At 72.2% G+C, this 54,270-nt stretch carries 56 protein-coding genes and 3 pseudogenes (1 of these 59 only partly in view); 28 read left to right on the top strand and 31 right to left on the bottom strand.

The window, feature by feature from the left end; translation table 11 throughout:
* The 6 genes and pseudogenes from ACIBJF_RS33835 to ACIBJF_RS33810 form a co-directional block, all read left to right on the top strand.
* A protein-coding gene (locus ACIBJF_RS33835) for a threonine/serine dehydratase (RefSeq protein WP_399179514.1) crosses the window boundary here: on the top strand, positions 1-130 show its 3' portion. The gene continues 833 nt to the left of window position 1, outside the view; 130 of the gene's 963 nt are visible here — the last part of the coding sequence; its start codon lies off the left edge, out of view; the stop codon is at positions 128-130.
* Between the two features lie 198 nt (positions 131-328).
* The gene (locus ACIBJF_RS33830; RefSeq protein ID WP_399179512.1) at positions 329-1,894 is read left to right on the top strand and encodes a serine/threonine protein kinase; all 1,566 of its coding nucleotides are present in this window, start codon (positions 329-331) and stop codon (positions 1,892-1,894) included.
* A gap of 50 nt (positions 1,895-1,944) precedes the next feature.
* Complete coding sequence (locus ACIBJF_RS33825; protein ID WP_399179510.1) at positions 1,945-2,937, top strand: LLM class F420-dependent oxidoreductase; 993 nt, start codon at positions 1,945-1,947, stop codon at positions 2,935-2,937.
* A gap of 99 nt (positions 2,938-3,036) precedes the next feature.
* Positions 3,037-4,077 (top strand): hypothetical protein, encoded by a 1,041-nt coding sequence (locus ACIBJF_RS33820; protein ID WP_399179508.1) that lies wholly within the window; start codon positions 3,037-3,039, stop codon positions 4,075-4,077.
* Positions 4,078-4,139: 62 nt separating this feature from the next.
* On the top strand, positions 4,140-4,565 hold the full coding sequence (locus ACIBJF_RS33815) for an SsgA family sporulation/cell division regulator (protein WP_399179507.1): 426 nt from the start codon (positions 4,140-4,142) through the stop codon (positions 4,563-4,565).
* A 229-nt stretch (positions 4,566-4,794) separates the two neighbouring features.
* A pseudogene (locus ACIBJF_RS33810) lies at positions 4,795-4,896 on the top strand (hypothetical protein); the annotation flags it as partial.
* 71 nt (positions 4,897-4,967) lie between these two features.
* On the opposite strand, the gene ACIBJF_RS33805 reads toward ACIBJF_RS33810, so the two are convergent.
* The 6 genes from ACIBJF_RS33805 to ACIBJF_RS33780 form a co-directional block, all read right to left on the bottom strand.
* Positions 4,968-5,522, bottom strand: a complete 555-nt coding sequence (locus ACIBJF_RS33805; RefSeq protein WP_399179505.1) for a DUF6328 family protein — start codon at positions 5,520-5,522, stop codon at positions 4,968-4,970.
* Between the two features lie 53 nt (positions 5,523-5,575).
* Complete coding sequence (locus tag ACIBJF_RS33800; protein ID WP_399179503.1) at positions 5,576-6,559, bottom strand: aldo/keto reductase; 984 nt, start codon at positions 6,557-6,559, stop codon at positions 5,576-5,578.
* A gap of 140 nt (positions 6,560-6,699) precedes the next feature.
* Positions 6,700-7,290 (bottom strand): TetR family transcriptional regulator, encoded by a 591-nt coding sequence (locus ACIBJF_RS33795; RefSeq protein ID WP_399179532.1) that lies wholly within the window; start codon positions 7,288-7,290, stop codon positions 6,700-6,702.
* A complete protein-coding gene (locus tag ACIBJF_RS33790) occupies positions 7,287-8,777 on the bottom strand; it encodes an MFS transporter (protein ID WP_399179501.1) in 1,491 nt (496 codons plus the stop codon). The genes ACIBJF_RS33795 and ACIBJF_RS33790 overlap by 4 nt, the downstream gene beginning before the upstream one ends.
* Positions 8,778-8,889: 112 nt before the next feature.
* Positions 8,890-9,711 (bottom strand): lipase family protein, encoded by an 822-nt coding sequence (locus tag ACIBJF_RS33785; protein ID WP_399179500.1) that lies wholly within the window; start codon positions 9,709-9,711, stop codon positions 8,890-8,892.
* Between the two features lie 68 nt (positions 9,712-9,779).
* Positions 9,780-10,982, bottom strand: coding sequence for an FAD-dependent monooxygenase (locus ACIBJF_RS33780; RefSeq protein WP_399179498.1), 1,203 nt, complete (start codon positions 10,980-10,982; stop codon positions 9,780-9,782).
* A gap of 333 nt (positions 10,983-11,315) precedes the next feature.
* Between ACIBJF_RS33780 and ACIBJF_RS33775 the strand changes: the two genes are divergently transcribed.
* Complete coding sequence (locus tag ACIBJF_RS33775; protein WP_399179496.1) at positions 11,316-11,699, top strand: tyrosinase cofactor; 384 nt, start codon at positions 11,316-11,318, stop codon at positions 11,697-11,699.
* Positions 11,700-11,733: 34 nt separating this feature from the next.
* Positions 11,734-12,555, top strand: coding sequence for a tyrosinase family protein (locus ACIBJF_RS33770; protein ID WP_399179494.1), 822 nt, complete (start codon positions 11,734-11,736; stop codon positions 12,553-12,555).
* Positions 12,556-12,571: 16 nt separating this feature from the next.
* Here ACIBJF_RS33770 and ACIBJF_RS33765 read toward each other — a convergent pair whose 3' ends face one another.
* Positions 12,572-13,270 (bottom strand): ribonuclease H, encoded by a 699-nt coding sequence (locus ACIBJF_RS33765; RefSeq protein ID WP_399179492.1) that lies wholly within the window; start codon positions 13,268-13,270, stop codon positions 12,572-12,574.
* 33 nt (positions 13,271-13,303) lie between these two features.
* The gene (locus ACIBJF_RS33760; protein WP_399179490.1) at positions 13,304-14,098 is read right to left on the bottom strand and encodes a VOC family protein; all 795 of its coding nucleotides are present in this window, start codon (positions 14,096-14,098) and stop codon (positions 13,304-13,306) included.
* 164 nt (positions 14,099-14,262) lie between these two features.
* Here ACIBJF_RS33760 and ACIBJF_RS33755 point away from each other — a divergent pair, with 164 nt between their 5' ends.
* From ACIBJF_RS33755 to ACIBJF_RS33735, 5 genes are all read left to right on the top strand, one after another.
* Complete coding sequence (locus ACIBJF_RS33755) at positions 14,263-15,270, top strand: zinc-binding alcohol dehydrogenase family protein (protein WP_399179530.1); 1,008 nt, start codon at positions 14,263-14,265, stop codon at positions 15,268-15,270.
* Between the two features lie 299 nt (positions 15,271-15,569).
* Positions 15,570-17,012 carry a family 2B encapsulin nanocompartment shell protein gene (locus ACIBJF_RS33750; RefSeq protein WP_399179488.1) on the top strand — a complete coding sequence of 481 codons (1,443 nt, stop codon included), beginning with the start codon at positions 15,570-15,572 and terminating at the stop codon, positions 17,010-17,012.
* Complete coding sequence (locus ACIBJF_RS33745) at positions 17,009-18,079, top strand: family 2 encapsulin nanocompartment cargo protein terpene cyclase (RefSeq protein WP_399179486.1); 1,071 nt, start codon at positions 17,009-17,011, stop codon at positions 18,077-18,079. The genes ACIBJF_RS33750 and ACIBJF_RS33745 overlap by 4 nt, the downstream gene beginning before the upstream one ends.
* A gap of 64 nt (positions 18,080-18,143) precedes the next feature.
* On the top strand, positions 18,144-19,022 hold the full coding sequence (locus ACIBJF_RS33740) for a geranyl diphosphate 2-C-methyltransferase (protein WP_399179484.1): 879 nt from the start codon (positions 18,144-18,146) through the stop codon (positions 19,020-19,022).
* A 63-nt stretch (positions 19,023-19,085) separates the two neighbouring features.
* Positions 19,086-19,994, top strand: coding sequence for an aminoglycoside phosphotransferase family protein (locus tag ACIBJF_RS33735; protein ID WP_399179482.1), 909 nt, complete (start codon positions 19,086-19,088; stop codon positions 19,992-19,994).
* Between the two features lie 24 nt (positions 19,995-20,018).
* Here the strand turns inward: ACIBJF_RS33735 and ACIBJF_RS33730 are convergent, their stop codons facing one another.
* Entirely contained in the window at positions 20,019-20,501 is a 483-nt protein-coding gene (locus tag ACIBJF_RS33730; RefSeq protein ID WP_399179480.1) for a VOC family protein, read from the bottom strand.
* A gap of 122 nt (positions 20,502-20,623) precedes the next feature.
* Between ACIBJF_RS33730 and ACIBJF_RS33725 the strand changes: the two genes are divergently transcribed.
* Positions 20,624-21,823, top strand: a complete 1,200-nt coding sequence (locus ACIBJF_RS33725; RefSeq protein WP_399179479.1) for an epoxide hydrolase family protein — start codon at positions 20,624-20,626, stop codon at positions 21,821-21,823.
* Positions 21,824-21,839: 16 nt separating this feature from the next.
* On the opposite strand, the gene ACIBJF_RS33720 is transcribed toward ACIBJF_RS33725, so the two are convergent.
* Positions 21,840-22,235, bottom strand: coding sequence for a helix-turn-helix domain-containing protein (locus ACIBJF_RS33720; protein ID WP_399179478.1), 396 nt, complete (start codon positions 22,233-22,235; stop codon positions 21,840-21,842).
* Between the two features lie 268 nt (positions 22,236-22,503).
* Between ACIBJF_RS33720 and ACIBJF_RS33715 the strand changes: the two genes are divergently transcribed.
* Entirely contained in the window at positions 22,504-23,397 is an 894-nt protein-coding gene (locus ACIBJF_RS33715) for an RNA polymerase sigma factor SigF (protein ID WP_365330669.1), read from the top strand.
* A gap of 19 nt (positions 23,398-23,416) precedes the next feature.
* Here ACIBJF_RS33715 and ACIBJF_RS33710 read toward each other — a convergent pair whose 3' ends face one another.
* Both ACIBJF_RS33710 and ACIBJF_RS33705 read right to left on the bottom strand, forming a co-directional pair.
* The gene (locus ACIBJF_RS33710; protein WP_399179476.1) at positions 23,417-23,869 is read right to left on the bottom strand and encodes an ATP-binding protein; all 453 of its coding nucleotides are present in this window, start codon (positions 23,867-23,869) and stop codon (positions 23,417-23,419) included.
* Positions 23,870-24,192: 323 nt separating this feature from the next.
* Positions 24,193-25,401 (bottom strand): annotated as a pseudogene (locus ACIBJF_RS33705) (DUF6777 domain-containing protein); the annotation flags it as partial.
* A gap of 188 nt (positions 25,402-25,589) precedes the next feature.
* Here ACIBJF_RS33705 and ACIBJF_RS33700 point away from each other — a divergent pair.
* Positions 25,590-26,864, top strand: coding sequence for a streptophobe family protein (locus ACIBJF_RS33700; RefSeq protein WP_399179474.1), 1,275 nt, complete (start codon positions 25,590-25,592; stop codon positions 26,862-26,864).
* 73 nt (positions 26,865-26,937) lie between these two features.
* Here ACIBJF_RS33700 and ACIBJF_RS33695 read toward each other — a convergent pair whose 3' ends face one another.
* From ACIBJF_RS33695 to ACIBJF_RS33680, 4 genes are all read right to left on the bottom strand, one after another.
* Positions 26,938-27,954, bottom strand: coding sequence for a serine/threonine-protein kinase (locus tag ACIBJF_RS33695; protein ID WP_399179472.1), 1,017 nt, complete (start codon positions 27,952-27,954; stop codon positions 26,938-26,940).
* The gene (locus tag ACIBJF_RS33690; RefSeq protein ID WP_399179470.1) at positions 27,954-28,505 is read right to left on the bottom strand and encodes a hypothetical protein; all 552 of its coding nucleotides are present in this window, start codon (positions 28,503-28,505) and stop codon (positions 27,954-27,956) included. Before ACIBJF_RS33690 ends, ACIBJF_RS33695 begins: the two co-directional genes overlap by 1 nt.
* Before the next feature lie 38 nt (positions 28,506-28,543).
* Positions 28,544-30,883, bottom strand: a complete 2,340-nt coding sequence (locus ACIBJF_RS33685) for an FHA domain-containing protein (RefSeq protein WP_399179468.1) — start codon at positions 30,881-30,883, stop codon at positions 28,544-28,546.
* Between the two features lie 70 nt (positions 30,884-30,953).
* The gene (locus ACIBJF_RS33680; RefSeq protein ID WP_399179466.1) at positions 30,954-31,364 is read right to left on the bottom strand and encodes a hypothetical protein; all 411 of its coding nucleotides are present in this window, start codon (positions 31,362-31,364) and stop codon (positions 30,954-30,956) included.
* A 324-nt stretch (positions 31,365-31,688) separates the two neighbouring features.
* Here ACIBJF_RS33680 and ACIBJF_RS33675 point away from each other — a divergent pair, with 324 nt between their 5' ends.
* The 3 genes from ACIBJF_RS33675 (at position 31,689) to ACIBJF_RS33665 (ending at position 32,788) form a co-directional block, all read left to right on the top strand.
* A complete protein-coding gene (locus ACIBJF_RS33675) occupies positions 31,689-32,072 on the top strand; it encodes a nuclear transport factor 2 family protein (protein WP_399179464.1) in 384 nt (127 codons plus the stop codon).
* 100 nt (positions 32,073-32,172) lie between these two features.
* The gene (locus ACIBJF_RS33670; RefSeq protein ID WP_399179462.1) at positions 32,173-32,457 is read left to right on the top strand and encodes a DUF1905 domain-containing protein; all 285 of its coding nucleotides are present in this window, start codon (positions 32,173-32,175) and stop codon (positions 32,455-32,457) included.
* 133 nt (positions 32,458-32,590) lie between these two features.
* Complete coding sequence (locus ACIBJF_RS33665; RefSeq protein WP_399179460.1) at positions 32,591-32,788, top strand: hypothetical protein; 198 nt, start codon at positions 32,591-32,593, stop codon at positions 32,786-32,788.
* Positions 32,789-32,813: 25 nt separating this feature from the next.
* Here the strand turns inward: ACIBJF_RS33665 and mgrA are convergent, their stop codons facing one another.
* Entirely contained in the window at positions 32,814-33,806 is a 993-nt protein-coding gene (gene mgrA, locus ACIBJF_RS33660; RefSeq protein WP_399179458.1) for an L-glyceraldehyde 3-phosphate reductase, read from the bottom strand.
* Positions 33,807-33,947: 141 nt separating this feature from the next.
* Between mgrA and ACIBJF_RS33655 the strand changes: the two genes are divergently transcribed.
* The 3 genes from ACIBJF_RS33655 to ACIBJF_RS33645 all read left to right on the top strand — a co-directional run bounded on the left by ACIBJF_RS33655 (position 33,948) and on the right by ACIBJF_RS33645 (position 36,988).
* Positions 33,948-34,874, top strand: coding sequence for a LysR family transcriptional regulator (locus ACIBJF_RS33655; protein ID WP_399179456.1), 927 nt, complete (start codon positions 33,948-33,950; stop codon positions 34,872-34,874).
* 67 nt (positions 34,875-34,941) lie between these two features.
* A complete protein-coding gene (locus ACIBJF_RS33650; protein ID WP_399179454.1) occupies positions 34,942-36,444 on the top strand; it encodes a carotenoid oxygenase family protein in 1,503 nt (500 codons plus the stop codon).
* Positions 36,445-36,472: 28 nt separating this feature from the next.
* Positions 36,473-36,988 (top strand): DUF664 domain-containing protein, encoded by a 516-nt coding sequence (locus ACIBJF_RS33645; protein WP_399179452.1) that lies wholly within the window; start codon positions 36,473-36,475, stop codon positions 36,986-36,988.
* Here the strand turns inward: ACIBJF_RS33645 and ACIBJF_RS33640 are convergent.
* From ACIBJF_RS33640 to ACIBJF_RS33600, 9 genes and pseudogenes are all read right to left on the bottom strand, one after another.
* Positions 36,970-38,040, bottom strand: a complete 1,071-nt coding sequence (locus ACIBJF_RS33640) for an adenosine deaminase (protein WP_399179450.1) — start codon at positions 38,038-38,040, stop codon at positions 36,970-36,972. The genes ACIBJF_RS33645 and ACIBJF_RS33640 overlap by 19 nt on opposite strands.
* A 36-nt stretch (positions 38,041-38,076) precedes the next feature.
* Complete coding sequence (locus ACIBJF_RS33635; RefSeq protein ID WP_399179448.1) at positions 38,077-38,472, bottom strand: VOC family protein; 396 nt, start codon at positions 38,470-38,472, stop codon at positions 38,077-38,079.
* 118 nt (positions 38,473-38,590) lie between these two features.
* A complete protein-coding gene (locus ACIBJF_RS33630; RefSeq protein WP_399179446.1) occupies positions 38,591-39,526 on the bottom strand; it encodes a M48 family metalloprotease in 936 nt (311 codons plus the stop codon).
* The gene (locus ACIBJF_RS33625) at positions 39,523-39,903 is read right to left on the bottom strand and encodes a BlaI/MecI/CopY family transcriptional regulator (RefSeq protein WP_351808940.1); all 381 of its coding nucleotides are present in this window, start codon (positions 39,901-39,903) and stop codon (positions 39,523-39,525) included. Before ACIBJF_RS33625 ends, ACIBJF_RS33630 begins: the two co-directional genes overlap by 4 nt.
* A 142-nt stretch (positions 39,904-40,045) precedes the next feature.
* Positions 40,046-40,949 (bottom strand): annotated as a pseudogene (locus ACIBJF_RS33620) (aldo/keto reductase).
* 188 nt (positions 40,950-41,137) lie between these two features.
* The gene (locus ACIBJF_RS33615) at positions 41,138-42,370 is read right to left on the bottom strand and encodes an RNA polymerase sigma factor (RefSeq protein WP_399179444.1); all 1,233 of its coding nucleotides are present in this window, start codon (positions 42,368-42,370) and stop codon (positions 41,138-41,140) included.
* Positions 42,371-42,495: 125 nt separating this feature from the next.
* Positions 42,496-42,930: an ATP-binding protein gene (locus ACIBJF_RS33610; protein WP_399179442.1), complete on the bottom strand. Its 435-nt coding sequence runs from the start codon at positions 42,928-42,930 to the stop codon at positions 42,496-42,498.
* Between the two features lie 147 nt (positions 42,931-43,077).
* Positions 43,078-43,869 carry a zf-HC2 domain-containing protein gene (locus tag ACIBJF_RS33605; RefSeq protein ID WP_399179440.1) on the bottom strand — a complete coding sequence of 264 codons (792 nt, stop codon included), beginning with the start codon at positions 43,867-43,869 and terminating at the stop codon, positions 43,078-43,080.
* 25 nt (positions 43,870-43,894) lie between these two features.
* The gene (locus ACIBJF_RS33600; protein WP_399179438.1) at positions 43,895-44,497 is read right to left on the bottom strand and encodes a sigma-70 family RNA polymerase sigma factor; all 603 of its coding nucleotides are present in this window, start codon (positions 44,495-44,497) and stop codon (positions 43,895-43,897) included.
* 156 nt (positions 44,498-44,653) lie between these two features.
* Between ACIBJF_RS33600 and ACIBJF_RS33595 the strand changes: the two genes are divergently transcribed.
* A complete protein-coding gene (locus ACIBJF_RS33595) occupies positions 44,654-45,163 on the top strand; it encodes a cupredoxin family copper-binding protein (protein ID WP_399179436.1) in 510 nt (169 codons plus the stop codon).
* Entirely contained in the window at positions 45,160-46,149 is a 990-nt protein-coding gene (locus ACIBJF_RS33590) for a metallophosphoesterase family protein (protein WP_399179434.1), read from the top strand. Before ACIBJF_RS33595 ends, ACIBJF_RS33590 begins: the two co-directional genes overlap by 4 nt.
* A 35-nt stretch (positions 46,150-46,184) precedes the next feature.
* On the opposite strand, the gene ACIBJF_RS33585 is transcribed toward ACIBJF_RS33590, so the two are convergent.
* Positions 46,185-46,535, bottom strand: a complete 351-nt coding sequence (locus ACIBJF_RS33585; RefSeq protein WP_399179433.1) for a YciI family protein — start codon at positions 46,533-46,535, stop codon at positions 46,185-46,187.
* 112 nt (positions 46,536-46,647) lie between these two features.
* Here ACIBJF_RS33585 and ACIBJF_RS33580 point away from each other — a divergent pair, with 112 nt between their 5' ends.
* Complete coding sequence (locus ACIBJF_RS33580) at positions 46,648-47,685, top strand: acyl-CoA dehydrogenase family protein (RefSeq protein ID WP_399179431.1); 1,038 nt, start codon at positions 46,648-46,650, stop codon at positions 47,683-47,685.
* Positions 47,686-47,864: 179 nt separating this feature from the next.
* On the top strand, positions 47,865-48,299 hold the full coding sequence (locus tag ACIBJF_RS33575; RefSeq protein WP_351808966.1) for an SPW repeat protein: 435 nt from the start codon (positions 47,865-47,867) through the stop codon (positions 48,297-48,299).
* Between the two features lie 72 nt (positions 48,300-48,371).
* On the opposite strand, the gene ACIBJF_RS33570 is transcribed toward ACIBJF_RS33575, so the two are convergent.
* The 3 genes from ACIBJF_RS33570 to ACIBJF_RS33560 form a co-directional block, all read right to left on the bottom strand.
* Positions 48,372-49,139 (bottom strand): ArsR/SmtB family transcription factor, encoded by a 768-nt coding sequence (locus tag ACIBJF_RS33570; RefSeq protein ID WP_399179529.1) that lies wholly within the window; start codon positions 49,137-49,139, stop codon positions 48,372-48,374.
* A gap of 55 nt (positions 49,140-49,194) precedes the next feature.
* Positions 49,195-49,725 (bottom strand): GNAT family N-acetyltransferase, encoded by a 531-nt coding sequence (locus ACIBJF_RS33565; RefSeq protein ID WP_399179429.1) that lies wholly within the window; start codon positions 49,723-49,725, stop codon positions 49,195-49,197.
* Between the two features lie 110 nt (positions 49,726-49,835).
* Positions 49,836-51,287, bottom strand: a complete 1,452-nt coding sequence (locus tag ACIBJF_RS33560) for an APC family permease (RefSeq protein WP_399179427.1) — start codon at positions 51,285-51,287, stop codon at positions 49,836-49,838.
* A gap of 118 nt (positions 51,288-51,405) precedes the next feature.
* Here ACIBJF_RS33560 and ACIBJF_RS33555 point away from each other — a divergent pair, with 118 nt between their 5' ends.
* Together ACIBJF_RS33555 and ACIBJF_RS33550 are read left to right on the top strand one after the other, a co-directional pair.
* Positions 51,406-52,590 carry an ROK family protein gene (locus ACIBJF_RS33555; protein ID WP_399179425.1) on the top strand — a complete coding sequence of 395 codons (1,185 nt, stop codon included), beginning with the start codon at positions 51,406-51,408 and terminating at the stop codon, positions 52,588-52,590.
* Positions 52,591-52,695: 105 nt separating this feature from the next.
* A complete protein-coding gene (locus ACIBJF_RS33550) occupies positions 52,696-53,205 on the top strand; it encodes a glycosyl hydrolase 2 galactose-binding domain-containing protein (RefSeq protein ID WP_399179423.1) in 510 nt (169 codons plus the stop codon).
* A 15-nt stretch (positions 53,206-53,220) separates the two neighbouring features.
* On the opposite strand, the gene ACIBJF_RS33545 is transcribed toward ACIBJF_RS33550, so the two are convergent.
* Positions 53,221-54,270, bottom strand: a 1,050-nt coding sequence (locus ACIBJF_RS33545) for an RNA-guided endonuclease InsQ/TnpB family protein (protein WP_399179421.1), incomplete at its 5' end; no start/stop codon positions are given.

Genomic DNA, 54,270 nt, shown 5'->3' with positions numbered 1-54,270 from the left:
TCTGCTGCCGGCGGCCCGCCAGGTCGTGGCCCGGGTCGGCGACGGCGCCCGGATCGGACTCGTGGTGTGCGGCGGCAATACGACACCACGGGAACTGACCGGCTGGGCCGAGCGGTTCGGGCTGCTGTGACACGCGGCCGCACCCGGGAATTTACCCTCGGTTACCCGCAGGTCGAAGGCCCTCCGGGTGCGGCCATCGCAAACTCGCAAGCCCTTTCGAAGAATTGAATGAAAGGCAGGAACGGCACCGGACTCGCGGATTCTTTGAACGGACCCCCGCACGCCCCGCGTACCTCTGTGAGACACGCAACAGGGGTTCCAGCGAGGGATGACCATGACCAAGGCGCACGTCTCCGCACACGAGTTGGTCGCCGGACGGTACCGGCTCCTGGAGGTCTTCGCCCGCGAGACGAACCGCCTGTGGTGGTACGCCGAGGACGTGGCGGCGGAGCAGCCCCGACTGGTGGCCCAGACCGCCCTGCCGGAGCCCTCCGCCGACGACACCGCGCGCCGGATCACGGCCCGCGTCGTGCGGACCTCCGAGACCATGCGGCTGCTGTGCCCCGGCCAGGTCGCCACGGTCGTCGACGCCGTGCTGGAGGCCGGCACCCTGTGGACGGTCACCGAGTGGATCGAGGGCACGCCTCTCGGCGAACTCCTCGATCGCGAGGGCGCGTTCAACGTCGCGCGGACTGCCCGGATCGGCGTGGAAGTGCTCGACGTGCTGCAGGCCGCGCACGACGGGGGCATCACCCACGGCGAGCTGAGCCCCGGCCAGGTCTTCGTACGGGACAGCGGCCCGGTCGTCGTCACCGGGTTCGGGCTGGCCGGCGCGACCCTGGTGCCGCGGCTCACGGCCCCGTCGTACGCCTCGCCCGAGCAGGCCCGCGACGAGCGCATCGGACCGGCCGCCGACCTGTGGGCGCTGGGCGCGCTGCTGTACACGATGGCGGAGGGCCGGCCGCCGTTCCGCGACCGCGGCCGGCCCGACGCCACCCTGAAGGCCGTGGACCGGCTGCCGCTGCGCACCCCGCTGCGCACGGGCCCGCTCACCCAGGCCGTGCAGGGGCTGCTGCGCAAGAACTCGCGGGAGCGGCTGACCCGGTCGGTGGTCAGGGAGGCCCTGATCCGGACCCTCGACGAGGACGCCGACGCCGACCGGGAGCCGGCCCCCGTGCCCCGGCTGCGCGCCGCGTACGCAGGCGTCCGCCGCGCCGGGCGGGAGCGGGGCAGAGGGATCCTCGCGGCCGGTACCGCGCTGGCCGTGGTCACCGTGGCCGCCGCCGTCCTGGCCGCGACCCACCAACTGCCGGGCACCGGCACCGCGCAGGCACCAGTCCGCCCCACCACCTCGGCCACCCCGGCCGGCCGTCACACCGGAGACACCGCGACCTCCTCCCCGACCCCGGCACCGAGCACCTCGCCCGCCCTGCCGGCCGGCTACCACCGCTACACCGCCCCGGAGGGCTTCTCCGTCGCCCTGCCGGACGGCTGGAAGCGGCTGACCACCACCCGCGTCACCGGCGCCTACCGCGTCACCTTCGGCCGGGACGGCACCTCCCCCACCCTCGCCGTCACGCACGGCGAGCGGGTCGGCCCGGATCCCGTGGCCGTCTGGCGGGACGACGTCGAGCCCGGGCTGCGGCGGCTGGCGGGCTACCACCGCGTCGGCGACGTCCGGGCCACCACGTACCAGGGGTACCGGGCCGCCGACCTGGAGTGGCTGGCCGGCACGGGGGACGCGCGGGTGCACACCTTCGGACGCGGCTTCCTGACCGGCGGCGGCGACGCCTTCTCCCTGCGCTTCACGGCCCCGGCCGCGACCTGGGACGACGCCGCGAGCCGGCTGGCGCTGAGGACGTTCCTGCAGACGTTCCGGGTGCCGGAGCACTGACCGGCGCCGGTGGTTCGTTTTCCGGCCGCCACCCCGGGGACTCGCCACGTATGGTGCAAATCGGATACACGATGATGACCGAGCAGGCAGGGCCCCGGGACCTCGTGGACCACGTCGTCCGGGCCGAGGAGACCGGGTTCGACTTCTCGGTGATCTCCGACCACTACTTTCCGTGGCTGCGCTCGCAGGGCCACTCCCCGTACGCGTGGAGCGTGCTGGGCGCCGCCGCCCAGGCCACCTCGCGGATTCCGCTGATGACCTATGTGACCTGCCCCATCCTGCGCTACCACCCGGCGATCGTGGCGCAGCAGGCGGCCACCGTGCAGTTGCTGTCCCAGGGCAGGTTCCGGCTCGGGCTGGGCGCCGGCGAGAACCTCAACGAGCATGTGGTGGGCGGCGGCTGGCCTCCGGTGGACGTGCGCCACGAGATGCTGGAGGAGGCCGTGGGGATCATCCGCGCGCTGTTCGAGGGCGGCCATGTCACCCACCACGGACCGCACTACGACGTGGACTCGGCCCGGCTGTGGGATCTGCCGGACCAGCCCCCGCCGATCGGCATCGCCGTCTCCGGCGACCAGTCCTGCGAGCTCGCCGGGCACCTCGCCGACCTGCTGATCGCGACCGAACCGGAGCCGGGTCTGGTGGAGGCCTTCGACCGGCACGGCGGCAGCGGCAAACCCCGGGTAGGCCAGCTGCCGGTGTGCTACGACCGCGACCGGGACACGGCGGTCAAGCGCGCCCACTCCCAGTTCCGCTGGTTCGGGCTCGGCTGGAAGGTGAACGCCGAACTCCCGCACCCCGACTCCTTCGAGTCCGCGACCCGATTCGTGGACGAGGACGACGTCGCCGCCTCGATCCCGTGCGGCGACGACCCCGATGCCTTCGTCGAAGCCGTACGGCCGTACGCCGAGGCCGGGTTCGGGGAGATCGCGCTCGTGCAGATCGGCGGCGACGCGCAGGCGGAGTACCTGGGCTGGTCGGCGAAGACCCTGCTGCCCGCGCTGCGGGAGGCTTTCGGCAAAGGCGCGGAGACGGCGCCCTGACGGGTCGGCCCAAACATGGCCAATGCGTCCATATAGGCTTTCCTGCCTGCGCCCGCTCCCGGGTGCGGTTCCTTGAGCATTGTTGCAGGAGAGTCATCCGTGACCCTGGTCATCGACCCGTCCGAGACGTCCGCCCCGGCCCCGCAGCCGCTGTCCGATCTGGTGGCACGCGACGCCCGTGAGTTCGGCGGCTACGCGCGCACCGGGAGCTGGGCCTTCGCGCTGATGGTGGCCCGCAGTGTGCGGCCGGGCGGACAGCCTGCCGGTGAGACGCCGAAGGTGTCCGCGAAGGAGTTCGCTCGACTCGCCGGCTGCTCCCCGGAGCGGGTCATGCGCTACTACAAGGCCTGGGACCGGGCCGCCGACGACGGGCTCGTCCCGCACTTCGAGGCCCTGCAGCCGGGCCGGCAGGTCGAACTGCCGGACGCGGACGTGTGGCTGAGCTACTACGTCTCGCGCACCAGCGCGACCTCCGAGCGCGGCACCGCGATCGCCGAGGCCGCCGAGGCGGAGGGCATCCGCCCCACCAAGGCGCTGGAGGTCGCCGAGAACCCGACCGCCCTGCGTGCCGCGATCCTGGCCGATCCCTCCACCGCCCGCGCGGCCCGGGCCGCCCTGCTGGACCGGCTGCGGGAGGACCCCGAGCTGCAGGCGGAGCTGGCGCGTGACGTCGTACGGACCGACGACCTGAAGAAGGCCGTCGCGACCGAGAGCCGGGCCGCCGACCGGATCGGGTACGTCCGGCAGATCGCCGAGTCCGGGCAGATCAGGACCCCGGCCGGGCAGACCGTCGAGGCCCCGGCCGAGCTGCGCGAGGAGGCCGAGCGCCGTCTGTCGCTGATCGACGAGCTGGAGGACGGCGAGGACACCGGCGAGTGGGCGACCGAGGCCTACGACACGATGAAGTCGCTCGTCGCCGAGGCGGTCGAGGCCGACCCCTCCTTGCGCGTCCAGGAGCGGCGGACGAAGTTCTACAACAGCCTGCAGAAGGCGACCAGGGCGTTCGAGGAGCTGACCTTCGACGACGCCCAGGACTTCTACGAGGACGACATGGTGCGGCGGCTGGAGGAACTCCAGCAGGCCATCGGCGGCTGCCTGGCCGCGCTGCGCGGATCCGGCGGGAATCCCTCGCACGAGTGAGCATCACGGCCCTCACGGGGGTACTAGAGGGCCCTGAGCCGTTCGTCGCCGGAGGCCCTCTCGTGACCGCGTTCGTGCACAACACCCTGGTGGTACAGCTTCGTTCGGAAGGCACCGGCCGGTGTCCCGTGCTGGCCCATCTCAGTTACGACGCCGACGACCCGTTCGCCGTCACCGCCGTCTTCGGCCACGACGGCCGGGTGCTGGCCTGCTGGCGGCTGGACCGGGAGATGCTGTCCGAGGGTCTTACGCGGCCGGTCGGCGTCGGGGACGTGCGGCTGCGGCCGGCCGCGACCGGTGCGTGGCACGAGCTGCGCATGGAGTTCCTCGGGGACGTCCGCCCGGACGGCGGCCGGCAGCAGGCGGTGGTGTTCGCCTGGGCGCCCGCGGTCGCCGCGTTCCTGCGGGAGACCCACCGGATCGTGCCGCCGGGGCAGGAATGCGTCCCGGTGGACGCGCTGCTGGCCGAGATCCTCGCCGCGGGCTGAGCATCCCGTGCCGTGCCGGGTGCCGCCCGCCGTGTTCGCTTGGGCGGCGGCCGCCGGCCTCGCCCTGTCGGCGTGGGACGCGCACGACCGCACGACCTGGTGTCTGGGGACCGTGGGGCACGGGTGGGCCTGCCCCGTGGCGATGCTGCCGCGACGGCGCTCCCCGCCGACGGGCTGCTGGACGGGCTGCTGGACGGGCCGCTGACCGCGCACGCGCTGGTTCGGGCACGTGACGCAGGGCTTCGTCCCGGCGGTGCCGGTGCGCGAGCTGCTCAGCCGCGTCTCGCCGCCGCGCGGCAGCCGCCGACCCGCCGCTCACCTGCGCGCCTGCCTGGCGTTCAGCCCCTGCTTCGAACTGCTGGAGTGGCCGGCCGCGGAGACCGGCGGCCACGGTGCTGTCGCTCAGCCGTGTCCACGACCGTCGGTTCCGCGTGCTGCAGGAGCCTGCCCCGGCCCGGGGTGGTCGGCAGGCGCCGCGCTCGTGTGCCGGTGCCGGGCCCACAGCGGCAGGCCGTACCAGCAGACCAGGTACCAGACGACGACGGCCGCCACCAGATACGGCACATAGCCGCCCCGCGTGGCCACCCGCAGGATCAGCAGCAGGGCGCACGCCATCGTCGCCAGGAGCAGGATCAGGCCCACGAACGTCATCCGGGCCGCGATCCGCACCGTCTGGGGCTTGATCCGGCGGCCCGACACCAGCCGGTGCAGGGACACCGGGCCGATGAGGGCGCCGGTCGCGCAGGCGCCCAGGACGACGGTCACGATGTAGATGACCTGGTCGGCGTGGGGCAGCGTGGCGTACTTCGGCTGGAAGACGACGGTCAGCAGGAAGCCGAACAGGATCTGCACGCCCGTCTGGGCGACGCGGACCTCCTGGATGAGCTCGCCCCACATCCGGTCGGCCCGCTCCTCCTCGCTCTCGTCCCGGCCCCTGCGCGGTCCTTCCTCCTTCATGCGCTTGCGTGTAACCGCCCTGCCGTACGTTCAAACGGCGGGTGACACGGTGCTTACCAGCGGTGCTCGACCTGGTCCTTGATCCGCCGCTCGTACAGCTCGCGGATCGCGGTGAACGTCTCCCCGGGCAGCGGCGGCAGCTTGGCGGCGGCCGCGTTCGCGCGGGCCTGGTCGGGGTTGCGGGCGCCCGGGATCACCGTGGTCACGCCGTCCTGCTCGGCGATCCAGCGCAGCGCCAGCTGGGCCGGGGTGTAGCCCTCGGGGGCGAGTGCGGCGAACTCGGCGGCGGCCTCGACACCGGTCTCGTAGTCGACTCCGGAGAAGGTCTCGCCCTGGTCGAAGGCCTCACCGTGCCGGTTGTAGGTGCGGTGGTCGTTGGCCGCGAACACCGTGTCCTTGGTGTACTTGCCGGACAGCAGGCCGGAGGCGAGGGGCACGCGCGCGATGATGCCGACGCCGGCCTCGCGGGCGGCGGGGAGCACCTCGTACAGGGGCTTCATGCGGAACGGGTTGAGGATGATCTGCACGCTCGCCACGTGCGGCCGGGCGATCGCGGTCAGCGCCTCGGCGCAGGTCTCCACGCTCACCCCGTACGCCGCGACGCGCTCCTCCTCGACCAGGGTGTCCAGGGCGTCGAACACCGCGTCGGAGGAGTAGACGGGCGTCGGCGGGCAGTGCAGCTGGACCAGGTCGATGCGGTCGACGCCGAGGTTGCGGCGGGAGCGGTCGTTCCAGGCACGGAAGTTGTCCAGGACGTAGTTCTCGGGGACCTGCTCGACCCGGCGGCCCATCTTGGTCGCCACCAGGACGTGCAGGTCGGGCCGGCCGCGCAGGAATGAGGCGATGGTCTCCTCGCTGCGTCCGTCCCCGTACACGTCGGCCGTGTCGAAGAAGGTGACCCCCGCCTCGGCCGCGGCCTCGAGGACGGACAGGGCCTCCTTGTCGTCCACGTCGCCCCAGTCGGCGCCCAGCTGCCATGTGCCGAGACCGATCACCGATGCCCACTGACCCGACCTGCCGATTACGCGTTCGTCCATGGCGCCAGTGTGTCATCCGGCACCGCGGCGCGCGGAACGCGCCGCTCCAGTGGGCGTGCTGCGTGTTTCACCACGTGATCGACAGCTCGGTGGGCATGATGGGCAGCTTTCGCGCACCGGGACGGACGAGGCTCGCCGAGTCAGCTTCCCGGGGTCAACTGGGCCTGTACGAGTGGTCCGTAGCGGTCGGCGATGGAGTCGACGTCGCTCTCGCGCAGGTGCGGGCCGCGTGCGATGCCGTACATCACGCCGAGGCCCACGAGTGCGGCGACGGCGAGTTCGGCGCGCAGGCCCGGGTCGGGGCCGGTGAGCCGGGCGGCGAGGCGTTCGGTCACCTGGGCGCGGAAGTTGGCGCGCAGGATGTCGCCGTGGTCGCCGTGCAGCGGGGCGAAGGCGATGCGCAGCAGCGGGTCGGCGCCGCGCTCGCGCTGGCTGGCGAGGACGTGCCGGGCCATGTGCCGGCCGAGATCGGCGAGCGGCGCGTCCAGCAGGGCGTCCGCGTCGGTGTCGAAGGACATCACGCGGGCGAACAGGGCGTCCTTGTTGCCGAAGTACTTCACGATCAACGGCGGGCTCACACCGGCGCGTTCGGCGACCGCCCTGAGCGTGATGTCGGCGTGCGCGTGCCGGGCGAGGAGGTGGCGGGCAGCTGTGAGGATGGCCGCCTTGGTGGCCTCGGCGTCGCGGCGGGCGGACAGGCTCGGTGCGGGTGGCGTGCTCACGCGTCCTATGCTCCCTGCATGGCCTGGTCGCGGGCGCCGCGGTTGGTGTCCTCGGCACGCCGGGTGCCGTCCGGGGTGCCGTCGCCCGGGATGGTCAGGGCGGCGGCGCAGGCGGCGAGGGCGACGGCGCCCGCCATCGCGAAGGCGAGCAGATAGCCGTGCAGGGTGGGGATCGGGACCCCGCCGACCGGGCCGCTGTGGTGCACGAGGACGGCGGCGACGGCAGCGCTGGAGGTGGCCTGGCCGATGGTGCGCATGAGGACGTTGACGCCGTTGGCGGAGGCGGTCTGCCCGGCCGGGACGGCCCGCAGGATGAGCGTCGGCAGCGCCGAGTAGGCCAGCGTGGTCCCGGTCGCCACGACCGTGGCCCCGATGACGATCATCCACAGATCGCGGCTGTCGGCGATGCGGACCGCGTACCCGCAGGCGATGACGGCGGCGCCCAGGGCGAGGGTGATCCGCGGGCCGCGGGCGGCCGAGATACGGGCCGACAGCGGTGAGAACAGCAGCATGGTCACGCCGCCGGGCAGCAGGCACAGACCGGTGGCGACGATCGACAGGCCCAGGCCGTAGCCGCTGGCCTTCGGCGCCTGCACCAGCTGGGCGGTGACCAGCGAGTTGGCGTAGAAGGCGAATCCGGTCAGCAGGGCGGCCACATGCGACAGGCCGACCCGCGGCCGGCTGACCAATCGCAGGTCGACCAGCGGCCGTTCGGCGCGCAGTTGCTGCCACCACCACAGGGCGAGGACGAGGGCGGCCCCGAGGAACAGCCCGAGGACGCGGGCGCTCCCCCAGCCCCAGGAGCCGCCCTGCGAGACACCGAGCAGCAGGCACACCAGCCCGGCAGCCAGGCCCAGCGCGCCGAGCACGTCGAACCTTCCGGGCTCGCGCACCGGCGACTCCTTGACCGCCCACCAGGTCGCCGCGACACCCATCGCGCCCAGGGCGCCGGTCAGCCAGAACATGGTGTGCCAGTCGGCGTACTGGACGACCAGCGCGGCGAGCGGCAGGCCGAGCGCGGCCCCGATGCCGACGGTGGAGCTCATCAGCGCCACCGCCGAGCCCCGCCGCTCCGGCGGGAGTTCGTCGCGCAGGATGCTGATGGACAGCGGTACCACGGAGGCGGCGGCGCCCTGGAGCGCGCGGGCGGCGATGAGCACGCCGATGTCGGAGGACAGCGCGCACAGCACCGACCCGATGGTCATCAGGGCGAGCGCCCCGGTGAGCACCCGCCGCTTGCCGTACATGTCGCCGGCCCGGCCGAGCACCGGGGTGAGGACGGCGCCGGAGAGCAGGGTCGCGGTGACCGTCCAGGAGACGGTGGCGGCGGACGCGCCGGTGAGCCGGGGCAGGTCCGGCAGCAGGGGGACGACGACGGTCTGCATGACCGCCATGAGGATGCCGCCCGACGCCAGCACCGGGATGGTGAGCCGGTCCCGCAGCGGGGGCGCCGCGGCCGGGCCGGGCGGCTGGGATATCGGGGCGGGCTGGTCCATCCGGGGCTCCTGTGGACGACGCGACCGGCCGGTGAAATGGCCGGTGAATGGCCATTCACCCTATCGAGTGAATGGCCATTCACCAACACGGCCGGTGCCGCGCGCGGGGCCCTCAGCCGAGGCTCTTCTCCAGTGCCGTCAGGTAGTGGTGCATGTAGTGGTCGCGGATGCCGTCGGAGGCGGGCGCGAAGGCGTCGGCGGTCAGTCCGGCCGCCCGGTCGGTCAGCGCCGACAGCATCGGCATGCTCTCGTGCAGCCGGCCGTGGGAGTCGATGTAGCGCAGGGCGCGCACATGGGTGAAGGCGGGCTCGGGCGGCAACTGGGGGACGATGTCGTTGTTGTTGACGAAGCGGAACATGCGGCCGCCGAATCCCTTGTGGAACGCCTCGGCGAGCAGCCGGTCGCAGGTGCGCGGCTGACCGTAGGTGTACACGCCGTCCGCGGCCAGGTGCGGGCCCTCCAAATACATCCGGGCGCCGGCCAGCATCGCGAGGGCACCGCCCAGGCTGTGCCCGGTGAAGTACACGCTCTGGCCGTCGGTGCGCAGTTCGGCGACGGTCTTGTGGACGGCCGGGTAGACCGATTCCAGGGCCTCGGCGAATCCGTGGTGGACGTATCCGTTGCCGCCGGGTCCGGGCCAGGGCGGGGTGGTGGCGTCGGTGAGCCAGTCCTTGATCCGGGCGGGTTCGGTGCCGCGGAAGGCGGTGACGATCATCCGCTCGCTGGCCAGGGTGTACGCCTGGGTGTCCTGCAGCGGGAAGGGCGGGGTGAAGCGGGTCTCGTGGTGGCGCACCTGGTCGAAGCCCCACTTGGCGGCCTGGTCCTCGATGTCGGCACGGTCCTTGTAGGCCAGGTCGGCGGCGCGGGCCAGCCAGTAGGCGCGTTGCAGGCTGTAGCCGGTCGAGGTCTGGTCGAAGGAGACGGGTACGGCCATGGGCGGACTCCTCGGGTGTGGGGGGTGGGAAACCGGGGTGGACCGGCCGCGGCGGGAACGGGCGGGGGCTAGCCGCGGTGGGCCGAGGACCGGGCGTGCAGGGCGCGTGCCGCCCTGGGGCCGAGCCACCGCTTGAACCTGTGCAGCGCCTGCAGCCGGCCGGCCGCCTTGTCGAGGCCGTAGTACAGCTGCGGCGGGACGTACGGCAGCAGGGGCGAGTGGCGCTGGCCGAGCAGCGCGAACATCCGGTGCGGGGGGAGGTGGATGTACCGGGGCAGGTTCTCGTACCACCGGGCGCTGTAGCGGGCCGCGCTCTGCACGGACAGCAGCTCGGCCATGCGCCGGCGCTCGTAGGCGGCGAGGGCGTCGGACAGGCCGGTGTGCTCGTGCAGGGCGCGGGCGAGGCACATGGCGTCCTCCAGGGCGAGGGTGGTGCCGGCGCCGATGGAGTAGTGGGTGGTGTGGGCGGCGTCGCCGAGCAGCACCAGGTTGCCGTGGTGCCAGGTGCGGTTGGTGAGGGTGCGGAAGTTCAGCCAGCCGGCGCCGGGGCGGCCGATGAGCGGGTGGCCGTCGAGGACGTCCGCGAAGAGTTTCTCCAGCAGGGCGAGGCCGTCCGCCTCGGTCGCCCGGTCCAGGCCGAGCCCGGTGAAGGTCTCCGGGGAGCACTCCACGACGCAGGTGCCCGTCACCTCGCTGCAGGCGTAGCCGTAGGCCCAGATCCAGCCGTGCTCGGTCTCGGTGAAGGCGAAGGTGAAGGCGTCGAAGACCTTGGTGGTGCCGAGCCAGATGTAGTGGTTGCGGCCCGAGGTGATCCGGGTGCCGAAGGACGCCGCGTGGCGGGTGCGCAGGGCGCTGTGCACCCCGTCGGCCGCGACGACGAGGTCCGCGCCGGCCGGCGGTTCGGTGATCTCGCTCTCGAACTCCAGCCGGACGCCGAGGGCGCGGGCTCGTTCGGCGAGCAGGTCGAGCAGCCGGGGACGGCCGATGCCGAAGCCCTCGTCACCGTGGTGACGGGTCGTCAGGTCGCGTACGTGGGCGACGCCCTCGCTCCAGCGGACGGACGCCTCCTCGATCGCCCGCGCCGTGGCGGGGTCGTGCTCCTGGAGCTTGTCGAGGAGGCCGCGCCAGTACGTCACGCCCCATCCGTAGGTCGAGCCCTCGGGGTTGCGCTCGTGGACGGTGATGTCATGGGACGGGTTCTGCCGCTTGAGCAGGATGGCGAGGTACAGGCCCGCGGGCCCGCCTCCGACACAGACGACCTTCACGTGCATACCCCTGACAGTCACCCGATGTGTTCGATCGGTACCGCAGGGTAGCAGCGCACCCATCCCGCCCTATCGCGTCACTCTGGCGTGGTGAGCCGGGCCACTCGGACGGAGGGCGGACGAGAAGGATCGCCGGAAACGGGGGCCGGCCCGGCAAGGAATTCCCCGTTCCGGGGTGTGTCACCCCCGGCCGCGGCAAGATCAGCTTGGTTCAACCCTGTACGACATGTGGTCAATTGTCCGGATCGCAGCCCACCGGCTCCGGGCGATTTCCTCCCGTACCGGAGCCCCCGATAGGCATACGACGTCACCACCGGAACACCCTCCAGGAGGACCCGTATGCCCGACATCACCCGGCGCCGCGCGCTGACCGCGTCGGCGGCCCTCGCCGCGACGGCCACCGTGACTACCCTCGTGGCACCCGCCGCCTCGGCCGCCGGCGACGGCCACCCCATGCCGATGCCGGAGAGCTTCGACGAGGTCTACCAGGGCCGCCGGATAGAGGGCCGGCCCAGCACCGGCCCCGGCGGTCACCACCACGAACACGGCGGCGGCTACGAGGTGTTGATCGACGGCGTGCAGCTGCATGTGATGCGCAACGCCGACGGCAGCTGGATCAGCGTCGTCAGCCACTACGACCCGGTGTCCACCCCGCGCGCCGCCGCCCGGGCCGCGGTGGACGAGCTGCAGGGCGCCGCGCTGCTGCCCTTCCCCGCCAACTGACCGCCCCCGCAAGGACTCCGGAGCATCGCGCACCATGACCGTACGCAAGAACCAGGCCACCCTGACCGCCGACGAGAAGAAACGGTTCGTGTCCGCCGTCCTCGAACTCAAGCGCAACGGGCGCTACGACGAGTTCGTCCGCACGCACAACGCGTTCATCATGTCGGACACCGACACCGGCGAACGGACCGGCCACCGGTCACCGTCGTTCCTGCCCTGGCACCGCAGATTCCTGCTCGACTTCGAGCAGGCGCTGCAGTCGGTGGACTCCTCGGTCGCGCTGCCGTACTGGGACTGGAGCACCGACCGCACGGTGCGTGCCTCGCTGTGGGAACCGGACTTCCTCGGCGGCACCGGGCGCAGCTCGGACGGCCGGGTGATGGACGGGCCGTTCGCCGCGGCGGCCGGCAACTGGCCGATGAACATACGGGTCGACGGCCGTACCTTCCTGCGCCGCTCGCTCGGCACGGCCGTGCGCGAGCTGCCGACCCGCGCGGAGGTGGAGTCGGTGCTGTCGATCGCCACGTACGACGCGGCGCCGTACAACAGCGCCTCCGACGGCTTCCGCAACCACCTGGAGGGATGGCGCAGGGTCAATCTGCACAACCGGGTCCACGTCTGGGTCGGCGGGCAGACGGCGACCGGGGTCTCCCCCAACGACCCGGTGTTCTGGCTGCACCACGCCTATGTCGACAAGCTCTGGGCGCAGTGGCAGCGGCGGCATCCGGACGCCGGGTACGCGCCGGCCGGCGGCACGCCGGACGTCGTCGATCTGGACGAGACGATGAAACCATGGAACGACGTGCGCCCGGCGGACCTGCTGGACCACACGAGGTACTACACCTTCGACAGCTGAGCGGACCGCGCGGTGCTCAGGCCTCCGCGGTACGGCACTCCGGGTGGCCCCAGCCCTGCGCGTTCTTGGCGATGGACTCGCCGGCCGCGTAGGCGCGGCCGCACACGCAGCGGCCGGGGAACTTCGCCTTGATGGTGCGGGACGACGACGCTCCGCCGCCGGTGCGGCGGGGCGCCTTCCCGCGCGGGGCGGCCGCCTTCGGGGTGTCGGGCGAGGGCGGCGGCACCGGAGAGCCGAGCGCGCTGCCGGCCGCCTCCTGCACGGAGGCGGCCTGGCTGGCGGCGCGGTCGGCGAAGTCGTTCAGCGGGTCGCCGTCGACCTGGTGGGCCGGGACGTAGCGGAACTCGACCGTGCGGCCGTCCAGGAGCGCGTCGATGCGGACGACCAGCTCCTGGTTGGCGACGGGTTTGCCGGCGGCCGTCTTCCAGCCGTTGCGCTTCCAGCCCGGAAGCCAGGTGGTGACGGCCTTCATCGCGTACTGGGAGTCCATGCGGATCTCCAGCGGCACGTCCGGTTCGACGGCCGTGAGCAGCCGCTCCAGGGCGGTGAGTTCCGCGACGTTGTTGGTGGCCCGGCCGAGCGGGCCCGCCTCCCAGCGGGCCGGGGTCCGCTCGTCGCCGTCCGAGACCACCCACGCCCATCCGGCCGGTCCGGGGTTTCCCTTCGAAGCCCCGTCGCACGCGGCCACCACACGTTCACGCATACGCCCGATCATGCCACGGCCGCGGCGGGCGCCGTCACGTGCCGGTCAGACCTCCTTGACCTTGGGCATCTCGCCCTCCGTGGTCGTGATGTCGATCACGGAGAAGTTCGCGCCCTGCGGGTCGCTGAGCGCCGCGAACCGGCCAAAGGGGCTGCTCATCGGCCCGAAGCGGAGGATGCCGCCGAGTTTGGTGGCCCGGGAGACGGCCTCGTCGCAGTCGTCGACGGTGAAGTAGACGTTGATGTACGAGGGCACCTCGGGCGGGAAGTCGTCGGTCATCCGCATCCGGCCGAGGACGGTGTCCTCGCCGACGTCGAACATCCGGAAGTCCACCGCGTCGTCCACGATGTCCTTCATCCGGTAGGGGAAGACGGCGGAGAGGAAGGTGTCGGCCTTCTCGGGCTCACGGGTGAAGACCTCGGCCCAGCAGTAGGCGCCCGGGGTCGCGGTCGCCTCGAAGCCCTCGTGGGTGCCGGCCTGCCAGACCCCGAAGACGGCCCCGCTGGGCTCGCGGGCCAGGCACATCGTGCCGAAGTCCCCGACCTGCATCGGCTCCATCAGCACCTCGCCGCCGTTGTCCCGGATCTTCTCCGCGGTGGCGGCGGCGTCCGGTGAGGCGAAGTACAGGCACCACTGCGACTGGCCCTCCTGGCCGGGCATGGGCGGGACCACGGCCGCCACCGCCTTGTCCTCCGCGTAGGCCTGCGTGTAGTTGCCGTACTCCGACGACGACTCGCCGAAGGTCCAGCCGAGGACGTCGCCGTAGAACCGCTTGGCTCCCTCGACGTCGCCGAACATCGCATCGGCCCAACAGGGCGTTCCCTCGGGTTGCACGGCCATGCTCGCGGCCCTCCTGGTCTTCGATCCCGTACGGATGGTCCCCCGCCTTCGAGGCTTACGTCCCGAAGCTCACGCTAGCCATCCCGCCGTCGGCCCGCGCGCCGAACCGGGGTCACGCCCGGACAATGGGAAGGGGAGGCGACGGAGCGATGACGACGGGCACGATGCGGGCGTGGTCGGTGGTCCTGCCGGGGCCGGTCGAAGGGCACCCCCTGCGGCTGGTGGAGCGGCCCGTGCCGGTTCCGGGGGCGGACGAGCTGCTGGTGCGGGTGCGGGCCTGCGGGGTGTGCCGGACCGATCTGCATGTCGCCGAGGGCGATCTGCCGGTGCACCGGGCCGGGGTCACCCCCGGGCACGAGGTGGTCGGCGAGGTCGCGGGGGCCGGGGCCGCGGTGCGGGACTTCGCGGCGGGCGACCGGGTCGGCGTGGCCTGGCTGCGGCGCACCGACGGGGTGTGCGCGTACTGCGCGCGGGGCGCCGAGAACCTGTGCCCGTACTCGCAGTACACGGGCTGGGACGCCGACGGCGGATACGCCGGGTACACGACCGTGCCGGCCGCGTTCGCCTACCGGCTGCCCGGCGCCCTGGACGACGTGGCGGCGGCGCCGCTGCTGTGCGCGGGGATCATCGGGTTCCGCGCGCTGCGGCGGACCGGACTGCCCAAGGGCGGGCGGCTCGGCCTGTACGGGTTCGGGGGCAGCGCCCATCTGTGCGCGCAGGTGGCGCTCGCCGAGGGCGCCACCGTGCATGTGATCACCCGGGAGCCCGCCGCCCGCAGGCTGGCCCTGGAGCTGGGCGCGGCCTCCGCGCGGGACCTGCACGAGGCGCCGCCGGAGCCGCTGGACGCCGCGATCCTGTTCGCCCCGGCCGGCGAGCTGGTCCCGGTGGCGCTGCGCGCCCTCGACCGGGGCGGCGTGCTGGCCCTCGCCGGCATCCACCTGACCGACGTACCGCCGCTGCACTACGCGACCGAGCTGTTCTACGAGAAGGAGCTGCGCAGCGTCACCGCCAACACCCGCGCCGACGGCCGGGAGTTCCTCGCCCTGGCGGCCCGGCACGGCGTCCGCGCGACCACGCACGCCTATCCGCTGTCCCGCGCCCCGCAGGCGCTCCGCGACCTCAAGGCCGGCCGGTTCGACGGGGCGGCGGTCCTGGTCGACGACCTGTCCTGAGCCCTGGCCGACGGCCTCTCCCGAGCGCTGGTCGGCGGCCTCTCCCCCGCGCCCGGGGCGCACCACACCGGCGCGCGCGGACGCCGGCCGGGGGCGCAGTGCACCGGCGCCCGATCACACCCTTTGCCGGTCGCGCCCCGATCGGCAGGTTTACGCACCCGAGTGTCATGATCAGCCCCCTTCGCGCTGTATCGGGCACCTCACGAGGACTGTTTGGCTTGTCCCGGGTGCTGGATCACCACGCTCACCACCCGGCGATCCGGCCACCCCTGTTCGCACGCAGCTCCGCTGGAGGGAATGTGACCACACCGGACACCGCCACCGGTTCCGCCGTCGACGAACCCGCCCCCGACCCCGCGGCCGACGGGCAGCTCACCAGCCTGAGCACCCGGGCGGCACGCCAGCTCAGCACGACCACCAAGTCCGAACCGCAGATGCAGGCCATCACCTCGCGATGGCTGCTGAAGTCGCTGCCGTGGGTGGACGTCAGGGGCGGCACCTACCGGGTCAACCGCCGCCTGACGCTGCGCACGGGCCGCGGCCGCGTGCACTTCGAGCAGAACGGCGCCGACGACATCCGGGTCGTCCCGGAGACGCTGACCGAGCTGCCGATCCTGCGCGGCTACCCCGACGGGGAGGTGCTGCGGGAGATCGCCGGCCGCTTCCAGCCCCGGGAGGTGCGCGCCGGGCAGGTGCTGTTCGAGGCCGGCCAGCCCGTGACCGAGGCCTATCTGGTCGTCCACGGCCGGTTCACCCGCTACACCGCAGGCAAGTACGGCGACGAGGAGATCACCGGGGTCGTCACCGACGGCGACCAGATGGGCGACGAGGCGGTCGGGCAGTCCGACCTGCTGTGGCTGACGTCGGTGCGGGCCGAGACCGCGGGGGTGGTGCTCGCGCTGCCCTGGGCCGTCGTGCAGGAGTTCACCGAGCGTGTCCCGTCCCTCGCCGCGCACTTGCGGGCCTATGTCGAGCGGCAGCAGCGGCCGATGAACCGCAAGGGCGAGGCCGAGGTGCCGGTGCAGGCCGGCCATGTCGGCGAACCCACCCTGCCCGGCGGCTTCGTGGACTACGAACTCGCCCCCCGCGAATACGAGTTGTCCCTCACCCAGACGATGCTGCGGGTGCACACCCGGGTCGCCGACCTCTACAACCACCCGATGGACCAGACCCAGCAGCAGCTGAGGCTCACGGTCGAGGAGATCCGCGAGCGCCAGGAGTGGGAACTGGTCAACAACCGGGAGTTCGGGCTGCTGCACAACGTCGACTACCGCCAGCGGATCAGCACCTTCACCGGCCCGCCGGTGCCGGACGACATGGACGAGCTGCTGTCGATGCGCCGCAAGACCAAGGTGTTCCTCGCCCATCCCAAGGCGATCGCGGCGTTCTTCAGGCAGTGCAACCGGCGCGGTCTGGTGCCCGGCACCGCGAGCGTCGACGGCCACGAGGTGCCGGCCTGGCGCGGGGTGCCGATCTTCCCCTGCAGCAAGATCCCGATCAGCGAGGACCACACCACCAGCATCATCGCGCTGCGCACCGGCGAGGCCGACCAGGGCGTGATCGGCCTCTACCAGACCGGCATCCCGGAGGAGTACCAGCCGGGGCTGAACGTCCGGTTCATGGGCATCGACTCGGCCGCGATCATCAGCTACCTCGTGATCGCCTACTACTCGATGGCGATCCTCGTGCCCGACGCGGCCGGGATCCTGGAGAACGTCCAGATCGGCCGGTTCCCCGAATGACCTCCGAGCAGACCACGAGCTCACCCGCCCCCTCCTACACCCTGCCGGGGCCGCCGGACATCGCCGCGAGCCTGCGCAGGCCACGCCGCACCGGGGCCGTACCCGGACTGCACCACCAGCCGGCCGTGCCCGCCGACCCGGTGAAGGCGGCCGAGGTGGACCGCCGGCTGGAGACCTGGGCCCGTGGCCTGGACCTGTTCCCGGAGGCGTGGAAGGGGGACTTCTCCGGCTTCCAGTTCGGCCGGGCCGTCGTCCTGCAGCATCCGGGCGCGCTGGACCTGGACCGCCTCACGGCCGCCGGGAAACTGCTGCTCGCCGAGAACATCGTCGACTCCTGCTACTGCGAGGAGGACGAGGGCCGGGGCGCGGCGCGCCGCGGCCTCGGCGGCCGGCTGATCCTGGCCCAGTCCGCGCTCGACCTCTACCACGGCGTCCCGGAGCTGGAGGAGGAGTGGCGCCAGGGCATGCGGGCCGACGGTCCACTGCGCTCGTACCACTTCGCCCTGGAGGACTTCGCCGGTTTCGCCACGCCCAGCCAGACCGACCGGTTCGTGCACGACATCGCCCGGCTGCACCTGGGCTACCTCGCGGAGGCCGCCTGGGCGGAGACGCGGTACAAGCCGCGGATCTGGGAGTACCTGGTGATGCGGCAGTTCAACAACTTCCGGCCCTGTCTGTCGATCGTCGACGCCGTGGACGGCTACGAACTGCCGGAGCAGATCTACGCCCGCCCCGAGATCCAGCGGATCACCGCCCTCGCGTGCAACGCCACCACGATCGTCAACGACCTGTACTCCTTCACCAAGGAACTGGCCGGCGACCCCGACCATCTGAACCTGCCGCAGGTCGTCGCCGCCAACGAGCGGCGCGGGCTGAAGGCCGCCTATCTGAAGTCCGTCGAGATCCACAACCGGATCATGGCGGCCTTCGAGGAGGAGTCGGCCCTGCTGTCGGCCACCTCGCCCCTGGTGGAGCGCTACGCCCGGGGGCTCGCCGCCTGGGTGTCCGGCAACCACGAGTGGCACGCCACCAACACCCACCGCTACCACCTGCCCGACTACTGGTGACCGCCCTGACCCGAAACACCGTCACATGCACGACGAACACCGCCACATGCGCGAGGAGCCACCTTTGACCACCGCCCCCGTCGCCCGGACCACCTCCGCTGCGATCCCGGCCCAGTCCGTCTACCAGAGCCGGGTCGCAGACTACTGGAACGCCGAGGAGAACCCGGTCAACCTCGAACTCGGCAAGATCGACGACCTGTACCACCATCACTACGGCATCGGAGAGGCCGACCGGTCGGTGCTCGACGAGCCCGATCCGGACCGGCGCCGGGAACGCGTCACCGCCGAACTGCACCGCCTGGAACACGCCCAGGCCGAGCTGCTCGCCGCGCACCTCGGCCCGCTGGCCCCCGCCGACCGGGTCTTCGACGCCGGCTGCGGCCGGGGCGGCGGCAGTGTCGTGGCGCATCTGCGGTACGGCTGCCACGCCGACGGGGTCACCATCTCCGCCAAACAGGCCGAGTTCGCCAACGAGCAGGCCCGCGCCCGGGGCATCGACGACAAGGTGCGCTACCACCACCGCAACATGCTCGACACCGGCTTCGAGACCGGCGCGTACGCGGCCTCGTGGAACAACGAGTCCACCATGTACGTCGAGCTGGACCTGCTCTTCGCCGAGCACGCCCGGCTGCTGCGCCGCGGCGGACGCTATGTGGTGATCACCGGCTGCTACAACGACACCTACGGCCGGGCCTCGCGCGAGGTGTCGCTCATCAACGCCCACTACATCTGCGACATCCACCCGCGCTCGGAGTACTTCAAGGCGATGGCCCGCAACCGCCTGGTGCCGGTGCACGTCGAGGACCTGACCGAGGCCACGATCCCCTACTGGGACCTGCGCAGGGAGGCCGACCATCTGGTGACGGGCATCGAGGACACCTTCCTGGACGCCTACCGCAACGGCAGTTTCCAGTACCTGCTGATCGCGGCCGACCGGGTCTGAGCCCGGGCCCCTGGCGGAAATTCCGTCGACAGCGAGGGCGCCGAGGCGCTGGGATGGGCCGCCATGAGCGCCCACGACAGCCCGACTCCGCCGAGGATGCACGCGGACGAGATCGACCTCGACGCCCCGCTGGTCCAGCGTCTGGTCGCCCGCCGGTTCCCGCAGTGGGCCGCGCTGCCGGTACGCCGGCTGCCGTCCTCCGGGACCGAGAACGCCATGTTCCGGCTGGGCACCGAGCTGCTGGTACGGCTGCCCCGGCGGCCCGGCGCCGTACCGGACGTGAAGCTGGAGCAGCGCTGGCTGCCCCGGCTCGGGCCGCTGCTGCCGGTCGCCGTGCCCGAGCCAGTGGGCATCGGCGCGCCGGACGAGGGTTATCCGTGGCCCTGGTCCGTCTACCGCTGGCTTCGGGGGCGCAATCCGGTGGCGGGAGCCATGCGGGAGCCGGAACGGCTCACCGAGGACCTGGCGGCGTTCGTGCACGCGCTGCGCCGGATCGACCCGCAGGACGGACCGCCCGGTTACCGGGGCGGTCCGCTGCGGGACCGGGACGAGCCCACCCGGGCGGCCGTCGCCGAGCTCGGCGCACGGGTCGACGCCGGCGCGGTCACGGCCCTGTGGAAGGAGTCCCTGCGGGCCCCGGAGCACGCGGGGCCGCCGGTGTGGGCCCACGGGGACCTCTCCCCCGGGAACGTGCTGGTCGACGCGGGCCGGCTGAGCGCGGTCCTCGACTTCGGCTGTGCGGGGGTGGGTGACCCGGCCGTGGATCTGATCGTGGCCTGGAACCTGCTGCCCGCCGCCGTCCGGGACACCTTCCGCAAGGCCGTCGGCGCCGACGACGCCCAGTGGGCCCGGGGGCGGGGCTGGGCGCTGTCGATCTCCCTGATCCAGCTGCCGTACTACTGGGACACCAACCCGGCCCTGGCGGAGAACTCCCGGCACGTGATCACCGAGATCCTCGCCGAGGCCGGGTGACGGTCGCGGACCGACGGGGGTCCGCTAATCGCCCGCGTACGCCTTGTCCAGCGCGGCGACGTCCAGCTTGCCCATGCCCATCATGGCCTTCATGACGCGGTCGACCTTCTCCGGGTCGGGGTCGTGGAGGATCTCGGGCATCCGGTCGTAGACGACCTGCCAGGAGACCCCGAACCTGTCCTTGAGCCAGCCGCAGGGGCCGCCCTCGCCGCCGTTCTCGGTGAGCTTGGCCCAGTAGTGGTCGATCTCCGCCTGGTCGGCGCACAGGATCTGGAAGGAGATGGCCTCGTTGAACTTGAACTGGGGGCCGCCGTTGAGCGCGACGAACTTCTGGCCGTTGGCCGTGAACTCGACGGTCAGCACGGAGCCGGTCTCACCGGGGGCGGAGTCGGTGTAGCGGCTGACCCGGCCGAGGCTGGAGTTCTTGAAGACCGACACGTAGAACTCGGCGGCCTCCTCGGCCTGGCCGTCGAACCAGAGACAGGTGAAGAATCCGTCGGTGGTCATGAGTACCTCCTTGGCGGGGGAACGCGGTCACCAGTGTCGACCTGTCCCCGCGGCCGAACTCATCGGCGGGCCACCGAAATAATCCGGGCGGGTGAACGGCGCACCCGCCTAGCATCCCGATCATGACCTCCACACCTGCCGAACGCATCGAGCCCTTCCGGCTGTCGGTACCGCAGAGCGACCTCGACGACCTGCACGACCGGCTCGACCGCACCCGCTGGCCGGCCGAGCTGCCGGGAGCCGGCTGGGAGTACGGCGTCCCGGCCGGCTATCTGCGGGAGCTGGTCCGGTACTGGCGGCACGAGTACGACTGGCGGGCCGCCGAGGCCGAGCTGAACCGGTGGCCGCAGTTCACCACCACGATCGACGGAGCCAAGGTCCACTTCGCCCACATCCGCTCCCCGGAGCCGAATGCCACGCCGCTGGTGATCACCCATGGCTGGCCGGGCTCGATCGCGGAGTTCCTGGACGTGGTCGGCCCCCTCACCGACCCCGTGGCACACGGCGGCGACGCGGCGGACGCCTTCCATGTCGTCGTGCCGGGCATCCCCGGCTTCGGGCTGTCCGGGCCCACCACCGAGCGGGGCTGGGAGGCGCGCCGGGTGGCCGACGCCTGGGCGGAACTGATGCGTCGGCTCGGCTACGTGCGGTTCGGGCTGCAGGGCGGCGACTGGGGCGCGGGGATCTCGCGCGAGCTGGGGCGCGTGCATCCGGAGCGGGTGATCGGCGTGCACCTCAATCTGCTGCCGGGCGCGCAGGCGGCCGCCGAGCCGACCGAGGAGGAGCTGGCCGCGCTCGGCCCCAAGGAGCGGGAGCGGACCCTGCGGTCCTGGCGCCGGTGGGACGCGTGGTCGCGCGACGGCGCCGGGTACGCGAGCCTGCAGTCCACCCGTCCGCACACCCTCGGCTACGCCCTGACGGACTCGCCCGTCGGCCAACTCGCCTGGATCGTCGAGAAGTTCCGGGAGTGGACGGACTGCGAGGAGCTGCCGGAGGAGGCGGTGGACCGGGACCGGCTGCTGACCAACGTGATGCTGTACTGGCTGACCGGTACGGCCGGTTCGTCCGCCCGTATCTACTACGAGCGGGCCCACGTCACCGGCGACCGGGCGTGGCAGCCGGCCGAGCCGTCGACGGCGCCGACCGCGGTGGCCGTGTTCCCGGCCGACCCCCAGATCCCGTTGCGGCACAAGGCGGAGCGGACCGAGAACCTCGTGCGCTGGACGGAGTTCGACCGGGGCGGCCACTTCGCGGCCCTGGAGGAGCCGGACCTGCTGATCGACGACGTCCGGGCGTTCTTCCGGCAGCTCCGCGAGAAGTGACCCGGCCGCCGCCGGGTCAGGCCGCCAGGCAGAGGCCGCTGTAGGGGCGGTGCGGCGCGGCGGCCGGCCGGTGCTGCGCGCCTGTGCGCCTGGTCAGCTCGCCGTGTGCCAGGGACAGCAGGTCGCCGAGGCCCAGGCCGAGGGCGTGTGCCGCGGCCGCGAGGACCTCCGAGGAGGCTTCTTTGCGGCCGCGCTCGATCTCGGACAGGTAGGGCAGCGAGATCCTGGCCGCGTCGGCCACGTCCTTGAGGGTGCGGTCCTGTGCCCGCCGCTCACGGCGCAGCACCTCGCCGACCAGATCGCGCCACAGCGGCTCCTTGTCCACCGCGGGCTCGGCCCCGGGCTTCTCGGGGCGGGCCGGCGCCTGTCGCAGGGGGATCACTCGGACTTCGTCGCTCACCTGGTTGCTCATCCCCGTCAGCCTAGGAGCCGGAGGCCGTGGGACAAGGGCCCGGCATTGCGCCCTGAGGGAAAACGGGCGTTCCCGGCGGGCGCCGGCCGATTCCCGGATCGGCCGCCTCGTGTGCATGCGCGGCGTGACGGTGGGTACCCGCCCGGTGAGCAGCACCCGCTGGTACGCATGAAACACCGGGTTATGGGTAAAGCGGACAAACAGCAGCGAACAGCCACATAGAGACCGTCGAGGCAGACACAGCACCGTGACTTTCGTGGGAGAGGCAATGGACACCGCCGGGATCCGGTCGGACGCAGAGGTCTCCGAGAGCACCGCGCAGGGCAGGACGGGCGAGGGAGCGGTATCAGTGCCTGGCATCGCGGACCCGGCGTCCGTCGCACCACGTGACGCACGCGAGCTGTCCCGTCAGTTCTTCCGCCGGCTGACCGAGCTGGAGGAGGGCACGCACGAGTACCAGTACGCGCGCAACACCCTCATCGAGATGAACATGTCGCTGGTGCGGTTCGCGGCCGGGCGGTTCCGGGGCCGCGGCGACGACATGGAGGACATCGTCCAGACCGGCATGATCGGCCTGATCAAGGCCATCGACCGGTTCGAGCTGGCCCGCGAGGTGGAGTTCACCTCCTTCGCGCTGCCGTACATCGTCGGTGAGATCAAGCGGTTCTTCCGGGACACCACATGGGCGGTCCACGTGCCGCGCCGGCTCCAGGAGCTGCGGGTGGAGCTGGCCAAGGCGCGCGAGGAGCTGTCCAGCCGGCTGGACCGGGACCCGACGGTGGCCGAGCTGGCGACCCTGATGAACATCTCCGAGCGCGAGGTGGTCGAGGCCCAGCTCGCCTCCAACGGGTACAACTCCGCGTCCCTGGACGCCGCGCTCACCGGCGACGGGCCGGAGGACGGCGAGGCGGTGCTCGCCGACTTCATCGGCGTGGAGGAGGAGGGGCTGCGGCTCGTCGAGGACTTCCAGGCGCTCGCCCCGCTGATGGCGGAGCTGAGCGAACGGGACCGGCAGATCATCCATCTGCGGTTCGTCGAGGAGGCCACCCAGGCGCAGATCGGGGAACGGCTCGGCTGCTCCCAGATGCATGTCTCCCGGCTGATCAAGCGGATCATCACCCGCCTGCGCGAGGGGATGCTCGGCGAACTCGACCGCGTCTGAGACGGCGCCCCGGTCCGGTTCAGCGGTTCAGTTCGAAGCGGGCGCGTACCCGCTTGCCCACGGGTACGCGCTCCGCGACGACCTCCGAGGCCAGGGCGTACACGATCTCCATACCGTGCCGTCCGACGCGCTCGGGGTCCCTGGGGTATCTGCGGGGCAGGGCGGCGCTGCTGTCGTAGACGCACACCGTGACGGCGCTGTCCGTGCCTTCCAGTTCCAGGATGTAGGGGCCGTTGCTGTGCCGGTCGGCGTTGGTGACGAGTTCGGTCACGACCAGCAGCAGCTCACCGCAGGCGCGGCGGTCGGCGACTGCGCACCACTCGGTGCGCAACTGCTCCAGAAACCGGGCGGCGAAGACGCGCGCCTCGGCGATGCATCCGGGTTCGCCGGTGTAGTGGGCCGCGCGCCACAGTGGCTCCACGGGTACGTCGAAGCCAGTCGGTATCACTGCCCCGCCCAGGTGCTTGGTCATGCTGTCTCTCTCGGAAAGCCCGGCCGGGCCGGTCGCCTGCTGCACCTGTCCTCGTACCCCGTGCCGGGCGCGGCAGTCCCCCCGGGCGTTCGCCCACCGCGCACAGTGGCGATGGTCACGCCGCCGGGCGCCGCGACCGCTCACTGAGAAGGCGAGCCCTGCGGCTCCTGCTGCGTGGGCGTGATCGCCCCCGACTCACCGGGCGTCTGCGCGGTCGCCGGACCCGGAGCGGAACTCTCCGAGGACACCTGAGCGGAGCCGGTCGTCTGCTGCTCCGACGACTTCTCGCTCGTGGTCTGGGCCGACGGAGAGCCCGCGGACGGCGACGCCGGCTCGGCGGAGGACGGCTCGGTCGACGACGACTTCGACCCCGACTGCGACGACTGGGATTCGGACGACTTCGGTTCCGACGGCTTCGATTCCGAGGGTGACTTCGATTCCGAAGGCGAGGACGTGGACGACGACGGCGACGAGGAGGGCGAAGAGGACGAGGAGGACTTCGACGGGGACGGCGACGAGCTCGACGAGGACGACGCCGACGGGCTGGGCTTGCCCGGTGTGGACGGGCAGTTCTTCGAGCCGGGCGGGCACGTCGGGGACGCAGGCCGGGGCGGGTTCCAGGGGTGCGGGAGCTTCGGCGGCTCGGCGTGCTCGTCGTGCCGGCCGGACTCGTCACCGCGCTGACGCTGGATCCAGTCCTTGTGGTGGCTGTCGTAGAGCACGAAGACGTTGACGACCGTCGGCGCCGGTGTCACCACGACCACGTTCGAGGGCCGGTACGACGGCCAGCGGTGGCCCACCAGCTTCGGCGTGCTCTTCTGCGCGACCGGCGGGTTCAGCGGGTTGCCGCAGGCGCAGCGCACGCGAGGGACGCCGCGGCTGTCCACCAGCACGGCGGTGCCCGCCTGGAGGACCGACTGGTAGCTGGTGGCGGCCCCGTTGCGGTAGCCGTGGTTGGTGACCCGGGTGTCGACGCGCAGCTGAACCGGGGTCAGCGAGCGCAGATAGGCGGGTACGCCGGAGGGCTGGACGCCGGCCACGGAGGCGAAGGCCTTCTCCTTGCCCTGGTCGGCCTGGAGGTACTTGACCTGCTTCTCGACGTCGCAGGCGGGAGTGCGACGGGTGCCGCCGTACAGGCCGGGTGCTCCGCCGTCGACTCCCTGCACCGCGTTGGCCGTGCCGGTGGGAGCGGCGGAGGCGGAGGGCGGGGGCGGGGCGGAGCTCTGCTTCGCGGTGGATTCCGTGAACGGGTCCTGACCACTGCTGTTCGCGGACTGCAGGAAGACCTCGCCGCCCTTGCCGGAGCCGCCCGGCCGGGTGAAGACCACCGCGAGGACCACGGCGGCGACGACGGCGGCGCTGATGGCAGCCACCCGCGGCACGGACTTCCACCACGGCCCGTGGGGTCCCTGGGCTCCGCCGCCGCCCGGCGGTTGGGCGGGCGGGGGCCCGGACGGGGGCCGGGAGGAACCCGACAGCGGGCCGGAGGGCGGCCCGGTCGGACGGCCCGAGGACGGAGGTTCGGCGCTCACGAGCACTTCTTCCCGTCGCGATCGTCGCGATACGCGGTGCGATACGCGGCTTTTCTCGGTCAAGTCCCGTTTAGTGCATTTAGCTGCATGTTGATCCCATTGTGTGTCTCAGGACGGCGAGGCTCGCAAGCCGACGCGAACGGCCCACCCGGCGGGCGGGGTGCCCGGCCGCTGCATAGCGTGTCACCGTGAGCGTTCCGTCCGTCTCCCAGCGGCCCGCCGCCCGTCACGGCTGGGCGCGAGCCGTGGCCGCGGTGCTGACCGGGCTGGCCGTCATGGCGCTGGTGGCGGCGCTGGGACTGTGGGCGGCCGGAGCGGGTGACCTGCCGGACGACGCGTTCCCGCGGGTGGTGGCCGCGACCTTGGTCACGGCGGTCGGCGGCAGCGTGGAACTCTCCGGCAACGCGGGCGCGCTGGCGCAGACCCGGGCGGGGGTCACCGTGATCCCGCTGTCGGTGTCCCTGGTCGGCGCGCTGGTCATCGGCGGGGGCTTCCTGCGGCCGCTGCGGCACCGGGCGGTCGCCTCGGCCGGAGAACTGGCCGGCTGGGCCGCCCGGATCGGGGTGCTGTGGCTGCTCGCGCTGATCGGCCTGGCCCTCGGCGCCCGGCAGACCTTCGCCGTCGACGTGGGCAGCGGCACCCTCAGCGACCTGACCGGCCTGTTCGACGCCGCCCCCCGCGTCGGCTTCCGCACGGACGTGCCGCTGACGGTGCTGTTCGGCCTGCTGTGGCTGGCCGGGGTGCTGGTGCTGGCGCTGCTGGTCGCGCGCGGGGCGCCGCTGCCGGGGCGGCTGCTGCGGTTCCAGGAGTCGGTGCGCCCGGCCGCGCACGCGATGGTGGTGCTGCTCCTCGCGTACGTCGTCATCGGCCTGGTCGCCGCCCTGATCACGGCGGCCACCCGGGGGCACGCCCCGGCGACCTTCGCGCTGATCCTGCTCGGCCTGCCCAATCTGGCCTGGCCGGCCCTCACCATCGGTATGGGAGCGACCTGGAACGGCCGCGTGGACGGGCCGTTCGGGCTGCCGGTGCCGCACGTCCTGGACGTGATCCTGCGCACCCCGGACGTCTCCGCGCTGAACCTCGGCTCGCTCACCGACTACGACGGCCGGTGGTGGTGGCTGGTGGCCGTGGACGCGATCCTGCTGCTTGCCGTGGCCTTCCGGATGGCAGCGAGCTCACCGGCCCGGATCCGCCTGTGGCAGCACGCCGTCCACCTGGCGGTGGCGCTGGCGCTGACGGTGCTGATGATCTGCCTGACGGGCCGTATCTCGGCGCACTACGGGCTCTCCCTGCTCGGCATCGGCGACCTCGGCGGCGGGCTGTCCGGGGAACTGTTCCTCAGGCCCCAACTGTGGGGGGCGGTGGGCCTGGGCGCGCTGTGGGGACTGGCCGCCGGGTTCCTGGGCGGCCTGCTGGCCCGGCGGGTGCGGCGGCGGGGCGCGGTGGGCGGGCCGGGTGAGTGATCCGCGAGTGATCCATCTGGTCGGCGGCCGGATCACCGAGGGCTTGCGGCCGGAGGCGGCACGGTGGGCGGTCTCAGGTGGGGTTCCGCGCTGTCTCGTCCGCCCGGTACACCGGGTCCGCCCAGCGCGGGGGACTCGGAGGCTCGGCCGCCGCCGTGTGGTCCGTCTGGGTGTCGGGCTCGTGCGCCGGGCGGACGGCGGCCGGGCCCGCGCCGGCCGCCATGGTGGCGCGCAGGGCGGCGACGAAGGCGAGGCAGGTGTCGTAACGGGCGTCGGGACTCTTGGCCAGGGCCTTGGCGAAGACCGGGTCCACCGCGGGGTCGAGTCCGGGGCGGGCCTCGCTCGGCGGGGGCGGCTCGTCGTACTGGTGGGCCCAGAGCAGCGCCATGTCGTCGTCGCGCAGGAACGGGGGCCGGCCCGCGAGGCACTCGTAGACGACGCAGGCCAGTCCGTAGACATCGCAGCGGCCGTCGACCGGGCGGCCGGAGATCTGCTCCGGGGCCACGTAGTCGAGGGTGCCGACGAACTGGCCGACGCTGGTGAAGCCGGTCAGGGACAGCGACTTCTTGGTGAGCCCGAAGTCGGTGAGGTAGACGTGTTCGGGGTGGTCGGTGTCGATGCCCTCGGCGACCAGGATGTTGCCGGGTTTGACGTCCCGGTGCACCAGGCCGTGCTCGTGGGCGGCGTCGAGGGCGGACGCCACCTGAGCGGCGATCCGCACGGCATCGGGCAACGGCAGCGGTCCGTGCAGGTCGAGGACATGGCGCAGGTCGCTGCCGGAGACGTGCCGCATGGCGATGTAGAGCACCCCGTCGGTCTCGCCGGCCTCGAAGACCGGGACGATGTGCGGGTGGTCGATCGCCGCGGCCACCTGGGACTCATGGGTGAAACGCTTGCGGAAGGTGTCGTTGCGGGCGAGTTCGGGGGCCAGCAGCTTCAGGGCGACCGTGCGGTCCAGGCGCAGGTCGCGGGCGCGGTAGACGACGGCCATGCCGCCGCGCCCGATCTCGCTCTCGATGCGGTAGCTCGCGATTCTCCGCCCGATCAGCTCCGAGGGCCGGCCGGAGAACAGACTGGTCTCGCGCGCCATCAGCGCTCACCCTCGGGCGCGACGAGCCGGGTCGGGGCGTGCCCGGCGGCGTCCTCGCCGGTGACCTCGCGATCGGTGGCGTAGGTGCTCAGCCGCCGTCCGTCGCCGTACACCCAGCGGCCCTCCTCAGGGTCGTACAGCCACATGGACTCGCCGTCGACGACGATCCCGAGCCTGAGGCCCCGGGTGCGGTCCTGGAAGTCCTCGCCGTCCAGGGCGCCGGCGGCCAGCTCCTCCACCGCGGACCGGTAGTCGGCCAGGGCCTGTTCGGCACGGGTCAGCAGCGGCCGCGGATCGGCGGTGCCGGCCGGTCCGCCGGCGGCGGGCGGGTCCTCGGGTACGGCGACGAGCCGGCGGCCGTCCACCCAGGCGCCCCAGCCGTTGGCGCAGCGGATGTACCCCCAGTCGCCGCGCCGCTCCACGAGCTCGACCGGCAGCAGCGGGTCGAGGGGCACGGTGGGCCGGGCCGGGTCAGGGGACTCCCAGGCGGGCATGCCGCGCCGCGGCACGACGTGCGTGGGCTGGAATCCGGTACTGGCCGCTCTGCTCATCGGGGCGCCTGCTTCCGCGTGTGTGCCATCGCGTTCGCCTACTTCCGCATCACTGCGGGCTCGTGCCGGCGCAGCAGCCGGACGACCATGAGCCCGTAGAGGACGGAGAGCACCACCAGCATGGCCATATCGAGCAGCCAGACGCCCGTCGAGTGCCGGAAGAGGGGGTCGGCGGTCAGCTTGCCCGGGACGATCCGGGACAGCCCGACCGTGCCGGCCATGGCGCCGAGCGCCCAGCGGGAGGGCACCAGCCAGGACAGCTGCTCCAGGCCCGGCACACCGTTGAGCGGGAGCAGGGCACCGCAGAAGACGACCTGGACGATGGCGAGCAGCACCAGCAGCGGCATCGTCACCTCCTCCTTGCGCACCAGCGCGGAGACCAGCAGGCCGAGCATCATCGCGGTGAACGCGAGGAAGGCGGTGGCCAGGGCGATCTCCACGAGCGGCGGCAGCAGGACGCCCCGGCCGCCGGGGGTGTTCAGGTCGACGCCGAGCAGGGCGACCAGGGTGAGGACGACGGCCTGGACGACGCTGATCGTGCCGAGCACCACGATCTTGGACATCAGATAGGCCGAACGGGGCAGGCCGACGGCGCGTTCGCGTTGATAGACGACGCGTTCCTTGACGAGTTCGCGCACCGCGTTGGCGGCACCGGTCAGCACCGCGCCGACGCACAGGATCAGCAGCGCGTTCATCGCGGTGTCCCGGGCGAGCCGGCCGCCGGCCAGGGCGCGGGCCATGGCGCCCATGACGAACGGCAGCGCGATCATGACGAGCAGGAAGGTGCGGTCGGAGCTGAGGACGGCCGCGTAACGGCGGACCAGGGTGCCGAGTTGGGCGCCCCAGCCGCGTGGGCGGGGCGGTGGCGCCGGGGAGACGGGGGCCGGGCCCGGATGGTGGGGCTGGGTGGTGGCCTCGGCGACGTAGTGCCGGTGGAACGGCGACTCGCGGTACTCCCGGGCCCAGTCGCGTTCCGGGTCGCGGTCGAAGGCCTCGAAGGCCTCCGGCCACTGTTCGAAACCGAAGAAGGCGAGGGCGTCGTCGGGCGGCCCGTAGTAGGCCACCTTGCCGCCCGGGGCGAGCACCAGGAGGCGGTCGCAGACGCCGAGGCTCAGGACGCTGTGGGTGACCACGACGACGGTGCGGCCGTCGTCGGCGAGGCCGCGCAGCATGTTCATCACCGACCGGTCCATGCCGGGGTCGAGGCCGGAGGTCGGCTCGTCCAGGAAGAGCAGCGAGGGTTTGGTGAGCAGCTCCAGGGCCACGCTCACGCGCTTGCGCTGTCCGCCGGAGAGGCTGTGCACGGGCTGGTCGGCGCGCTGTTCGAGGCCGAGTTCCCCGATCACCTCGTCCACCCGGGCCCGCCGCTCGGACGCGGCGGTGTCCTCGGGAAAGCGCAGTTCGGCGGCGTAGGTCAGGGCGGCACGCACGGTGAGCTGGGGGTGCAGGATGTCGTCCTGCGGGACCAGTCCGATGCGCTGACGCAGTTCGGCGAAGTCGCGGTAGAGGTCGCGGCCGTCGTACAGGACGGTGCCGCGGTCGGCGGGCCGCTGCCCGGTCAGCGCGTTCAGCAGCGTGGACTTGCCGGCGCCGCTCGGTCCGACCACCGCGAGCAGGCACTTCTCGCCCACCGGGAAGGACACGCGGTCGAGGAGCACCTTGCGTCCGCCGTCCACGGCGACGGTGAGGTCCTGGGCGTCGAGGGAGATCTCGCCGGTGTCGACGTACTCCTGGAGCTCGTCGCCGACCAGGCAGAACGCGGAGTGGCCGATGCCGACGATGTCGCCGGGACCCATGGGGGCGCGGGTGACGGGCCGGCCGTTGAGGTAGGTGCGGTTGTGGCTGCCGAGGTCGACGATCTCGTACGTGCCGTCGCCGTGGGCGCGCAGTTCGGCGTGGTGGCGGGAGACGACCAGGTCGTTCACCACCAGGTCGTTGTCGGCGGCCCGGCCGATGCGGATCGAGCGCGCGGGCAGCGGGCGGACACTGCTGGGCCGGCGGAAGGTGCCGGTCAGCTGGGGAAGCGACACCGCGGAGGGACGGTCGGGGGCGGGCCGCGGGGCATCGGCGAGGACCGCGCGGGGGCCGTCGGTGGGATTGCCGAAGCGGATCACGCTGCCGGGGCGTACGCCCCACTCGCTGATCCTGCGGCCGTCGGCGTAGGTGCCGTTGGTGCTGTGCCGGTCCGTCAGGGTCCAGCGGTCCTGGTGGCAGCGCAGCACGGCGTGGTGCCACGAGACCCGGGCATCGTCGAGGACGATGTCGCTCAACGGGTCACGTCCGACGTGGTAGTCGTGGCCCGGGCTCATGACCGTGGAGCCCGTGTCGGTCTCCAGGACGAGTTCGGGCGCCGTCGGGGCGATGGGCCGCTCCGCCATGGCCAGAATTCTACCGATTCGTCCACATATGCGCCCGGAGTCGAAGTGCGGTACCGGCGGCGGACACGTGTCAGGCGACGGGCACGACGAGCGCCGGCAGGGTGCGCTGCATGCGCAGCGCGTCGACGGACTCGGCGAGCAGTTCGTACTCGGTGGTGTCGTCGGCGGCCGCGATCCGCACCAGCCGTCCGCCGGCCAGCTCGTCGGCCACCAGCCCCTGCCGGACGTCGTCGGCGCACCAGGCGCGCAGCAAGGCGGGCACGTCGGGCACCGTGTCCGCGACCGGCACCAGCGCGCCCACCGGAAAGGCGGGGTCCTGCGGGCTCGGGTCCAGCCGCTCGGCGATCCAGGACGCGCGGTCGCGCAGCCACCACAGGGCCAGGGCCAGCGTGGGCGCGCGATAGGTGCCGAGCGGTACCCCGACGCGCCGGCCGTCGCACATGCCGTACGCCGTGACATGGCACAGGAATTCGTCGTGCACGTCTCACTCCCCCGTCGCCTCGCTGGTTGCGCCCGGCCCGGCCTCGCTCTCCGTGCGGCTGCTGTGCGGTGAAGTGCCCCTGATGTCGAGTATCGCCACTCGCGAAACACAGTCACCATGACTTTCCGGCCAGTCTCTTGGCATATTCACCGCCTGTTCTGGCCGGAACGCGGCGGCGCGTTCGAACCCCGGGCATTACCAGGCAGGTAATCGACCCGCCCCTCGGTGCTCCGGCATGGTGGTCACACCGGATCGGCGAAGCCCCGGATCCGGCTCTGACCAGCACTTACCAGCAGTCACGACCTCGATGGAGGCTGATTCGCCATGTCCGTGAACACCGACCGTTACGAGAGCGCCGTCGCCCGTTACTTCGAGGCCTGGAACGCCATCGAGCCGGAGGCGCTGAAGAAGGCGGTCGCCGCCGCCTGGACCGCCGACGGCGGCTACACCGACCCGCTCGCCGATGTCCGCGATCACGAGGGCGTCGCGGCCGTGATCGCGGCGGCGCACGAGCAGTTCCCCGGGTTCGTCTTCCGCCCGCTCGGTGCGGTGGACGGACACCACGACACCGCGCGCTTCGGCTGGGAGCTGGTGAACGAGGCCGACGGCTCGGCGCCGGTGGCCGGGTTCGACGTCGTCACGCTGGACGACGAGGGCCGGATCCGGCAGGTGCTGGGCTTTCTGGACCGGGTGCCGGCCGGTGCCTGACACCGCCTGGCCGCGATGAGTTCCACCGCGCGCGGCGGTCTGCCCCGGTGAAGCGACGACCCGGCAGAGCTCCGCGCGCGGAGCAGGACGGAGGAACATCATGCGGACGAGCGGTCCGGTGGACGTGGAATTCACCGCGGTCCTGGAGAAGAGCCCGCAGACCGGCGGCTGGACCTATGTGGTCTGGCCGCGCTCGGCAGCGTTCTTCGGCACCCGCGGCCTGGTGAAGGTGCGTGGCACGGTCGACGGGCACCCGTTCCTGAGTTCGTTCATGGCCCTGGGCGACGGCCGGCACAAGCTCCCCGTGAAGGCCGAGATCCGCAAGGCGATCGGCAAGCGGGAGGGCGACACCGTGACCGTACGCCTGGCGGAACGGCTCAGCTGACCGACTCCCGGTAGCGGCGGGCGACGCCGACCGTGAGGCCCTGCGGGCGGCCGGAGCCGTCGACGAGGAGGGCCGCCCGGTACGCGCCCCCTCCCGGCAGCAGAAGACCGTCGCGCAGGGAACGGCGACCGGCGTGTGGTGCGCCACCAGCCCGCGGCTCGACGGGCTGGGCGGTGTCTACTGCGAGAACTGTGACATCAGCCCCATGGTCAGCCCGGAGGGTGAGGCCGAGTGGCGGGCGGACCCGGGGCGGCCCGGCGTGCTGCCGTACGCCGTCGACCCGGAGGCGGCGGCCCGGCTGTGGGAGGTGAGCGAGCGGCTCACCTCCTGACCGCGGCCACCGGGCCCGGGCGTGCTCAGCCCTGCACGATCGCGTCGATCCGCGCCAGCTCCTCGGCGTCGAAGTCCAGGTTGCGGATCGTGCCGACGCTGTCCTCGAGCTGCTGCGGGCTGCTCGCGCCGACCAGCGCGGAGGTGACCCGGCCGCCGCGCAGCACCCAGGCCAGGGCCAGCTGGGCCAGGGTCTGGCCGCGGGACTTGGCGATCTCGTCGAGGGAGCGCAGGCGGGCCACGAGGTCCTCGGTGACCGCGTCCGAGTTCAGGAACGGGCTGTCGCTCGCGGCCCGCGAGTCCTCGGGGATGCCGTCGAGGTAGCGGCCGGTGAGCAGGCCCTGCTCCAGCGGGGAGTAGGCGATGGAACCGGCCTGGAGTTCGTCCAGGGCGTCCAGCAGCCCCTCGTCCTCGGGCCGGCGGTCGAGCATCGAGTAGCGCGGCTGGTGGATGAGCAGCGGGGTGCCGAGGTCGGCGAGGATGCGGGCGGCCTCCCGGGTCTGCTCCGCCGAGTAGTTGGAGACGCCGACGTACAGCGCCTTGCCCTGCTGCACGGCCGAGTGCAGGGCGCCCATCGTCTCCTCCAGCGGAGTCTCCGGGTCGGGGCGGTGCGAGTAGAAGATGTCGACGTAGTCCAGGCCCATGCGCGCAAGGCTCTGGTCGAGCGAGGACAGCAGGTACTTGCGCGAGCCCCATTCGCCGTACGGGCCGGGCCACATGAGGTAGCCGGCCTTGGTGGAGATGATCAGCTCGTCGCGGTACGGCCCGAAGTCGGCCTTCAGGGCCTCGCCGAGCGCGGACTCGGCGGCGCCGGGCGGCGGGCCGTAGTTGTTGGCGAGGTCGAAGTGGGTGACGCCCAGGTCGAAGGCGCGGCGCAGGATGGCCCGCTGGGTCTCGGCGGGCCGGTCCGGGCCGAAGTTGTGCCACAGGCCGAGGGACAGCGCGGGGAGCTTCAGTCCGCTGCGTCCGGTGCGCCGGTAGGGCATGTCGGCGTAACGGTCGGGGTGTGCGGTGTACAACGCGACTCCAGAGGGGTTGGCACACGGTGTTACCGGCTCCGGGAGCCTGCGGCTCCTGGGACCGCTTCCACTCTTTCCCGACCGGCGGGCAGCGGTCCAACAGAAGAATCCGATGGAATTCAGCGGCTAGGCTTCTCAATCATGGAACTGCGCCATCTCCAGCACTTCGTCGCCGTCGCCGAGGACCAGCATTTCACCCGGGCCGCCGAACGCCTGATGGTGTCCCAGTCGGGGTTGTCGGCGTCCATCCGGGCGCTGGAGCGGGAGCTGCGGGCGCCGCTGTTCGTGCGTACCACCAGGCGGGTGACGCTCACCGAGGCGGGGCGGGCGCTGCTGGCGGAGGCCGAGCGGATCCTCGCACAGGTCCGCGCCGCGCACGAGGCGGTCGCGGCGGTGCAGGGCGTGCTGCGCGGCACGCTGGCGCTGGGCACCGAGCAGTGCATCGCCGGGGTGCATGTGGCACGGCTGCTCGCCGCCTTCCGGGGCCGGCATCCGGACGTGGAGATCCGGTTGCGGCAGGCCGGTTCGGGCGCGCTGGCCGAGGAGGTGGCGGCCGGCCGGCTCGACCTCGCCTTCGCCTACCGCACCCGGGCCGACAGCGACCAGCTGCGTTCGGTGGCGCTGACGAGCGAGCCGATGACCGTGCTGTGCCATCCCGGGCACCGGCTGGCCTCGACGGGCGCGGTGCTGGCCCCGGACGATCTGGCCGGCGAGGTCTTCGTGGACTTTCACCCGGACTGGGGGCCGCGCCGCACCACCGACGCCGCGTTCGCCGCGGCCGGTGTCCGGCGCACGGTCGCGCTGGAGGTCAACGACGTGCACAGCCTGCTGGACCTGGTGGACGAGAACCTGGGGATCGCGGTCGTACCCCGGCACTTCCGGCACAAGCGGCCCTCGCTCACGGCACTGCCGCTGAAGGGCACGGGCGAGACGGAGTACGAGACCGTGGCGCTGCTGCCGCCGGACCGTGCCACCAGTCCCGCCGCCCGGGCGCTCGTCACGCTCCTGGAGACCGGCGGTGAGGCAGGGGGTCTGGCACCACCCCAGGAGGGGTCGCAGCCCTCCTGATTCCGGCCGCCCGCCACCGCAGACTCGGGACCGTCGGCCAGGACGACGACGGTCAGGAGGACACGTCATGGCGGAACACACACGGCGGACCGTGCTGCGCGGGACGGCCGGACTCGCGGCGGCGGGCGCACTCACCGGCCTGGGCACCGGCCGGGCGGCGGCCCGCCCCGCAGGCAGGGTGAGGAGCCGCCACTATCCCTTTCTGGAAGGGGCTTTCACGCCGGTGACAGAGGAACTGACGGCCTTCGACCTGCCGGTGACGGGCCGGGTTCCGCGCGAGCTGAACGGCCGCTTCCTGCGCAACGGGCCCAACGTCCTCGGGCTGGAGGACCCCCGGGCCCATCACTGGATGCTCGGCGACGGCATGGTGCACGGCGTCCGGCTGCGCGACGGCCGGGCCGAGTGGTACCGCAACCGCTGGGTGCGCTCCGCGCAGGTCGCGCGGAAGCTGGGCGAGGCGTATCCGGGGCCGGCGCCGGAGGAGGACTTCGCGTGCAACACCCATGTGATCCCGTACCGGGGACGGATCCTCACGCTCCAGGAGGGGGGTCCGCCGCCGTACGAACTCGACGGCGAGCTGGGCACCTTGGGGACGTACGACTTCGCGGGCACGCTGGAGGGCGCGTTCGCCGCGCACACCAAGTTCGACGTGCACGCCGGTGAGCTGCACGCCGTCGCCTACCACGCGACCTGGGACCACGTCCGGCACCTGGTCGTGGACAGCGCCGGGAGGGTCTCCCGCACGACGAGGATCCCGGTGGCGGACGCCCCGATGATGCACGACTTCGCGCTCACCGAGCGGCACGTCGTCCTCTTCGACGTCCCGGTCACCTTCGACGCGGCGGCGGCCGGACGGGGCGCCCCGGTGCCGTACATCTGGAACCGGAAGCATCCGACCCGGGTCGGTGTCATGCGGCGGACCGGCGGGCCGGTGCGCTGGTTCGGGATCGACCCCGTCTTCTATTCGCACACGCTCAACGCCTACGACGAGGGCGGGTCCGTGGTGGTCGACCTGACGACCTACCCGGCGCCGTTCTACGTCGCCGGCCGCGGCTCGGACGGTCCTTACGCCACGGGCACCACGAAACTGGAGCGCTGGACGCTCGATCTGCACCACGGCCGCGTACGGCAGCGGGTGCTGGACGACCGGCCGCAGGAATTCCCGCGGGTGAACGAGTCGCTGGTGTCCCGGCGGCACCGCTACGGCTACACGGCCGCGGCGGCGGGGCTGTCGGCCGCCTATCTGACACCGGACGGCGGCACCCCGCCCGAAGACGCCTTCTCCAACGCGCTCGTCAAGCACGACCTGCTGCGCGGCGCCACCCAGGTGCACCGGCTGCCGAAGGGCGCGGCGGCGGGTGAGGCGGTGTTCGTGCCGCGGGACGCCGGCGCCCACCGCGCGGCCGAGGACGACGGATACGCGATCGCGTACGTCCACAACCCGGACCGCGGTGCCGCCGACCTGGTGATCCTGGCCGCCCAGGACTTCACCGGCGAGCCGGTGGCACGGGTGCACCTGCCCGGGCGGGTGCCGCTCGGCTTCCACGGGAGCTGGATTCCGGACGCGTGAGCGCCCGCTGTTTGGGATGGTGGACGGTATGCACGCAAAGGACATCCTCATCGACGGCTACGGCCGCATCCAGGAAGAAGTCCATGCCGCCCTCGACGGCCTCGGACCGGACGCGCTGCACCACCGCCCGGCCCCCGACGCCAACTCCGTCGCCTGGCTCGTCTGGCATCTCACCCGGGTGCAGGACGACCACGTCGCCGACGCCTTCGACCTCGACCAGGTGTGGCTGTCGCAGGGCTGGGAGAAGCGCTTCGGCCTCGACCTGCCCCGCCACGACACCGGGTACGGGCACAGCCCGGCCAAGGTCGCGAAGGTACGGGTCGAGTCCGCCGACCTGCTCACCGGGTACTACGACGCCGTGCACGAACAGACCCTCGGCGTCCTGCGCGGCCTCGCCGCCAAGGACCTCGAGCGGATCGTGGACGAGCGCTGGGATCCCCCGGTCAGCCTGGGCGTCCGCCTGGTGAGCGTCCTGTCCGACGACCTTCAGCACGTCGGACAGGCCTCCTACCTCAGGGGGCTGATTCAGAGCGCGGCCGCGTAACCCGGCAGGACCACGTCCTCGATGAGGGCCGACCGCTCGTCGAACGGGAGGAAGGCGCTCTTGAGGGCGTTCACGGTGACCGTGCGCAGGTCCTCGACCGTCCAGCCGGCCTCCTCGACCAGCAGGGACATCTCCCGGGTCATCGTCGTCCCCGACACCAGACGGTTGTCGGTGTTGAGGGTGACCCGGAAGCCGAGGTCCTTCAGGGCCGTGATCGGGTGCTCGGCGATCGAGGTGGCGCAGCCGGTCTGCAGGTTGGAGGTGGGGCACATCTCCAGGGCGATCCGGCGGTCGCGCACCCAGGAGGCGAGCCGGCCGAGCTTGCCGTCCACGATGTCCTCGGTCAGGCGCACACCGTGACCGATGCGCTGGGCGCCGCACACCTGCAGGGCCTGGTGGATGCTGGGCAGGCCGTGCGCCTCGCCGGCGTGGATGGTGAAGGGCACGCTCTCGCGGCGCAGATGCTCGAAGGCCTCCAGGTGGTCGGCGGGCGGGAAGCCGTCCTCGGCGCCGGCGATGTCGAAACCGACGACACCGGCGTCCCGGTAGGCGACGGCCAGGTCGGCGGCCTCGCGGACCCGGTCGAACATCCGCATGCCGCACAGCAGGGTGCCGACCCGCACGGGGGTGCCGGCGGCGGCCGCCTTGGCCATGCCGGCGGCCAGCCCCTCCTGCACGGTCTCCACGACCTCGCGCATCGTCAGCCCGCCCCGCGTGTTCAGCTCGGGGGCGTAACGCACCTCGGCGTAGACGACACCGTCGGCGGCGAGGTCCAGCACGTACTCCTCGGCGGTGCGCAGCAGGCCCTCACGGGTCTGCATGACGGCGAGGGTGTGCTCGAAGGTGGCTATGTAGCGGACCAGGTCGCCGGAGTTGGCGGCCTCGAAGTACCAGGCGGCCAGCTCGTCGGGATCGGTGGTGGGCAGGGTGTGACCGATCTCCGCCGCGAGTTCGACGACGCTGGCGGGGCGCAGTCCGCCGTCGAGGTGGTCGTGCAGCACGGCCTTGGGCAGCCGGCGGAGGGTCTCGGTGTCGATGCGGGGCGCGGTCATGGCGTTTCGGTTCCTCGGCAGGTGGTGCGGCGCTGATCAGTGGGCGGCGGGCTGGAGCAGGTCCCAGCGGTTGCCGTACAGGTCCTGGAAGACGGCGACGGTGCCGTACGGCTCGTGCCGCGGCTCCTCCAGGAAGGTCACGCCGACCGCGGTCATCCGGGCGTGGTCGCGGGCGAAGTCGTCGGTGTGCAGGAAGAACCCGACGCGTCCGCCGGTCTGGTCGCCGACGCGGGCCCGCTGGGCCTCGTCCTTGGCGCGGGCCAGCAGCAGTCCGGAGCCGGTATCGGGGCCGCCCGGTTCCACGACGACCCAGCGGGAGCCGTCGGGGCGCGGGGCGTCCTCGGCGAGGCGGAAGCCGAGGGCCTCGGTGTAGAAGCGGATGGCCTCGTCGTAGTCGTCGACGACGAGGGTGACCAGGGCGACGCGTCGCATCGGGACCTTCCGGTGTGGGTGGTTAGCCGGTGAGGTTATACGTAAAACCCAACCGGCGCCAGTCCCGGTCTACGCGCGTTGTCGAGCGGTTTCGTCCAGGTGTCCGGGGCGGATCCGGTCAGGGCCGCTCGTCGCCCTGGGCGACCTCCACCCGGTGGTGGACATCGGCCAGACCGGTGACCGAGGCGGCGCAGGACAGGGCCGTGCAGGCGATGAGGAGCGCGGCGATCGCACGGCCGGTCCGGGGCGCGAGCGGAGCGGCCAGCAGGGCCTGGACGCGCTGCGGGACGGGCCCGGTGGTCGCGGCGGGCGCGAAGTCGGGACGCCCGGGGTGGGCCGAGCGGGCCGACTGTCCGGCGAGGGCCGCGCGGGCGATGGCCCGGGCGGTCAGGCGCCGGTCGCCGACGCTGGCGGCGGCGGCCTCGTCGGCGGCGCGCTCGGCGGCGAGGCGGATGGTCCCGCGGACCGGCCGGAGCGCGGGGTGGCAGTGCGCGGCGAGTTCGGCGGCGGCGAGGAAGTAGTGATGGTGGCCGTCGTTGTGCGCCCGCTCGTGCGCGAACAGCGCCTCTCGCTCGGGACCGTCCAGGCTGCGCAGCATCGCGGTGGTGACGACGATGCGGTGCGGGCGTCCGGGCAGCGCGTAGGCGTCCGGGCGGGGCGAGTCCACCACGCACAGGTCGCCGGCCGAGGGGCCGCTCCCCGCCTCCGTGCGGGCCGCCCGGAAGGCACGGCTCTGGCGCAGCACCGAGCGCACGAGGGTCCAGCCGCAGACGGCGAGCGCGCCCACGGAGGTCGCGGCGGCCGGCAGCACGACGAGGTCCGAGGCGGTGCGCAGCGGGTGGATCAGCTCGCCGAGCGCGGCGAAGAGCGGCACCTTGAACAGCCCGATGAGCACGAACGAGCCGAGCGCCGCCAGGGAGCTGCCGGCGAGGACGACCGCACAGCCGGTCACGGCCCACAGCGCGGCGACCGGGGCCAGCCGGTCCAGGGCCCGGCGGGCCAGGGGCGGCAGGGCCAACGGCAGCAACAGGGGCAGCAGCAGGAGCGCGGTCATCGTTCGTCGGATTCGAGCAGGTCCCGCAGGATCCGTTCGTCGTCGGGGCTGAGCTGGGCGACGAAGCGGGCGAGGACGGTCTCACGGTCGCTGTCCCGGTCCAGTTCGCTGTGCATCCGGCGAGCGGTGAGGCCGTGCGCGTCCTGGACGTCGCGAACCGGGAGGTAGGCGTAGCCGCGGCCCTGACGGTGCCGCTCGACGACGCCCTTGTCGTAGAGCCGGGTGAGGATCGTGGTCACCGTCGTACGGGCCAGGTCGGCGCCGAGGCGCAGCTGGACCTGGCCGGGCGTCTGCGGTCCGCCCGCGGCCCAGAGGGCGGCCATGACGCTCGCCTCGAGCTCACCGGCCGGCCGGCGCTCGTCCTTCGCCTCGGTCATGGAACGTCCCTCACCCCGTGTTCGTGTGCGGCCCCGGCAACCGTCTACACGATAGTAGTCAGTCGAGCCTTGGTACGGCTGTGCCCCCGCACCCATTATGGGAGGGCCGCGGAGACGGACCCCGGGCGGCGGCCCGGGCGGGTCAGTCCGTGCGGAAGTGGAGGGCGTCCAGTCGGGTCAGTTCGTCCGCCGTGAGGCGCAGCGCGCCCGCCGCGACGTTCTGGGCGAGGTGGTCCGGGTCGCCGGTGCCGGGGATGGCGAGCACGTGCGGGCCCTGGTGCAGGGTCCAGGCGATGCGTAGCTGCGCGGGGCTCACACCGTGGGCGCGGGCGATGTCGCGCACCGTGTCGTCGTGGGTGTCGGTCGCGGCCTGCGGTCCGACCTGGCCGGCGACGGCGAAGAAGGGGACGAACGCGATGCCGTGTTCGCCGCAGAGTCGCAGCATCTCGTCGTCGAGGGGTCGGGCCGGTCCACGGCGTAACGGTTCTGCACGCACACCACCGGGGCGATCTCCAACGCCTCGGCGAGGTGGCGCGGTCCGACGCCGGAGATGCCCAGGTGGCGTATCAGGCCGGCCTCGCGCAGTTCGGCGAGCGCGCCGAAGTGCTCGGCGATCGAATCCTGCTCCTGGCGGCGGAAGTTGACGACGTCGAGGTGGTCGCGCCCGAGCTGGCGCAGGTTCTCCTCCACGTGGCCGCGCAGCTGGTCGGGGCGCGCCGCCGCGCCCCACTCGCCGTGGTAGTCCCGGAAGGGGCCGATCTTGGTGGTGATGACCAGGTCCTCGGGGTACGGGGCGAGGGCGGTGTTGATCAGCTCGTTGGCGGAGCGGTGGCGGAGAAGTAGAAGGCGGCGGTGTCGATGTGGTTCACGCCGAGCTCGACGGCCCGGCGCAGCACGGACAGGGAGCGTGCGCGGTCGCTGGGCGTACCGAGGTGGAACGCGGCGCTGCCCGTCAGCCGCATGGCTCCGAAGCCGATGCGGTGGACGGGCAGGTCGCCGAGTTCGAAGGTGCCGGAGGCGTCCGCGGTGATCGGGGCAACGGTCATTCGGCGGAGTTTCGCACATCCGGCCCGCCACGCAAGCGAATTCAGGCCTGCGGCAGGCCGTGGGCCCGCCCGCCGGAGAAGGTCTCGGCGGCGATGCGTGCCCGGGTCCGCTCCGACTCGGTGAAGACATACGGCGCGAGCGGCTTGTCGCGGTCGGTGACGAAGGCGGAGGTTCGCGATGACGTGGGTCACGTCGTCGTCGGGTCGGTCTCCCGTCGGCGCCGCTCCAGGTAGGCCCGCTCGGCCTCGCTCCCGGCCAGCTCGGCGGCCCGGCCGTACTGAGCGGCCGCCTCGGCGGTGCGGCCCAGACGGCGCAGCAGGTCGGCGCGGACGGCGTGCAGCACGTGATACCGGCCGAGGTCCAGGGAGTCGACGAGGTCGAGCGCCCTGGCCGGCCCCTGGATCTCGGCCAGGGCGACCGCACGGTTCAGGGCGACGACCGGGGACGGCGCCACGGCCATGAGCTGGTCGTACAGGCGCAGGATCTGCTCCCAGTCGGTGTCCTCGGCGCTGGGCGCGTCGCTGTGCACGGCGTTGACGGCGGCCTGGATCTGGTAGGGGCCGGGCCGGTTCCGGCGCAGACAGCGGCGGACCAGCTCCTGGCCCTCGGCGATCAGCTCGCGGTCCCACAGCGTGCGGTCCTGCTCGGGCAGCGGGACGAGGACGCCGTCCGCGCCCTGCCGGGCCGGCCGCCGCGACTCGGTCAGCAGCATCAGCGCGAGCAGGCCGGCGACCTCGGGCTCGTCCGGCATCAGCGCGGCCAGCAGCCGGCCGAGGCGGAGCGCCTGCGCACACAGGGCGGGGTCGCCGGTGTAGCCCTCGTTGAAGATCAGGTAGACGACGGCCAGGACGCCGCCGAGCCGCTCGGGCAGGTCGACGTCGCGGGGGACCCGGTACGGGATGCCCGCGTCGCGGATCTTGGCCTTGGCCCGTACCAGCCGCTGGGCGAGGGTTGGCTCCGGCACCAGGAAGGCACGGGCGATCTGGGCGGTGCTCAGGCCGCCGAGCAGGCGCAGGGTGAGGGCGACCCGGGTCTGAAGGGCGAGCGCGGGATGGCAGCAGGTGAAGATGAGGCGGAGCCGGTCGTCCTGCACGGGGCCCTCCTCGGGCGGCTCGGCGGACGCGTGCGGGTCGGGGGTGTACGGGAGGGGCGCGTACAGCCGGGCGGCCTCGGCGTGCCGGGCGTCGCGGGAGGACTCGCGGCGGAGCCGGTCGATGGCCCGGTTGCGTGCGGTGGTGATGATCCAGCCGGCCGGGCTCGGCGGCACGCCGGATTCCGGCCAGGTGCGTACGGCGGTGGTGAACGCCTCCTGCACCGCCTCCTCGGCGAGGTCGATGTCACCGAGGAAGCGGACGAGGACGGACACCGCGCGCCCGTACTCGGCGCGGAAGACGGCCTCGACATCGCCGGTGTCCGGCATGGGCGCCCCTGCCCTCCTGTGCGATCACGCCGCGACCCGGACGACGCCGGCCGTGAGGTGGGGTGCGGCCCGGTGGACGGCGACCGGTCCTGCCGTGACCGGTCGCCAGAAGCGTAGGGGCCCGATCATGCCGAGCACCGCAGACAGGCGCGGACTTCTCGGCCGCCGCGCGTCTGATGGATCTCGGTCGACTGGGCGAGGGAGTCGACGATGCCGGTGCCTCGGCCGTGCTCGTCCGGTGCGACGTCGCGGTGACCGTGCTCGACCGCGGTTCCCGAGTCGCTGACCACGATCTGCAGGGTGCCGTCGTCGAGGACGAGCAGCAGCGTCATGCATTCGCGGCCGTACTGGGCGGCGTTGGCGGCGAGTTCGTCGACGATGAGGACGGCGGAGTCCCGCTCGCTCTCCGGCACGCGCCAGCACTCCAGCAGGTCCGCCGTGAGATGACGAGCCGCGGAGACGTGCGCCTCCTGCGCGGGCAGGGTGAGCATCGCCTGGTGGCGGCAGGACCGGGCGGGAAGTGAGCCGGCACGGGCGGAATCGGTCACGTACATGGTCATCTGGCTCTTCTGCGTCGGAACCTGGGTGTGAGCACTCATTCAGTTCTACGGGCGACGAGCGCAGATGGTTCGAGCGATTCGCCCTTTTTGTTCCGCTTCTTGGGCGTGAGTCGGCTACTCGGCGGTGGCCCGTGCGGCCCACCCTTCTCACGCCCGGATCGTGACCAGCTTCTGGCCGTTGCCGGCGATGATCTCGAAGTGCTCGATGGCCGCCGGGGACAGGGGGACCGCCCCGGGCACGGTGGTCCCGGGCGGGTAGGTGCCGGCGCGCCAGGTGGCGGCGTCCGCCCTGGTGCCACCGGGCCCGACCGCCTGCAGCCGGCAGGTGATTCCCGCGGGCGCCCCATGGGCGGAGACCTCCAGCACACTGCCCCAGGCCGAGGGGGAGACCCGCACCGAAGCGGTGACGCCGGTCGCCGGATCGCTTCCGGAGAAGGTGCGCGTCGGAGCCGGCGCGGTCGGTCCGGGCGGTGTCCCCTGACCGACCACGGATCCACCGATGGCCAGCCATGTGCCGCCGGCCGCCGCCCCGGCGACCAGTGCCAGCGAGGCGGCCGCACCGGCCAGTTGCAGCCGCCAGGTCCTGCGGTGCCTGGCGGCGGCCTGCTGCAGCATCCGGTCGAGCAGTCCCGTCCCCGAATCCCGGGGCGACGCGGCCGTGCCGGGCGCCGCCTCGGGCGGGCCCCCGGCGCTCTCCGCCGCCCGCCGCACCAGCCGATCGGCCGGGTCCTCGTCGCCGAGCGGCACGGGCCGGCCCTCGGCTTCCGCCGCGGTGACCGTCGCGAGCAGCGCCGGCAGTCCGGCCAACTCGGCGTGTTCCGCCCTGCACTCGTCGCATTCCGCGAGGTGCGCACGCACCCGTTCCGTCTCCGCCGGGGACAGCGTGCCCAGGACATATCCTCCCAGCGCCAACCGGAGGGCGTCGTGGTCCGCGTTCATGGCAGGCACCTCCTCCATGCCGTGGTCATGGCTCGAAGCCTCGCTCCCGCAATGCCAGCCGGAGGGCGTGCAGGGCGTAGTACGTCCGCGACTTGACGGTGCCCGGCGGGATGCCCAGCACCTCCGCGGCCTCCGCCACGGTCCGGCCCCGGTAGTACGTCTCCAGCAGCACGGCGCGGTGGTCCGGGGACAGCGCCCGGATGGCCTCGGCCACGGCCCAGCTCTGCAGCGCCTGCTCGATCCGGTCCTCGCCCGGCGTCCGCTCCGCGACCCGCTCCAGGGCCTCGCCGCCCACCTCCGCCGGCCGCGCCTGCCGAGCCCGGTGCGTGTCGATGACCAGGCGCCGGGCGACCGTGCACAGCCAGGCGCGCGCCGGACCGCGTGCGGGTTCGAACGCGGCGGGGTGCTGCCATGCCCGCAACAACGTCTCCTGCACGACATCCTCGGCCCACTGCCGGTCTCCTGACGTCAGTCGCAGTACGTAGTGGAACAGAGGGCCTGCGTGCTCGGCGTACAGAGCCCGGAGCAGTTCCTCGTCCGTGGTCGAAAGGGTCCCGCTACCCGAGACACGGCGCCCGGAGCGTTGGGGATCGGCCGTTTCACCACGTTTTCGGGCACTCCATGGCATAAGCAGATCATCACGCATACACGCCTGTTTGTCGTGCCATAACCGCTGACTTCCGGGAAGTCCGGCAAAAGATGCGTATCCACCGAACCATCCGACATCCCTTCCCGTGAAACCAGGCATGAGCCGTCCCACCCGGCATCACCTGATCAGTGGGGAATGAACATCATGTACGTCAACTACCGCCCTCTGGGCCGCCGTTCGCGCTCCGCGGCCGGGCTGGCCGTCGCCGGCGCCGGTGTACTGGGTCTCCTGAGCGCGTGCGGCCCGTCGCCCCGTTCCGCGGACCCCGGCGCCCTCACACCCGGCCCGCGTCAGCACCAGCCGAGCGGGAGGGCCGGCGCCTCGGCGAAGCCCGGCACCCCCATGCCCATGACCTCCCCGGGCAGGAGCGCGGCCGCCACACCGGTGTCGGCGAACGCCGTGGCGATCAAGAACTTCGCGTTCGCCCCGGCCACGCTGAAGATCAAGGCGGGCACGACGGTGACCTGGACCAATCAGGACACCGACGCCCACACCGTCACCAGCTCCGGCTCGGGCGGCCCGCTGCACTCGCCCACCCTCGCCACGCACGGCACCTACACCTACACGTTCACCAAGCCCGGCAGCTACGCCTACGTCTGCACCATCCATCCGTTCATGACCGGCACCGTGGAGGTGACCTCATGACCTCGTACGACGACCACCAGAGCCCGGCCCCGATCACGGACGACGACGAACCCACCTCCGAACACGGCATGACGCGCCGTCAACTCATGCGGCACGCGGGATGGTTCGGCGGGGCCGTCGTGCTCACCGTGGCCGGCGGAGAGGTGGTCAGCCATGTCGCCGGCTCCCGGGACGCCCTCGCCGGGGCCGCCGCGGCACCGGGCGGTCCACTGCGGTTCGTGCAGGTCTCCGACAGTCACATCGGCTTCCAGGGCCCGGCCAACACGGACGTGGTCCGCTCGTTCACCGAAGCGATCCATCAGGTCAACGGGCTCGGGTTCAGGCCAGACTTCGTCATGCACAGCGGCGACCTGACCCACCTGTCCACGACAGGACAGTTCGACCAGGTCAGGCAGATGATGACCGGGCTGCGGACGGACCGTGTCTTCACCGTGCCGGGCGAGCACGACTCCATCGGTGACGCGGGCCGCGCCTACCGGCGGATCTTCGGCAAGGGCACGCTCGGCGACGGCTGGTACAGCTTCGACACCCACGGCGTGCACTTCCTCGCCCTGGTCAACACCCTGAGCCTGGAGAAGCTCGGTCACCTCGGCACCGAGCAGATCGATTTCGTCCGCAAGGACCTCGCGGGCCTGCCGTCGGACACCCCCGTCGTCGTCTTCAGCCACATCCCGCTGTTCGCCATGTACCCGAAGTGGGGCTGGAGCACGGACGACGCGCTGAAGGTGATCGCACTGCTGCGCCGCTTCTCCTCGGTGACCTGCCTCAACGGACACGTGCACCAGCTGTTCACCAAGACGGAGGGCAACATCACCTTCCACTCCGCCACGACCACCGCCTACCCGCTGCCCAAGCCGGGGCGGGCGCCCGCCCCCACTCCCCAGGTCGTGCCCGCCCGGCAGCTGAAGGACGCGCTCGGCATCCGCAGCGTGGGCTACCGGCGGGGCGACCAGCAGCTGGCGGTCAAGGACGAGAGGCTGACATGAACCGCGGGAGACGCCTCGCCCCGGCAGGGACGAGGCTAGTGCTGGTCCACGAAGGGCCGTACCTCGATGGGCAGCGTCGTGGCGAGGGCGGCCTTGCGGCCCCACTCCAGCGCCTCGTCCAGGTCCGCGGCCCTGATCAGGCACAGACCGCCCAGATACTCCTTGCCCTCGGCGTAGGGCCCGTCGGTGATCAAGACATCGCCGTCCTTGGGACGGAGCACGGTGGCGGTCTCCGGGCCGTGCAGGCCGCCGGCGAACACCCATGCTCCCGCGGCGCGCAGCTCGTCGTTGAAGGCCTCGACGTCGCGCATGATCGCGGCGAGCGCGTCGGGGGCGGGCGGGGTCACGCCGGTCGGCTGGACCACGCTGAGCAGGTAGTACTTCATGGTGTCCTCCTCGGTGACTTCAGGGTCTCTCGGATGCGAGACACCTCCTACACGAACGGCCGCCCCCGGATTCGACACGGCGCCGGAAGAAATCTTCGAAAGAATCTTCCGTATGACAGCCACCACGCCGCATCCGCTCATCGACCGCGCCCACCGGCTCGCCACGGACCTGCTGATCCCCGAGGCGGAGCGGGTCGACCGGGAGGGCGTGCCCGCGAGTCACATCGAGGCCGTGAAGCGGTCCGGGCTGCTCGGGGCGGGCGCTCCGGTCGCGTACGGAGGCTCCGGCGCGCCACCGAACGTGGTCCGCCGGATCGCGGAGATCCTGTCCGGGGCGTGCTGTGCGACATGGTTCGTGCAGACCCAGCACCACACGCCGGTGCAGACCCTGGTCCAGAGCGAACTCCCCGTTCGTGAGCGGCTGTTGGGCCCGCTGTCGCGAGGGGAGTCGCTGTCCGGGGTGGCGTACGCGCATCTGCGGTCGTATCCGCGCGTCCCGGTGCGGGTCCGCCGGGCGGGCGACGGCTGGCGGTTCGACGGGACCGTGCCCTGGTACACCGGCTGGGGCCTGAACGACGTGATGCTGCTCGCCGGGACGACCGACGCCGGCGAGGTGCTGTTCGCGTTCACCGAGGCACGCGAACAGCCGGGACTGCGGGCCTCGGAGCCGATGCGTCTCGCGGCGCTCACCGCCGCGCGCACGGTGTCACTGGAGCTGGCCGGGCTGTGGCTCCCCGAGGAGGCGGTGGCCCTGCGGGCGCCGTACGAGCGGTGGGCGCCCGGGGACCGGGCCAGGACGCTGGGCGCGAGCCCGGCGGTGTTCGGCGTCGCGGAGGCCGCCCTGTCCCTGCTGGACGCGGAGACGGCCGCCCCGCTCACGGCCCGGCTGTCCGACGTCCGCCGCCGCGCCTACGCCCTGGCGGACGACCCGGCGCCGCTGGAGCGGGTCGCGGAACGACTGGCGGTGCGCGCCGAGGCGTACGAGGTGCTCCGCACGGCCACCACGGCGGCGGTGGTGGCCGGCGGCGGCCGCTCGATGGCCCTGACGAGCCGCGCCCAGCGCCTCGCCCGGGAGGCGCTGTTCCTCCTGGTACAGGGCCAGACCGCGGAGACCCGCACGGCGCATCTACGGATGCTGGCGGGGGCGTGAGGCGGCGGCGCTACGGACGGGCAGCCTCCGACGGCCTGGCCCGCTTCGAGCGGCCCGGTCACCGTACCGACACAGACCCACATATAAAGAAAGAATAAGAGCAAACTGGGAACACGTGGTGTGTAACGGCATACACCGCACCAGACGCGGTCTGGCCTGCAAGTCAAAGGAGACGAGTTATGGCCAACCTGCACAGGGGTGACATATCAACCCACCCCGATGTCTCCGAAATGCGGGAACGCTACGCCCGCATGCTCGGCGGTCGTGATGTGGCGCTCGTGGACGGTCCGGTCTTCCTGCTCGGCCTCTACTGCGCGGCATCTCCGTGGATAGTGCACTACACGACGAGCCAGCCCGCGCTCATGACCCACAACCTGATCATGGGCATAGCGATAGGTCTGCTGGCACTGGGATTCACCCGGGCCCCCGAGCGGATGTACGGCCTCAGCTGGGCCATGTGCGCCATGGGCATCTGGTTGATCATCGCCCCCTGGATCGTGGGCAGCGGCCCGGACCAGGGCGTGATCATCAACAACGTCATCATCGGCGCACTGGCGCTCGTACTCGGCCTGGTCTGCGCCGGTACGGCGGCGCGGAGCACCACCAGGCCGTAACAGGAGACGCACGGAAAGGAAGAACTACGTGGGGCCGGTCCGCCCGGGCGGACCGGCCCCCATCGCGTCCGCTCAGCGCCCCGGCACCAGCCAGGGCTCCTGCGGCAGGGTCCGGCCGGTCTCCAGCAGGGACTTGAGGTTGGACAGCACGGCCGGCCAGCCGGAGGCGACGTCCGAGCGCTCGCCCTCGTCGTTGAGGTCCTCGTGGACGACGGTGAGCCGGACGATGTCCTCGTACGGGCGGATCTCGAAGGTGACGCGGGAGTGCCGCTCCTCCTGGCCCTCCTGGTCGGGCGCGGCCCACGTGGTGACCAGCCGGGTCGGCGGCTCGCTCTCCACCACCCTGCCGACCACGTCGGCGATGCCGGAGCCGTCGGTGCGCACATGCGCCCAGCGGGACCCGGGCCGCCAGTCGGACTCGTTGCGGTGCCCCCAGTAGGCGCCGGTCAGGTCGGCGTCGGTGAGCGCCTCCCATACCTTCTCGGGGGTGCTCGCGATGTAGGTGACGTACACGAAACTCGGCTTGTCGGTCATGGCTTCCTCGGCTCGTCGCTTCAGGGCGCCGAGCGCGCTCAGGCGCGGGCGCTCGAACTTCTCGATCCACCGCTCCTGGATCTCGTGGAGCGGTACGGGGTTGAGGTAGTGCAGCTTTTCCCGCCCCCGCCGCACCGTGCTGATCAGATTGGCGGCCTCCAGGACCGCCAGATGCTGGGTCACCGACTGGCGCGTCATGGCGATGCGCTCGCACAGCTCACCCAGGGTCTGGCCGTTGTTCTCGCGGAGCCGGTCCAGCAGGCGTCTGCGCGTGTCGTCCGCCAGCGCCTTGAAGACCTTGTCCATCCCGGTGTCGTCTTCTGATTGCACACTCAACGTTATGCAGGCAATTACTTGCATGTCAAGGAAGCGGTGGCACGACCGCCTCGACGCGGAAGGACAGCCACACGTCCGGGGGCAGTCCGGGACGCTGCGGCACCGGCCGGAGTTCGCGGGTCCAGGCGTCCCCGGCGAGGTCCGAGGCGACCCGGTGCCAGAAGGCCACGGCGGCCGGGTTGTCCTGCTGAAAGGCGACCTCCCACGGCCCGGGATGGCGGGTGACCACAGCGCGCACGGCCCGCAGCCCGACACGTCCGCGCCGCACCCCGCGCGCCACGAAGAAGCTGTTCAGCACCCGCACCGGACCGTCGAGTCCGCGCACGAACGCGAAGCCGGCCGGGTGCGTGCCGCACTCGAACAGGTAGGGCGCCCAGTCGGGAAGGGTGAAGGCGCTCTCGACCCGCTCGTCGCGAAAGGTGCCGTCGGGGGCGGGCAGGACGCACCGGAAGGCGGAGAGGTCATGGCGGAACATCAGCCACAGCCGCTCCACGGTGGGCCGGTCCTCGGCGGTCGCGGGGCGGACGGTGACATCGGGAAGGGCGGTGTCGGTCATGAACGAAAGCCTCCCCGGCGGACGCGGGTCCGGGCCGGGGAGGCTTGCGAAGACTGCCGTAACTCTAGCCCATCACTGGTCAGTTGGTCATGACACGGCGGCGACGTCGGTCATGCCACGGGGGCGACGTCCGGGTCCGTGCCCGCCAGGTACTCCTCGCTGATCTCCCGCTCCCCGAACGGCCACACCTTCTCCAGCCGCGCCCACACGACGAAGGCCACACAGCCGAGGGCCAGCCAGGCCAGGGACCACTCGATGGGGTGGCGGCCCGGGGAGTTCTTGTCGGCGTAGCCGTAGATCACGCACCAGCCGGCGAAGGCGACGATGCTCGGCAGCGGGTAGAGCCACATCCGGTACGGCCGGCCCAGGCCCGGCTGGCGTTTGCGCAGCACGGTCAGGGCGACGATCTGGGCGAGCGCCTGCACGATCACCATGACCGTCGTGAGCAACTGGATCAGTGTCGCGAGGTCGGTGTGCCGGCCGATCAGGAAGCCGATGGCCGTGATCACCCCCATCGTCGCGAGGCCCAGCATGGGGAAGCGGTGCTTGGGGTGCAGTTTCTCGTACGGCCGGAAGAAGACGCGGTCGCGGGCGGCGTCGTAGGGCACCCGGGAACCGCCCAGCAGCCCGGTGAAGACCGAGGCGAACGCGGTGACCAGGATCAGCACGGTCACCGTGTCGGCGGCGCCCTTGCCCCAGGTCTTCTCCAGCACCGCCGAGGCGACCGAGGTGGCGGCGATGTCGTGCGGGTCGGCCATCCGGTGCCAGTCGATGATCCCGAGGGTGCCGATCTGGAGGAGCAGGTAGATCGCCATGATGCCGAGGATGGAGAAGAGGATCGAGCGCGGGAGGGTACGGCCCGGGTCCTTGATCTCGGCGCCCATGTACGCGGTGGTGTTGTAGCCGAGGTAGTCGTAGATGCCGATGGTCAGGCCCGCGGCGAAGCCGAGCCAGAAGTGGTCGCTCGTCAGGTCGAAGGCGCCCGAGGGGTAGGTGAAGGCCAGGTGCGGGCTGAAGTCGGTGGCCGCGGCCACGATCACCAGCAGCACCGAGGCGATCATCACCGCCCACATCACGGCGGTGATGCGGGCGATGTGCTCGATGCCGCGCCAGAGCAGGAGCACGACCAGGGCGATGATGCCGAGGCCGATCAGGTCGCCGGCCGTCTGCCCGAGGTCCGGGGCCAGATAGCCCAGGTACTGGACGAAGCCGACCACGCCCGTGGACATGATCAGCGGGATGAAGAGCATCGCCGTCCACACGAAGAGGAACGGCATCAGCCGGCCGGTGCGGTACTGGAAGGCCTGGCGCAGATAGACGTAACTGCCGCCGGAGCCGGGCATCGAGGCGCCCAGTTCGGCCCAGACCAGTCCGTCGCACAGCGCGAGGACGGCGCCCGCGACGAAGCCGATGACCGCCTGCGGGCCGCCGAACGCGGTGACCATGAGCGGGATCGTCACGAACGGCCCGATGCCGCACATCTGGCTCATGTTGATGGCCGTGGCCTGGAACAGGCCTACACGGCGGACGAAACCACCCGAGGGTGGCGGGCTACCGGACATGGGGACTCCTGACGCCACGGGCGCGCTCGACGGCACCCGGCGGGCTGACTGGCCGATAAAGTTAAGGAGCCTTACTAGAGCCGTCAAGTATGCGCCGGGAATACATGAGAATGGTCCGATGACCGTCAGTGACGCCGAAGAGCAGCAGGAACAACCCTGGAGCCGCCGACGGCTGCGCAGCACCAACGAGCGGCTGCTGCTGGACCGGCTGCGCGCGCTCGGCGCGGCGTCGCGCGCCCAACTGGCCCGGGAGACGGGCCTTTCGAAGCCGACGGTCTCCAGCGCGCTGGCCTCCCTGGAGGCGGCCGGACTCGTGCACGAGGTGGGCACCCACGCCCCGGAGCGCGGGCGCACCGCCGTGCTCTACGCCCCCGACCCGGCCGCCGGGTACGCGCTCGGCGTGGACATCGGGCGGGGCTGGCTGCGGGTGGCGGTGGTCGACCTGGACGGCGCGGTCGTCGCCCGCACGGACGTACGCAACCGGACCCGCGCCTCCGCCGCGCTGGCCGACCTGGTCGTGGGCACGGCCCGGCAGGTGATCGCGGGTTCGGGTGTGGACCCGGCAGAGGTGGTGCACGGGGTGGTCGGCACGCCCGGTGTCTACGACGAGAAGCAGCGGCGGGTGCGGTACGCGATGCATCTGCCGGGCTGGGGGCGCGCGGGGCTCGTGGACCGGATGCGCGAGGAGCTGGGCGTACCGCTGGAGGTGCACAACGACGCCAACCTGGCGGCGCTCGGCGAGTACACGTACGGCGTCGGCACGGGCAGCCGGCTCTTCGCCTACATCCTGATCGGCACCGGCCTCGGCATGGGCGTCGTCAGCGAGGGACGGCTGTTCACGGGGGCGCACGGGCTGGCCGGCGAGATCGGCTTCCTGCCCTGGCCGGGCCGGCAGAAGCCGGAACGGCTGGAGGACGCGGTGTCCGGGGTGGCCGTGGTGGAGGCCGCCCGGGAGTTCGGGATGCGCGGGCAGCTCACGGCGAAGGCCGTCTTCGACGCGGCCCGGCAGGGCGATCCGGCCGCTCTGCGCGCGGTGGAACTGGAGGCCGAGCGGATCGCGCACACCGTGGCGGCGGCCGCAGCCGTGCTCGACCCGGATCTAGTGGTGCTCGGCGGCGGGGTCGGCCACAGCGTCGACCTGCTGCTGCGGCCGGTCCAGGAGCAGGTGCGCGCCCTCACCCCGCTGCGGCCGCGGATCGCGCCGAGCCGGCTCGGCGAGGACGCGGTGCTGCTCGGCGCGGTGGCGACGGCGCTGGACACGGCGCGGGACCTGGTGTTCGAGCGCAGGACGGCCGGAACCTGACCCCGTCAACGGCCACTACGGCGACGCTCGTTGACACGGCCCGCGCGGCCCCCTAGCTTGAGCCGAGTTAGTAAAGTTTCCTAACTTTACGAGCCCGGAGCTCCCATGTTCCCTCGCCCCGCCCTCGTACGCCGGTACGCCGTCACCGCGCTGGTCCTCGGCCTGCTCGGCTCCCTCACCGGCGGCACCTGGACCGGCGCCCGGCAACCGGCACCAGCGCACGGGCCCGCCCGGACCACCCTGGTCCCCTCCGCGGCCGGCGCCGAGACACCGCTCGCGGGGTACGCCATCCAGTCCTCGGCGAAGGTGGGCGACTCGCCGGCCGCCATCTCCTCCCCGGGCTATCCGGCGACGGGGTGGTATCCGGCGAGCCCGCGCTCCACGGTCCTGGCCGCGCTGCTCGCCGACGGCGTGTACGCCGACCCCTTCTACTCCACCAACCAGCAGAAGATCCCCAAGGCCGACTTCCAGGTTCCCTGTGGTACCGCTCGGACTTCACCGTCCCGGACACCGCGGCGCACTTTCCTCGACTTCAGCGGGGTGATCTCGGCGGCGGACGTCTATTTGAAGGCTCCCCTCCCTGAAGGGAGGGGATGCGTCGCCCTCCAGGGCTGAGCGGGGATTTACGGCTCAGGCCGCCACCGGAGCCGGCGGCTCAGGTGGTCTTACGCCCTCGACACCGTCCGGGTTCCAACCTGCCCGGACCAGCATCACGCGGGCGGAGTTCTTGTCCCTGGGGGACACGGCTCCACACACGGTGCAGGCATACGTTCTCATCGACAGAGGCAGTGCGTGCTTGGTTCTCGCTCCGCACGTGGCACAGTCCATCGTGGTGTGCGCCGGGTGCACGAGACGGACGTCCCGCCCGTGCTTGCGGCCCATCTCGACCAGGGCACGCTTCGTCGCGGCGATGGCGGCATCGGCCGCCTTGCGGGCCATGGTGGTCTTCGCCAGGAACTTCGGCCTGAAGTCCTCCACCGCAACCCCGTCGTGGCCGCGCATCACCCGCTTGGCCCACTTGCGGGCGGTGTCCTCCCGCTGCCTCGCCACCTTCTTGTGCAGCTTCGCCGCCTGGGCTTGCGCCTGCCGGTAGCCGGCGGATGCGGGCTGTCCCTTGGGAGGCCGGCGCCGGGCCATCATCCGCTGGTACCTCGCCAGCCGCTGCGCGGCCCGCTTGCCGTGCTCGGCATGGGGGAGGTCGTAGGCGTCGTCGGTGGTGGTGGCGGTCTCCGTCACACCCCAGTCCACCCCGAGGACGCGGCCGGTCTCAGAGAGCGGCTGAACCTGAGCCGGGACGACGAAGGACGCATACCAGTGTCCGAGGCTGTCCTGGTACACCCGCACACTCGACGGGTCGGCCGGAAGGTCCCGCGACCACACCACCCTCAGCACGATCCGGCCCGCCAGGTGCAGGCGGCCGTCCTTGAGGCGGAAACCGCGCTTGGTGTAGTTCAGGCTGCACCGCGTCTCCCGCTTCTTCTTGAAGCGGGGCATCCCGGCCCGCCGGTGCATGGGAAGCCGGTCCTTGATGTCCTTCAGCGCGTTGGCACGGGACTTGGCAAAGTCGCGTATCACCTGCTGCTGCGGCACCGACGCGCCCTCAGCCAGCCATGGCGTCACCCTGCGGGCCTCGGTCAGCATCTTGTCGAGCTGAGCCGGACCACACGTCAGCTTCTCGCC

It is taken from the genome of Streptomyces sp. NPDC050743 (assembly GCF_044456925.1).
Lineage (GTDB): Bacteria > Actinomycetota > Actinomycetes > Streptomycetales > Streptomycetaceae > Streptomyces.
This window is presented reverse-complemented; position numbering and strand designations above follow the sequence as displayed.

Excerpts from the sequence above, each read along its gene's own strand:
- ACIBJF_RS33830 (WP_399179512.1), top strand. The coding sequence starts at position 329 with ATGACCATGACCAAGGCGCACGTCTCCGCACACGAGTTGGTCGCCGGA.
- ACIBJF_RS33825 (WP_399179510.1), top strand. The coding sequence starts at position 1,945 with ATGGTGCAAATCGGATACACGATGATGACCGAGCAGGCAGGGCCCCGG.
- ACIBJF_RS33805 (WP_399179505.1), bottom strand. The coding sequence starts at position 5,522 with ATGAAGGAGGAAGGACCGCGCAGGGGCCGGGACGAGAGCGAGGAGGAG.
- ACIBJF_RS33800 (WP_399179503.1), bottom strand. The coding sequence starts at position 6,559 with ATGGACGAACGCGTAATCGGCAGGTCGGGTCAGTGGGCATCGGTGATC.
- ACIBJF_RS33790 (WP_399179501.1), bottom strand. The coding sequence starts at position 8,777 with ATGGACCAGCCCGCCCCGATATCCCAGCCGCCCGGCCCGGCCGCGGCG.
- ACIBJF_RS33785 (WP_399179500.1), bottom strand. The coding sequence starts at position 9,711 with ATGGCCGTACCCGTCTCCTTCGACCAGACCTCGACCGGCTACAGCCTG.
- ACIBJF_RS33780 (WP_399179498.1), bottom strand. The coding sequence starts at position 10,982 with ATGCACGTGAAGGTCGTCTGTGTCGGAGGCGGGCCCGCGGGCCTGTAC.
- ACIBJF_RS33775 (WP_399179496.1), top strand. The coding sequence starts at position 11,316 with ATGCCCGACATCACCCGGCGCCGCGCGCTGACCGCGTCGGCGGCCCTC.
- ACIBJF_RS33770 (WP_399179494.1), top strand. The coding sequence starts at position 11,734 with ATGACCGTACGCAAGAACCAGGCCACCCTGACCGCCGACGAGAAGAAA.
- ACIBJF_RS33765 (WP_399179492.1), bottom strand. The coding sequence starts at position 13,270 with ATGATCGGGCGTATGCGTGAACGTGTGGTGGCCGCGTGCGACGGGGCT.
- ACIBJF_RS33760 (WP_399179490.1), bottom strand. The coding sequence starts at position 14,098 with ATGGCCGTGCAACCCGAGGGAACGCCCTGTTGGGCCGATGCGATGTTC.
- ACIBJF_RS33755 (WP_399179530.1), top strand. The coding sequence starts at position 14,263 with ATGCGGGCGTGGTCGGTGGTCCTGCCGGGGCCGGTCGAAGGGCACCCC.
- ACIBJF_RS33745 (WP_399179486.1), top strand. The coding sequence starts at position 17,009 with ATGACCTCCGAGCAGACCACGAGCTCACCCGCCCCCTCCTACACCCTG.
- ACIBJF_RS33735 (WP_399179482.1), top strand. The coding sequence starts at position 19,086 with ATGAGCGCCCACGACAGCCCGACTCCGCCGAGGATGCACGCGGACGAG.
- ACIBJF_RS33730 (WP_399179480.1), bottom strand. The coding sequence starts at position 20,501 with ATGACCACCGACGGATTCTTCACCTGTCTCTGGTTCGACGGCCAGGCC.
- ACIBJF_RS33725 (WP_399179479.1), top strand. The coding sequence starts at position 20,624 with ATGACCTCCACACCTGCCGAACGCATCGAGCCCTTCCGGCTGTCGGTA.
- ACIBJF_RS33720 (WP_399179478.1), bottom strand. The coding sequence starts at position 22,235 with ATGAGCAACCAGGTGAGCGACGAAGTCCGAGTGATCCCCCTGCGACAG.
- ACIBJF_RS33715 (WP_365330669.1), top strand. The coding sequence starts at position 22,504 with ATGGACACCGCCGGGATCCGGTCGGACGCAGAGGTCTCCGAGAGCACC.
- ACIBJF_RS33710 (WP_399179476.1), bottom strand. The coding sequence starts at position 23,869 with ATGACCAAGCACCTGGGCGGGGCAGTGATACCGACTGGCTTCGACGTA.
- ACIBJF_RS33695 (WP_399179472.1), bottom strand. The coding sequence starts at position 27,954 with ATGGCGCGCGAGACCAGTCTGTTCTCCGGCCGGCCCTCGGAGCTGATC.
- ACIBJF_RS33690 (WP_399179470.1), bottom strand. The coding sequence starts at position 28,505 with ATGAGCAGAGCGGCCAGTACCGGATTCCAGCCCACGCACGTCGTGCCG.
- ACIBJF_RS33685 (WP_399179468.1), bottom strand. The coding sequence starts at position 30,883 with ATGGCGGAGCGGCCCATCGCCCCGACGGCGCCCGAACTCGTCCTGGAG.
- ACIBJF_RS33675 (WP_399179464.1), top strand. The coding sequence starts at position 31,689 with ATGTCCGTGAACACCGACCGTTACGAGAGCGCCGTCGCCCGTTACTTC.
- ACIBJF_RS33670 (WP_399179462.1), top strand. The coding sequence starts at position 32,173 with ATGCGGACGAGCGGTCCGGTGGACGTGGAATTCACCGCGGTCCTGGAG.
- ACIBJF_RS33655 (WP_399179456.1), top strand. The coding sequence starts at position 33,948 with ATGGAACTGCGCCATCTCCAGCACTTCGTCGCCGTCGCCGAGGACCAG.
- ACIBJF_RS33650 (WP_399179454.1), top strand. The coding sequence starts at position 34,942 with ATGGCGGAACACACACGGCGGACCGTGCTGCGCGGGACGGCCGGACTC.
- ACIBJF_RS33645 (WP_399179452.1), top strand. The coding sequence starts at position 36,473 with ATGCACGCAAAGGACATCCTCATCGACGGCTACGGCCGCATCCAGGAA.
- ACIBJF_RS33640 (WP_399179450.1), bottom strand. The coding sequence starts at position 38,040 with ATGACCGCGCCCCGCATCGACACCGAGACCCTCCGCCGGCTGCCCAAG.
- ACIBJF_RS33635 (WP_399179448.1), bottom strand. The coding sequence starts at position 38,472 with ATGCGACGCGTCGCCCTGGTCACCCTCGTCGTCGACGACTACGACGAG.
- ACIBJF_RS33630 (WP_399179446.1), bottom strand. The coding sequence starts at position 39,526 with ATGACCGCGCTCCTGCTGCTGCCCCTGTTGCTGCCGTTGGCCCTGCCG.
- ACIBJF_RS33625 (WP_351808940.1), bottom strand. The coding sequence starts at position 39,903 with ATGACCGAGGCGAAGGACGAGCGCCGGCCGGCCGGTGAGCTCGAGGCG.
- ACIBJF_RS33615 (WP_399179444.1), bottom strand. The coding sequence starts at position 42,370 with ATGCCGGACACCGGCGATGTCGAGGCCGTCTTCCGCGCCGAGTACGGG.
- ACIBJF_RS33610 (WP_399179442.1), bottom strand. The coding sequence starts at position 42,930 with ATGACCATGTACGTGACCGATTCCGCCCGTGCCGGCTCACTTCCCGCC.
- ACIBJF_RS33605 (WP_399179440.1), bottom strand. The coding sequence starts at position 43,869 with ATGAACGCGGACCACGACGCCCTCCGGTTGGCGCTGGGAGGATATGTC.
- ACIBJF_RS33600 (WP_399179438.1), bottom strand. The coding sequence starts at position 44,497 with ATGCCATGGAGTGCCCGAAAACGTGGTGAAACGGCCGATCCCCAACGC.
- ACIBJF_RS33595 (WP_399179436.1), top strand. The coding sequence starts at position 44,654 with ATGAACATCATGTACGTCAACTACCGCCCTCTGGGCCGCCGTTCGCGC.
- ACIBJF_RS33590 (WP_399179434.1), top strand. The coding sequence starts at position 45,160 with ATGACCTCGTACGACGACCACCAGAGCCCGGCCCCGATCACGGACGAC.
- ACIBJF_RS33585 (WP_399179433.1), bottom strand. The coding sequence starts at position 46,535 with ATGAAGTACTACCTGCTCAGCGTGGTCCAGCCGACCGGCGTGACCCCG.
- ACIBJF_RS33580 (WP_399179431.1), top strand. The coding sequence starts at position 46,648 with ATGACAGCCACCACGCCGCATCCGCTCATCGACCGCGCCCACCGGCTC.
- ACIBJF_RS33575 (WP_351808966.1), top strand. The coding sequence starts at position 47,865 with ATGGCCAACCTGCACAGGGGTGACATATCAACCCACCCCGATGTCTCC.
- ACIBJF_RS33570 (WP_399179529.1), bottom strand. The coding sequence starts at position 49,139 with ATGGACAAGGTCTTCAAGGCGCTGGCGGACGACACGCGCAGACGCCTG.
- ACIBJF_RS33565 (WP_399179429.1), bottom strand. The coding sequence starts at position 49,725 with ATGACCGACACCGCCCTTCCCGATGTCACCGTCCGCCCCGCGACCGCC.
- ACIBJF_RS33560 (WP_399179427.1), bottom strand. The coding sequence starts at position 51,287 with ATGTCCGGTAGCCCGCCACCCTCGGGTGGTTTCGTCCGCCGTGTAGGC.
- ACIBJF_RS33555 (WP_399179425.1), top strand. The coding sequence starts at position 51,406 with ATGACCGTCAGTGACGCCGAAGAGCAGCAGGAACAACCCTGGAGCCGC.
- ACIBJF_RS33550 (WP_399179423.1), top strand. The coding sequence starts at position 52,696 with ATGTTCCCTCGCCCCGCCCTCGTACGCCGGTACGCCGTCACCGCGCTG.